Source organism: Stutzerimonas sp. CXK-1, from assembly GCF_057738225.1.
The window spans coordinates 1,612,501-1,667,213 of the sequence record NZ_CM173217.1; the positions used below are offsets into that span (position 1 = coordinate 1,612,501).

55 protein-coding genes and 2 rRNA genes (2 of these 57 only partly in view) are annotated in these 54,713 nt (G+C 62.9%); 31 read left to right on the forward strand and 26 right to left on the reverse strand.

All coding sequences use genetic code 11. The features are described 5' to 3' along the window. The 10 genes from AC0KXH_RS07670 to rpsA all read left to right on the forward strand — a co-directional run. Nucleotides 1–1,288: ribosomal RNA gene (locus tag AC0KXH_RS07670) — 23S ribosomal RNA — on the forward strand (it extends 1,603 nt beyond the left edge of the window). A gap of 135 nt (nucleotides 1,289–1,423) precedes the next feature. After that, a 5S ribosomal RNA gene (rrf, locus tag AC0KXH_RS07675) occupies nucleotides 1,424–1,539 on the forward strand. A 236-nt stretch (nucleotides 1,540–1,775) separates the two neighbouring features. Further along, nucleotides 1,776–2,852: an S-methyl-5-thioribose-1-phosphate isomerase gene (mtnA, locus tag AC0KXH_RS07680; protein WP_061341329.1), complete on the forward strand. Its 1,077-nt coding sequence runs from the start codon at nucleotides 1,776–1,778 to the stop codon at nucleotides 2,850–2,852. Nucleotides 2,853–2,968: 116 nt separating this feature from the next. Then, nucleotides 2,969–5,758, forward strand: coding sequence for a DNA gyrase subunit A (gyrA, locus tag AC0KXH_RS07685; RefSeq protein ID WP_041105196.1), 2,790 nt, complete (start codon nucleotides 2,969–2,971; stop codon nucleotides 5,756–5,758). 89 nt (nucleotides 5,759–5,847) lie between these two features. Then, nucleotides 5,848–6,933 (forward strand): 3-phosphoserine/phosphohydroxythreonine transaminase, encoded by a 1,086-nt coding sequence (gene serC / locus AC0KXH_RS07690; protein ID WP_488224596.1) that lies wholly within the window; start codon nucleotides 5,848–5,850, stop codon nucleotides 6,931–6,933. Continuing rightward, nucleotides 6,933–8,030, forward strand: a complete 1,098-nt coding sequence (gene pheA / locus AC0KXH_RS07695; protein ID WP_043219611.1) for a prephenate dehydratase — start codon at nucleotides 6,933–6,935, stop codon at nucleotides 8,028–8,030. The genes serC and pheA overlap by 1 nt, the downstream gene beginning before the upstream one ends. Nucleotides 8,031–8,114: 84 nt before the next feature. Continuing rightward, a complete protein-coding gene (gene hisC / locus AC0KXH_RS07700; RefSeq protein WP_269263580.1) occupies nucleotides 8,115–9,224 on the forward strand; it encodes a histidinol-phosphate transaminase in 1,110 nt (369 codons plus the stop codon). A gap of 17 nt (nucleotides 9,225–9,241) precedes the next feature. After that, entirely contained in the window at nucleotides 9,242–11,461 is a 2,220-nt protein-coding gene (locus AC0KXH_RS07705; RefSeq protein WP_488224436.1) for a bifunctional prephenate dehydrogenase/3-phosphoshikimate 1-carboxyvinyltransferase, read from the forward strand. Beyond that, nucleotides 11,458–12,144, forward strand: a complete 687-nt coding sequence (gene cmk / locus AC0KXH_RS07710; RefSeq protein ID WP_041105202.1) for a (d)CMP kinase — start codon at nucleotides 11,458–11,460, stop codon at nucleotides 12,142–12,144. Before AC0KXH_RS07705 ends, cmk begins: the two co-directional genes overlap by 4 nt. A 174-nt stretch (nucleotides 12,145–12,318) precedes the next feature. Beyond that, the gene (rpsA, locus tag AC0KXH_RS07715; RefSeq protein WP_041105204.1) at nucleotides 12,319–14,001 is read left to right on the forward strand and encodes a 30S ribosomal protein S1; all 1,683 of its coding nucleotides are present in this window, start codon (nucleotides 12,319–12,321) and stop codon (nucleotides 13,999–14,001) included. Between the two features lie 79 nt (nucleotides 14,002–14,080). On the opposite strand, the gene AC0KXH_RS07720 is transcribed toward rpsA, so the two are convergent. Next, nucleotides 14,081–14,527 (reverse strand): MarR family winged helix-turn-helix transcriptional regulator, encoded by a 447-nt coding sequence (locus AC0KXH_RS07720; protein WP_043219617.1) that lies wholly within the window; start codon nucleotides 14,525–14,527, stop codon nucleotides 14,081–14,083. Between the two features lie 81 nt (nucleotides 14,528–14,608). Between AC0KXH_RS07720 and AC0KXH_RS07725 the strand changes: the two genes are divergently transcribed. Both AC0KXH_RS07725 and AC0KXH_RS07730 read left to right on the forward strand, forming a co-directional pair. Continuing rightward, entirely contained in the window at nucleotides 14,609–15,775 is a 1,167-nt protein-coding gene (locus tag AC0KXH_RS07725; RefSeq protein WP_061341327.1) for an aminotransferase-like domain-containing protein, read from the forward strand. A gap of 32 nt (nucleotides 15,776–15,807) precedes the next feature. Next, entirely contained in the window at nucleotides 15,808–16,410 is a 603-nt protein-coding gene (locus tag AC0KXH_RS07730) for a glutathione S-transferase family protein (RefSeq protein ID WP_488224437.1), read from the forward strand. A gap of 57 nt (nucleotides 16,411–16,467) precedes the next feature. Here the strand turns inward: AC0KXH_RS07730 and folE are convergent, their stop codons facing one another. The 4 genes from folE to AC0KXH_RS07750 form a co-directional block, all read right to left on the reverse strand. After that, nucleotides 16,468–17,013, reverse strand: a complete 546-nt coding sequence (gene folE, locus AC0KXH_RS07735) for a GTP cyclohydrolase I FolE (protein WP_041105210.1) — start codon at nucleotides 17,011–17,013, stop codon at nucleotides 16,468–16,470. Nucleotides 17,014–17,120: 107 nt separating this feature from the next. Next, nucleotides 17,121–17,687, reverse strand: coding sequence for a Smr/MutS family protein (locus AC0KXH_RS07740; RefSeq protein WP_041105212.1), 567 nt, complete (start codon nucleotides 17,685–17,687; stop codon nucleotides 17,121–17,123). Nucleotides 17,688–17,746: 59 nt separating this feature from the next. Then, nucleotides 17,747–18,052, reverse strand: a complete 306-nt coding sequence (locus AC0KXH_RS07745) for a hypothetical protein (RefSeq protein ID WP_488224438.1) — start codon at nucleotides 18,050–18,052, stop codon at nucleotides 17,747–17,749. A 76-nt stretch (nucleotides 18,053–18,128) separates the two neighbouring features. Then, on the reverse strand, nucleotides 18,129–18,725 hold the full coding sequence (locus tag AC0KXH_RS07750; RefSeq protein WP_043219625.1) for a cysteine hydrolase family protein: 597 nt from the start codon (nucleotides 18,723–18,725) through the stop codon (nucleotides 18,129–18,131). Nucleotides 18,726–18,956: 231 nt separating this feature from the next. Here AC0KXH_RS07750 and prmB point away from each other — a divergent pair, with 231 nt between their 5' ends. Beyond that, nucleotides 18,957–19,886, forward strand: coding sequence for a 50S ribosomal protein L3 N(5)-glutamine methyltransferase (gene prmB, locus AC0KXH_RS07755; RefSeq protein WP_488224439.1), 930 nt, complete (start codon nucleotides 18,957–18,959; stop codon nucleotides 19,884–19,886). Here the strand turns inward: prmB and AC0KXH_RS07760 are convergent. Next, the gene (locus AC0KXH_RS07760; protein WP_061339375.1) at nucleotides 19,883–20,656 is read right to left on the reverse strand and encodes a hypothetical protein; all 774 of its coding nucleotides are present in this window, start codon (nucleotides 20,654–20,656) and stop codon (nucleotides 19,883–19,885) included. The genes prmB and AC0KXH_RS07760 overlap by 4 nt on opposite strands. Nucleotides 20,657–20,706: 50 nt before the next feature. Continuing rightward, nucleotides 20,707–21,672, reverse strand: coding sequence for an alpha/beta hydrolase (locus tag AC0KXH_RS07765; protein WP_488224440.1), 966 nt, complete (start codon nucleotides 21,670–21,672; stop codon nucleotides 20,707–20,709). Between the two features lie 140 nt (nucleotides 21,673–21,812). Between AC0KXH_RS07765 and aroC the strand changes: the two genes are divergently transcribed. From aroC to AC0KXH_RS07795, 6 genes are all read left to right on the forward strand, one after another. Continuing rightward, nucleotides 21,813–22,904, forward strand: a complete 1,092-nt coding sequence (gene aroC, locus AC0KXH_RS07770; RefSeq protein ID WP_041105224.1) for a chorismate synthase — start codon at nucleotides 21,813–21,815, stop codon at nucleotides 22,902–22,904. Nucleotides 22,905–22,980: 76 nt separating this feature from the next. Next, on the forward strand, nucleotides 22,981–24,132 hold the full coding sequence (locus tag AC0KXH_RS07775) for an MFS transporter (RefSeq protein ID WP_488224441.1): 1,152 nt from the start codon (nucleotides 22,981–22,983) through the stop codon (nucleotides 24,130–24,132). After that, nucleotides 24,129–24,749, forward strand: a complete 621-nt coding sequence (locus tag AC0KXH_RS07780) for a methylthioribulose 1-phosphate dehydratase (protein WP_488224442.1) — start codon at nucleotides 24,129–24,131, stop codon at nucleotides 24,747–24,749. Before AC0KXH_RS07775 ends, AC0KXH_RS07780 begins: the two co-directional genes overlap by 4 nt. 37 nt (nucleotides 24,750–24,786) lie before the next feature. Continuing rightward, nucleotides 24,787–25,332, forward strand: coding sequence for a 1,2-dihydroxy-3-keto-5-methylthiopentene dioxygenase (locus AC0KXH_RS07785; RefSeq protein WP_312939708.1), 546 nt, complete (start codon nucleotides 24,787–24,789; stop codon nucleotides 25,330–25,332). A gap of 127 nt (nucleotides 25,333–25,459) precedes the next feature. Beyond that, a complete protein-coding gene (locus AC0KXH_RS07790) occupies nucleotides 25,460–25,669 on the forward strand; it encodes a PLDc N-terminal domain-containing protein (RefSeq protein ID WP_043219642.1) in 210 nt (69 codons plus the stop codon). After that, nucleotides 25,669–25,863, forward strand: coding sequence for a PLDc N-terminal domain-containing protein (locus tag AC0KXH_RS07795; RefSeq protein ID WP_488224443.1), 195 nt, complete (start codon nucleotides 25,669–25,671; stop codon nucleotides 25,861–25,863). The genes AC0KXH_RS07790 and AC0KXH_RS07795 overlap by 1 nt, the downstream gene beginning before the upstream one ends. Here the strand turns inward: AC0KXH_RS07795 and AC0KXH_RS07800 are convergent. Further along, nucleotides 25,860–26,747, reverse strand: coding sequence for a DNA-3-methyladenine glycosylase family protein (locus tag AC0KXH_RS07800; protein WP_041105238.1), 888 nt, complete (start codon nucleotides 26,745–26,747; stop codon nucleotides 25,860–25,862). The two genes, AC0KXH_RS07795 and AC0KXH_RS07800, sit on opposite strands and share 4 nt — an antisense overlap. Nucleotides 26,748–26,891: 144 nt before the next feature. Between AC0KXH_RS07800 and speE the strand changes: the two genes are divergently transcribed. Beyond that, nucleotides 26,892–27,752 (forward strand): polyamine aminopropyltransferase, encoded by an 861-nt coding sequence (gene speE / locus AC0KXH_RS07805; protein ID WP_488224444.1) that lies wholly within the window; start codon nucleotides 26,892–26,894, stop codon nucleotides 27,750–27,752. Nucleotides 27,753–27,917: 165 nt separating this feature from the next. Continuing rightward, nucleotides 27,918–28,259: a ribonuclease E inhibitor RraB gene (locus AC0KXH_RS07810; protein ID WP_041105242.1), complete on the forward strand. Its 342-nt coding sequence runs from the start codon at nucleotides 27,918–27,920 to the stop codon at nucleotides 28,257–28,259. A 3-nt stretch (nucleotides 28,260–28,262) separates the two neighbouring features. On the opposite strand, the gene AC0KXH_RS07815 is transcribed toward AC0KXH_RS07810, so the two are convergent. Continuing rightward, the gene (locus AC0KXH_RS07815) at nucleotides 28,263–29,219 is read right to left on the reverse strand and encodes a LysR family transcriptional regulator (protein ID WP_041105244.1); all 957 of its coding nucleotides are present in this window, start codon (nucleotides 29,217–29,219) and stop codon (nucleotides 28,263–28,265) included. A gap of 109 nt (nucleotides 29,220–29,328) precedes the next feature. Between AC0KXH_RS07815 and AC0KXH_RS07820 the strand changes: the two genes are divergently transcribed. After that, nucleotides 29,329–30,078 carry a sulfite exporter TauE/SafE family protein gene (locus tag AC0KXH_RS07820; protein WP_041105246.1) on the forward strand — a complete coding sequence of 250 codons (750 nt, stop codon included), beginning with the start codon at nucleotides 29,329–29,331 and terminating at the stop codon, nucleotides 30,076–30,078. On the opposite strand, the gene AC0KXH_RS07825 is transcribed toward AC0KXH_RS07820, so the two are convergent. After that, nucleotides 30,056–31,465 carry an MATE family efflux transporter gene (locus tag AC0KXH_RS07825; RefSeq protein WP_488224445.1) on the reverse strand — a complete coding sequence of 470 codons (1,410 nt, stop codon included), beginning with the start codon at nucleotides 31,463–31,465 and terminating at the stop codon, nucleotides 30,056–30,058. The genes AC0KXH_RS07820 and AC0KXH_RS07825 overlap by 23 nt on opposite strands. Before the next feature lie 107 nt (nucleotides 31,466–31,572). Here AC0KXH_RS07825 and pdxB point away from each other — a divergent pair, with 107 nt between their 5' ends. The 8 genes from pdxB (at nucleotide 31,573) to AC0KXH_RS07865 (ending at nucleotide 39,292) form a co-directional block, all read left to right on the forward strand. After that, a complete protein-coding gene (gene pdxB / locus AC0KXH_RS07830) occupies nucleotides 31,573–32,748 on the forward strand; it encodes a 4-phosphoerythronate dehydrogenase PdxB (protein ID WP_488224446.1) in 1,176 nt (391 codons plus the stop codon). Between the two features lie 95 nt (nucleotides 32,749–32,843). Continuing rightward, nucleotides 32,844–34,883: a DNA polymerase III subunit gamma/tau gene (gene dnaX / locus AC0KXH_RS07835; protein WP_313278860.1), complete on the forward strand. Its 2,040-nt coding sequence runs from the start codon at nucleotides 32,844–32,846 to the stop codon at nucleotides 34,881–34,883. Between the two features lie 9 nt (nucleotides 34,884–34,892). Next, nucleotides 34,893–35,219 (forward strand): YbaB/EbfC family nucleoid-associated protein, encoded by a 327-nt coding sequence (locus AC0KXH_RS07840; protein ID WP_041105256.1) that lies wholly within the window; start codon nucleotides 34,893–34,895, stop codon nucleotides 35,217–35,219. 78 nt (nucleotides 35,220–35,297) lie between these two features. Beyond that, a complete protein-coding gene (recR, locus tag AC0KXH_RS07845; protein WP_488224447.1) occupies nucleotides 35,298–35,897 on the forward strand; it encodes a recombination mediator RecR in 600 nt (199 codons plus the stop codon). A 165-nt stretch (nucleotides 35,898–36,062) separates the two neighbouring features. Beyond that, nucleotides 36,063–37,052, forward strand: coding sequence for an ABC transporter substrate-binding protein (locus AC0KXH_RS07850; RefSeq protein ID WP_043219661.1), 990 nt, complete (start codon nucleotides 36,063–36,065; stop codon nucleotides 37,050–37,052). A gap of 82 nt (nucleotides 37,053–37,134) precedes the next feature. Continuing rightward, nucleotides 37,135–37,881, forward strand: coding sequence for an ABC transporter ATP-binding protein (locus tag AC0KXH_RS07855; RefSeq protein ID WP_488224448.1), 747 nt, complete (start codon nucleotides 37,135–37,137; stop codon nucleotides 37,879–37,881). Beyond that, nucleotides 37,878–38,651 (forward strand): ABC transporter permease, encoded by a 774-nt coding sequence (locus AC0KXH_RS07860; protein WP_041105261.1) that lies wholly within the window; start codon nucleotides 37,878–37,880, stop codon nucleotides 38,649–38,651. The genes AC0KXH_RS07855 and AC0KXH_RS07860 overlap by 4 nt, the downstream gene beginning before the upstream one ends. Before the next feature lie 2 nt (nucleotides 38,652–38,653). Beyond that, entirely contained in the window at nucleotides 38,654–39,292 is a 639-nt protein-coding gene (locus AC0KXH_RS07865; RefSeq protein WP_061341312.1) for a hypothetical protein, read from the forward strand. Here AC0KXH_RS07865 and AC0KXH_RS07870 read toward each other — a convergent pair. From AC0KXH_RS07870 to hemN, 4 genes are all read right to left on the reverse strand, one after another. Next, entirely contained in the window at nucleotides 39,286–39,903 is a 618-nt protein-coding gene (locus AC0KXH_RS07870; RefSeq protein WP_488224449.1) for an SCO family protein, read from the reverse strand. The genes AC0KXH_RS07865 and AC0KXH_RS07870 overlap by 7 nt on opposite strands. 18 nt (nucleotides 39,904–39,921) lie before the next feature. Next, complete coding sequence (locus AC0KXH_RS07875) at nucleotides 39,922–40,470, reverse strand: adenine phosphoribosyltransferase (protein ID WP_043219666.1); 549 nt, start codon at nucleotides 40,468–40,470, stop codon at nucleotides 39,922–39,924. A gap of 3 nt (nucleotides 40,471–40,473) precedes the next feature. After that, a complete protein-coding gene (gene fnr / locus AC0KXH_RS07880) occupies nucleotides 40,474–41,226 on the reverse strand; it encodes a fumarate/nitrate reduction transcriptional regulator Fnr (protein WP_165563600.1) in 753 nt (250 codons plus the stop codon). A 111-nt stretch (nucleotides 41,227–41,337) separates the two neighbouring features. Then, entirely contained in the window at nucleotides 41,338–42,720 is a 1,383-nt protein-coding gene (gene hemN / locus AC0KXH_RS07885) for an oxygen-independent coproporphyrinogen III oxidase (protein ID WP_312200864.1), read from the reverse strand. 206 nt (nucleotides 42,721–42,926) lie between these two features. On the opposite strand from hemN, the gene nadE reads away from it, so the two are divergent. Then, a complete protein-coding gene (nadE, locus tag AC0KXH_RS07890; RefSeq protein WP_488224450.1) occupies nucleotides 42,927–43,754 on the forward strand; it encodes an NAD(+) synthase in 828 nt (275 codons plus the stop codon). 6 nt (nucleotides 43,755–43,760) lie between these two features. Here the strand turns inward: nadE and AC0KXH_RS07895 are convergent, their stop codons facing one another. From AC0KXH_RS07895 to ccoN (AC0KXH_RS07950), 12 genes are all read right to left on the reverse strand, one after another. Beyond that, the gene (locus AC0KXH_RS07895) at nucleotides 43,761–44,474 is read right to left on the reverse strand and encodes a sulfite exporter TauE/SafE family protein (protein ID WP_437270626.1); all 714 of its coding nucleotides are present in this window, start codon (nucleotides 44,472–44,474) and stop codon (nucleotides 43,761–43,763) included. Further along, nucleotides 44,467–44,673, reverse strand: coding sequence for a cbb3-type cytochrome oxidase assembly protein CcoS (gene ccoS, locus AC0KXH_RS07900; protein ID WP_061339361.1), 207 nt, complete (start codon nucleotides 44,671–44,673; stop codon nucleotides 44,467–44,469). Before ccoS ends, AC0KXH_RS07895 begins: the two co-directional genes overlap by 8 nt. Before the next feature lie 41 nt (nucleotides 44,674–44,714). Next, entirely contained in the window at nucleotides 44,715–47,114 is a 2,400-nt protein-coding gene (locus AC0KXH_RS07905) for a heavy metal translocating P-type ATPase (protein ID WP_488224451.1), read from the reverse strand. Continuing rightward, the gene (locus tag AC0KXH_RS07910; RefSeq protein WP_395764676.1) at nucleotides 47,114–47,620 is read right to left on the reverse strand and encodes a FixH family protein; all 507 of its coding nucleotides are present in this window, start codon (nucleotides 47,618–47,620) and stop codon (nucleotides 47,114–47,116) included. Before AC0KXH_RS07910 ends, AC0KXH_RS07905 begins: the two co-directional genes overlap by 1 nt. 10 nt (nucleotides 47,621–47,630) lie before the next feature. Then, complete coding sequence (gene ccoG, locus AC0KXH_RS07915; RefSeq protein WP_041105278.1) at nucleotides 47,631–49,043, reverse strand: cytochrome c oxidase accessory protein CcoG; 1,413 nt, start codon at nucleotides 49,041–49,043, stop codon at nucleotides 47,631–47,633. A gap of 139 nt (nucleotides 49,044–49,182) precedes the next feature. After that, nucleotides 49,183–50,100, reverse strand: a complete 918-nt coding sequence (ccoP, locus tag AC0KXH_RS07920; protein WP_041105280.1) for a cytochrome-c oxidase, cbb3-type subunit III — start codon at nucleotides 50,098–50,100, stop codon at nucleotides 49,183–49,185. After that, nucleotides 50,101–50,283, reverse strand: a complete 183-nt coding sequence (locus AC0KXH_RS07925) for a CcoQ/FixQ family Cbb3-type cytochrome c oxidase assembly chaperone (RefSeq protein WP_041105282.1) — start codon at nucleotides 50,281–50,283, stop codon at nucleotides 50,101–50,103. Nucleotides 50,284–50,289: 6 nt separating this feature from the next. Next, entirely contained in the window at nucleotides 50,290–50,901 is a 612-nt protein-coding gene (gene ccoO / locus AC0KXH_RS07930; protein ID WP_041105284.1) for a cytochrome-c oxidase, cbb3-type subunit II, read from the reverse strand. 12 nt (nucleotides 50,902–50,913) lie between these two features. After that, entirely contained in the window at nucleotides 50,914–52,341 is a 1,428-nt protein-coding gene (gene ccoN / locus AC0KXH_RS07935) for a cytochrome-c oxidase, cbb3-type subunit I (protein ID WP_488224452.1), read from the reverse strand. Nucleotides 52,342–52,696: 355 nt separating this feature from the next. Beyond that, the gene (gene ccoP / locus AC0KXH_RS07940; protein ID WP_041105287.1) at nucleotides 52,697–53,629 is read right to left on the reverse strand and encodes a cytochrome-c oxidase, cbb3-type subunit III; all 933 of its coding nucleotides are present in this window, start codon (nucleotides 53,627–53,629) and stop codon (nucleotides 52,697–52,699) included. A gap of 83 nt (nucleotides 53,630–53,712) precedes the next feature. Further along, nucleotides 53,713–54,324 (reverse strand): cytochrome-c oxidase, cbb3-type subunit II, encoded by a 612-nt coding sequence (gene ccoO / locus AC0KXH_RS07945; RefSeq protein ID WP_014820505.1) that lies wholly within the window; start codon nucleotides 54,322–54,324, stop codon nucleotides 53,713–53,715. A gap of 13 nt (nucleotides 54,325–54,337) precedes the next feature. After that, nucleotides 54,338–54,713, reverse strand: partial view of a cytochrome-c oxidase, cbb3-type subunit I gene (ccoN, locus tag AC0KXH_RS07950; RefSeq protein WP_014820504.1) — the 3' portion only. It continues 1,049 nt past the right edge of the window; the window shows 376 of its 1,425 coding nt (coding positions 1,050–1,425); its start codon lies off the right edge, out of view; its stop codon occupies nucleotides 54,338–54,340.

Genomic DNA, 54,713 nt, shown 5'->3' on the forward strand with positions numbered 1-54,713 from the left:
ACACAGGTGGTCGGGTAGAGAATACCAAGGCGCTTGAGAGAACTCGGGTGAAGGAACTAGGCAAAATGGCACCGTAACTTCGGGAGAAGGTGCGCCGGTGAGAGTGAATGACTTGCTCAGTAAGCTCATGCCGGTCGAAGATACCAGGCCGCTGCGACTGTTTATTAAAAACACAGCACTCTGCAAACACGAAAGTGGACGTATAGGGTGTGACGCCTGCCCGGTGCCGGAAGGTTAATTGATGGGGTTAGCGCAAGCGAAGCTCTTGATCGAAGCCCCGGTAAACGGCGGCCGTAACTATAACGGTCCTAAGGTAGCGAAATTCCTTGTCGGGTAAGTTCCGACCTGCACGAATGGCGTAACGATGGCGGCGCTGTCTCCACCCGAGACTCAGTGAAATTGAAATCGCTGTGAAGATGCAGTGTATCCGCGGCTAGACGGAAAGACCCCGTGAACCTTTACTGTAGCTTTGCACTGGACTTTGAGCCTGCTTGTGTAGGATAGGTGGGAGGCTTTGAAGCGTGGACGCCAGTTCGCGTGGAGCCATCCTTGAAATACCACCCTGGCATGCTTGAGGTTCTAACTCTGGTCCGTCATCCGGATCGAGGACAGTGTATGGTGGGCAGTTTGACTGGGGCGGTCTCCTCCTAAAGAGTAACGGAGGAGTACGAAGGTGCGCTCAGACCGGTCGGAAATCGGTCGCAGAGTATAAAGGCAAAAGCGCGCTTGACTGCGAGACAGACACGTCGAGCAGGTACGAAAGTAGGTCTTAGTGATCCGGTGGTTCTGTATGGAAGGGCCATCGCTCAACGGATAAAAGGTACTCCGGGGATAACAGGCTGATACCGCCCAAGAGTTCATATCGACGGCGGTGTTTGGCACCTCGATGTCGGCTCATCACATCCTGGGGCTGAAGCCGGTCCCAAGGGTATGGCTGTTCGCCATTTAAAGTGGTACGCGAGCTGGGTTTAGAACGTCGTGAGACAGTTCGGTCCCTATCTGCCGTGGACGTTTGAGATTTGAGAGGGGCTGCTCCTAGTACGAGAGGACCGGAGTGGACGAACCTCTGGTGTTCCGGTTGTCACGCCAGTGGCACTGCCGGGTAGCTATGTTCGGAAGAGATAACCGCTGAAAGCATCTAAGCGGGAAACTTGCCTCAAGATGAGATCTCACTGGAGCCTCGAGCTCCCTGAAGGGCCGTCGAAGACTACGACGTTGATAGGCAGGGTGTGTAAGCGTTGTGAGGCGTTGAGCTAACCTGTACTAATTGCCCGTGAGGCTTGACCATATAACACCCAAACAATCTGACGATTGTGGGTCGGTCGAAGCCGACAACAGCCGAAAATTCGAATTGAACTGCAAAGCCAGACATCACATACCCAATTCGCTGTAGCGACTCAACACCGATACAGCAACCGAATTGCTTGACGACCATAGAGCGTTGGAACCACCTGATCCCATCCCGAACTCAGCAGTGAAACGACGCATCGCCGATGGTAGTGTGGGGCTTCCCCATGTGAGAGTAGGTCATCGTCAAGCACCTATACCAAACCCCCGACCCGCACTCGCTGGTCGGGGGTTTGTCTTTGCGCAACGGGAAATCAAAGCGCTCCAGGTCTTCCCCTGCTCACGGGTTGCTCACTGCTGACTAGCTCTTCGCCCAGGGCAGCACGCCTATTCCACATCGTGCGGCTGTGATTCACCAGTCGCTTTACCGCTGCCCAGATCGCAGCACGGGTATAATCGGTGCGCTATTTATTCCTACGGGGACAGTTATGCGCGAGCGCCTTTTGGCTGCTGAGAAAACCAGGTCGATAGAGTGGTGTGGGGATTGCCTGCGCTTGCTTGATCAGCGTCTGCTCCCGCTTGAAGTGGTCTGGCGCAGCTTCGATTCCGTAGCGGACGTGGCTCAAGCCATTCGAGAAATGGTTGTCCGTGGCGCGCCTGCGATCGGCATAAGTGCTGCCTATGGAGTCGTCCTTGGGTTGCGAGCACACCTAAAGAACGGTGGAGACTGGCGCAATCAACTGGAATGCGACTTTGCAGTGCTGGCCGCTGCACGCCCGACGGCAGTTAACCTGGCTTGGGCGCTGGGACAAATGCGCGAGCGCTTGCAGCGGCTAAGACCAGGTGAAGATGTCCTCGCCGCGCTCGAGGCCCAGGCAGTAGTCATTCACCAGAGCGACCGCGAAGCAAATCTCGTAATGGCTCAATGGGGCGTAGAGCTGATACGTAAGTTCAATACTAGCCCGCAGACCTTTCTTACCCATTGCAACACGGGGGCGCTCGCGACGGGTGGCTTCGGTACTGCTCTCGGGGTCATTCGCGCTGCCCATCTTGATGGCCTGGTCGAGCGCGTTTACGCAGACGAGACAAGGCCTTGGCTTCAAGGGTCAAGATTGACGGCCTGGGAGCTTAGCAACGAAGACGTGCCTGTCACCTTGAACGTCGATTCGGCTGCAGGGCATCTGATGAAAACCCGAGCGATCAGCTGGGTGATTGTTGGCGCTGACCGAATCGCTGCAAACGGCGATGTTGCCAACAAGATAGGTACCTATCAATTGGCGGTGTTGGCCATGCATCATGGGGTTCGCTTCATGGTTGTTGCGCCTAGCTCAACGTTCGATATGTCGATGGAAGATGGAGACGCGATGCCGCTAGAAGAGCGTTCCGCCAAGGAGCTGCTTGAGCTGAACGGACAGCAGGTCGCTAAGGAGGTGGATGTCTATAACCCCGTATTCGACGTCACGCCGGCAGATCTGATCGACGCAATCGTGACGGAGAAAGGCATCGTGGAACGACCTACGGCGGATAAGCTGGCTCGCCTCATGAGTCGCACTCGCCTGCATTGAGACTCTTCCGCTGACTGACGCACGCAAGGCCCTGGCTTCGCGTTTGCGGCAGCCAGCTGTGGTACCATTTCGGGCTTATCGCAGGACCTTGCTGACTAAAAAGGAACCAGGTTTCCATGGGCGAACTGGCCAAAGAAATTCTCCCGGTCAATATCGAAGACGAGCTCAAGCAGTCCTACCTCGACTACGCAATGAGCGTAATCATCGGTCGTGCGCTGCCGGACGCGCGCGACGGTCTCAAGCCGGTCCACCGGCGCGTGCTCTATGCCATGAGTGAGCTGGGCAACGACTGGAACAAGCCGTACAAGAAGTCTGCCCGTGTGGTTGGTGACGTCATTGGTAAGTATCACCCCCATGGCGACTCGGCAGTCTACGACACCATCGTTCGAATGGCGCAGCCCTTCTCGATGCGCTACCTGCTCGTCGATGGTCAGGGCAACTTCGGTTCGGTAGACGGCGACAGCGCAGCAGCGATGCGTTACACCGAAGTGCGCATGGCCAAGTTGGCCCATGAGCTGCTAGCCGATCTGGACAAGGAAACGGTCGATTGGGTGCCGAACTATGACGGCACCGAGCAGATTCCCGCAGTCATGCCCACGAAGGTGCCCAACCTCTTGGTCAATGGCTCCAGCGGCATCGCTGTCGGTATGGCTACAAACATTCCCCCGCACAATCTGGGCGAGGTGATCGACGGCTGTCTGGCACTTATTGATGATCCGGACATCAGCATCGATGAGCTGATGCGTCATATCCCAGGGCCTGATTTTCCTACCGCCGGTATCATCAACGGGCGCGCGGGTATCATCGAGGCGTACCGCACCGGCCGAGGACGTATCTATATTCGGGCCCGCGCAGAAATCGAGGACATCGACAAGGTCGGTGGCCGACAGCAGATCGTCGTCACCGAGCTGCCTTACCAGCTGAACAAGGCGCGGTTGATCGAGAAGATCGCCGAGTTGGTGAAAGAGAAGAAGATCGAAGGCATCACCGAGCTGCGTGACGAGTCAGACAAGGACGGCATGCGCGTGGTCATCGAGCTGCGGCGTGGCGAAGTGCCGGAGGTGGTCCTCAACAACCTCTATGCCCAGACTCAGCTGCAGAGCGTATTCGGCATCAACGTGGTAGCGCTGGTCGATGGGCAGCCGCGCACGCTGAACCTCAAGGAGCTGCTGGAAGCCTTCGTTCGCCACCGCCGCGAAGTTGTCACCCGGCGTACCGTATACGAACTGCGCAAGGCGCGCGAGCGCGGGCATATTCTCGAAGGTCAGGCGGTCGCGCTGTCCAACATCGATCCGGTAATCGCCCTGATCAAGGCTTCGCCGACGCCGGCCGAAGCCAAGGATGCGCTGATTTCCACCGCCTGGGAGTCGAGCGCGGTCGAAGCGATGGTCGAACGCGCCGGTGCCGATGCCTGCCGTCCAGAGAATCTCGACCCGCAGTACGGTCTGCGCGACGGCAAGTATTTCCTTTCACCGGAACAGGCCCAGGCGATCCTCGATCTGCGCCTGCACCGACTGACCGGCCTCGAGCATGAGAAGCTGCTCGCCGAGTACCAGGAAATCCTTACCCAGATCGGCGAGCTGATCCGTATCCTGACCAGTCCGGTGCGGCTGATGGAAGTCATCCGCGAGGAGCTGGAGGGCGTGAAGCGCGACTTCGGCGATGCGCGTCGTACCGAGATCCTCGAGTCTCGTCTGGATCTGACCCTGGCCGACCTGATCACCGAAGAAGAGCGCGTCGTTACCATCTCTCATGGTGGTTACGCCAAATCCCAGCCGCTGGCCGCCTATCAGGCACAGCGTCGCGGCGGGCGTGGCAAGGCCGCGACCGGGGTGAAAGAAGAGGATTACGTCGAGCATCTGCTGGTCGCGAACAGTCATACGACGTTGCTGCTTTTCTCCAGCAAGGGCAAGGTCTACTGGCTCAAGACCTATGAAATTCCAGAGGCGTCGCGTACTTCCCGGGGACGTCCATTGGTGAACCTGCTGCCGCTCGATGAAGGTGAGCGTATTACCGCGATGCTTCAGGTCGATCTGGAGGCGTTGCGTCAGCAGGCGTCCGACGAGGACGACCTGGACGATGCAGTCGAGCAGGACGAAGTCGAGGATCTGGCTGAGGGCGAGGACGCCGCCGAGGAGGTTGTGAGTGGCGCCTTCATCTTTATGGCAACCGCCAACGGTACCGTGAAGAAGACGCCGCTGGTTCAGTTCAGTCGTCCCCGCAGCAGTGGTCTGATCGCCCTGCGCCTCGAGGAAGGCGATACCCTGATCGCCGCTGCGATTACCGACGGCAGCCGCGAGGTTATGCTGTTCTCCGACGCCGGCAAGGTGATTCGCTTCAAGGAAGGGCACGTGCGCACCATGGGGCGTACCGCACGCGGTGTGCGCGGCATGCGCCTGCAGGACGGCCAGCAATTGATCTCCATGATCATCCCGGAGCCTGGCGCGCAGATACTCTCCGCATCGCTCCATGGCTACGGCAAGCGCACGCCGATCGACGAGTATCCGCAGCGCGGCCGCGGCGGCCAAGGCGTGATTGCCATGGTCAGCAACGAGCGCAATGGCAAGCTGGTCGGCGCGATTCAGGTACAGAACGGCGAGGAGATCATGCTGATCTCCGATCAGGGGACCCTGGTGCGCACCCGTGTCGACGAAGTGTCGTCGCAAGGGCGCAACACCCAAGGGGTTACGCTGATCAAGCTAGGCAAGGGTGAACACCTGGTCGGGCTTGAGCGGGTGCAGGAGCCGTCCGAAGATGAAGTGCAGGAAGACATCGAAGCGCTGCTGACCGAGGATGCGCTCGAGAAGGAGATGCCCGTGGTCAGCACTGAGCCAGGCGAAGACGAACTGCTCGGTGGCGTAGGCGACGTCTCCCCTGATGTGTTGCCGACGGACGACGAAGACTAAAGGCGGGCCGGATGGCCCTGCTGCTGGGCCTCTCCGGACATGATGTGCTATCCCAGGGGCTACGAGTGCCCGATTCGAGAGTGAACGACGTGAGCAAACGCGCTTTCAACTTCTGCGCAGGTCCGGCTGCGCTTCCAACCGCGGTCCTCGAGCGTGCTCAGGCAGAGTTGCTGGATTGGCAGGGGCTGGGACTTTCTGTGATGGAAATGAGCCATCGCAGCGATGCGTACGTGGCCATCGCCAGCAAGGCCGAGCAGGATCTGCGCGACCTGCTGACGATCCCCGACAACTACAAGGTGCTGTTTCTGCAGGGTGGCGCCAGCCAGCAATTTGCAGAAATCCCCCTCAACCTGCTCCCCGAGAGCGGAGTTGCCGACTATATCGATACGGGTATCTGGTCGCGCAAGGCGATTGACGAGGCCCGTCGCTTCGGCCAGGTCAACGTCGCCGCCAGCGCCAAGCCATACGATTATTTCTCGATTCCGGGGCAAAATGAGTGGCAGCTGAGCGAGCGCGCGGCCTACCTGCACTACGCCAGCAACGAGACGATCGGCGGCGTGCAATTCGACTGGGTGCCACAAGTCGGTGAGACGCCGTTAGTCGTGGACATGTCCTCCGACATCCTGTCGCGCTCGATCGATGTTTCCCGCTATGGCCTGATCTATGCCGGTGCTCAGAAAAACATCGGACCCAGTGGTCTGGTGGTGGTGATAGTCCGTGAAGACCTTTTGGGGCGTGCGCGCAGCAGTTGTCCGACGATGCTGGATTACAAGGTCGCCGCCGACAACGGTTCGATGTACAACACGCCAGCAACCTTTTCCTGGTATCTGGCCGGCCTGGTCTTCGAATGGCTCAAGGAGCAAGGTGGCGTCGAGGCAATGGAGGCGCGCAACCGGGCGAAGAAGGATTTGCTGTATAGCTTCATCGACTCCAGCGAGTTCTACGCCAATCCGATCGCGCCCAATGCGCGGTCCTGGATGAACGTACCCTTCCGCTTGGCGGACGAGCGGCTGGACAAGGCATTCCTCGCCGGCGCAGACGCCCGCGGCCTGCTCAACCTCAAGGGGCATCGGTCGGTCGGTGGCATGCGTGCCTCGATTTACAATGCCGTGGGGCTCGATGCCGTCGAGGCGCTGGTTGCCTACATGGGCGAGTTCGAGAAGGAGCATGGCTGATGAGTGACGCTGATCAGCTGAAAGCCCTGCGCGTGCGCATCGACAATCTGGACGAGAGAATCCTCGAGCTGATCAGCGAGCGAGCCCGCTGCGCTCAGGAAGTTGCGCGGGTAAAGACCGCTTCCCTGGGTGAGGGCGAAAAGCCGGTGTTCTATCGGCCGGAGCGTGAGGCATGGGTGCTCAAGCACATCATGGAGCTTAACAAGGGGCCGTTGGACAATGAGGAAATGGCCCGTCTGTTTCGCGAAATCATGTCCTCCTGCCTGGCCCTGGAGCAGCCGCTTCGTGTGGCCTATCTCGGTCCCGAAGGAACCTTTTCGCAGGCGGCGGCGCTCAAGCACTTCGGCCATTCGGTCATCAGCCAGCCGATGGCGGCAATCGACGAGGTCTTTCGCGAGGTCGTGGCCGGTGCGGTGAATTTCGGTGTCGTGCCGGTCGAAAACTCGACCGAAGGCGCGGTCAACCATACGCTCGACAGTTTCCTCGAGCATGACATCGTCATCTGCGGTGAAGTGGAGTTGCGTATCCACCATCACCTGCTAGTGGGCGAGAACACCAAAACCGACCGCATCACGCGTATCTACTCGCACGCCCAGTCCTTGGCGCAATGCCGCAAGTGGCTCGATTCGCATTACCCGAACGTCGAGCGTGTGGCTGTTTCCAGCAACGCCGACGCGGCGCGGCGGGTCAAGAGCGAGTGGAATTCCGCAGCGATTGCCGGGGACATGGCCGCCCAGCTGTACGATCTGACCAAGCTGGCGGAAAAGATCGAAGACCGCCCCGACAACTCCACGCGCTTCCTCATCATCGGTAGTCAGGAAGTCCCGCCGACAGGTGATGACAAGACGTCCATCATCGTCTCGATGCGCAACAAGCCTGGTGCCCTGCATGAATTGCTCGTGCCGTTCCATTCCAACGGTATCGATCTGACCCGTATCGAAACACGCCCCTCACGCAGCGGCAAATGGACCTATGTGTTCTTCATCGATTTCCTGGGGCATCACCAGGATCCGCTTATCAAGGACGTGCTCGAAAAGATCGGCCGGGAAGCGGTGGCGCTGAAGGTGCTGGGTTCGTATCCCAAGGCGGTACTTTAATTAGTGGCCGCCGGCTGCGAGCCTCAGGCTGCGGTGAGTGGCGTGCGGCTCGTGCGGGCGGCCGATAGCTCGAGGCTCGAAGTAATGTCCTGTGATTTTCTTGCCCTGGCTCAGCCGGGCGTGCAAAAGCTGTCCCCGTACGTTCCCGGCAAGCCGGTCGATGAGTTGGCCCGTGAGCTTGGCCTTGCTCCCGAAACGATCGTCAAGCTTGCTAGTAACGAGAACCCGCTGGGACCGAGCCCGCGCGTGCTAGAAGCCGTTCGCCAGGCGCTGCCGGAGCTGACGCGCTATCCGGATGGCAACGGCTTCACGCTCAAGCAGAGCCTGGCCCATCGCTACGGTGTCGCACCGGAACAGATCACCCTGGGCAACGGCTCGAACGACATCCTTGAGTTGGTGGCCCGTGCTTTTCTCGCTCCCGGGCTCAACGCGGTGTTCAGTGCACACGCCTTTGCGGTCTATCCGATCGCGACGCAGGCAGCGGGCGCCCAAGGCAAGGTGGTGCCCGCCCGCGACTGGGGGCACGATCTCGACGCCATGTTGGCGGCGATCGATGCTCAAACCCGCGTGATATTTCTTGCCAACCCGAACAACCCTACGGGTACCTGGTTCGGTGCCGAAGCGTTGGAGCGTTTTCTGGCGCAAGTTCCGGAGCAGGTGCTCGTCGTACTCGACGAGGCATATATCGAATACGCCGAGGGTAGTGAGCTTCCCGACGGCCTGGCTTATCTCGCCCAGTATCCCAATCTGCTGGTCTCGCGCACTTTCTCCAAGGCATATGGGTTGGCTGCGTTGCGCGTTGGCTATGCGATTTCGTCGCCGCGAATCGCGGACGTGCTCAACCGTGTCCGTCAGCCCTTCAACGTCAATAGTCTCGCGCTCGCGGCCGCTTGCGCGGCGCTAGAGGACGAGGACTATCTTCGCGCCAGTCGTGAGGCCAATACCGCCGGCATGCGCCAGCTCGAAGCGGGTTTTCGGGCGCTCGGCTTGAGCTGGATTCCATCACGGGGAAATTTCATCGCAGTGGACTTCGCTCGTGATGCGGCGCCGGTCAATCAGGCACTGCTGCACGAAGGCGTGATCGTGCGCCCAGTCGCCGGTTATGGAATGCCGACGTTCCTGCGCGTTTCGATCGGCACCGAAGCCGAGAATGCTCGTCTGCTGGACGCCCTTCAGCAGGTGCTGGCTCGGTGAGTGGCGCTCGCGAAGCAATGACGGCGCCGCTGGTCGGGCGTCTGGTCGTCGTTGGGCTTGGGCTTATCGGTGGCTCGTTCGCCAAGGGGCTGCGAGAAGCCAAGGCGTGCCGCGAAGTGGTGGGTTTCGACCTGAATCCCCGCTCCCGTGAGCTGGCCGTCGAGCTTGGCGTAGTCGATCGCTGCGCAGAGTCGCTCGAAGAGGCCTGCCGCGGAGCCGAAGTGGTCCAGATGGCGGTGCCGATACTGGCCATGGAGCGGCTGCTGGAGCAACTGGCCGGGCTCGACCTGGGCGATGCGATCCTGACCGACGTCGGGAGCGCGAAAGGTAGTGTCGTGCGCCGCGCTGCTGCAGCCTTTGGCAGAATGCCCGATCGCTTCGTGCCGGGGCATCCCATTGCGGGCTCCGAGCAGAGCGGCGTGACTGCTGCCGACGGATCGTTATTTCGTCGGCACAAGGTGATCCTGACGCCGTTGGCAGAGACCGATCCAGATGCCCTCGCGCTGGTGCATCGGCTTTGGGCTACCCTTGACGCGCATGTCGAGCACATGGACGTGGTTCGCCATGACGAAGTGCTCGCAGCCACCAGTCATCTGCCGCACCTGCTCGCGTTCGGACTGGTCGACTCGCTGGCCCGGCGGCACGAGAATCTGGAAATCTTTCGCTATGCGGCAGGAGGGTTTCGCGATTTCACCCGTATAGCGGGCAGTGATCCGGTCATGTGGCACGACATCTTCCTCGCCAATCGTGAAGCGGTGCTGCATACGCTCGACGACTTTCGGGCTGACCTCGATGAGTTGCGTGCTGCTATCGATCAGCAGGATGGGCGCAAGCTTCTGGGCGTTTTTACGCGTGCCCAGGCGGCCCGGGAACATTTCAGCAAAATACTGGCTCGCAGGGCCTATGTGGACGTTATGCATTCCAAAGATCTGATCTTCATTGCTCAGCCAGGTGGCCACCTCAAGGGTCGCCTGCGGGTACCGGGCGACAAGTCCATCTCTCACCGTTCGATCATGCTCGGCTCGCTTGCCGAGGGTACTACCGAGGTCGAGGGCTTTCTGGAGGGGGAGGACGCACTGGCGACTATCCAGGCGTTTCGCGATATGGGGGTCGTGATCGAAGGCCCCCAGCAGGGGAACGTGATCGTTCACGGCGTTGGCCTGCACGGCCTGAAGGCCCCGGCCGGTCCGCTCTACATGGGGAATTCGGGCACCTCGATGCGGTTGCTGTCGGGGCTGCTCGCGGCGCAGTCCTTCGATACCGAGCTCAGTGGTGACGCCTCGCTGTCCAAGCGTCCCATGAACCGCGTCGCCAAGCCGCTGCGGGAAATGGGTGCGGTGATCGAGACCGGCGCCGACGGACGCCCGCCGTTGCGCATCAAGGGTGGTCAGCGGCTGAGTGGCATGCACTACGACATGCCGATGGCCAGTGCCCAGGTCAAATCCTGCCTGCTGCTGGCAGGGCTCTATGCGCAGGGCGAGACGTCTGTGACCGAGCCGGCTCCCACGCGTGACCATACCGAGCGCATGCTGCGCGGTTTCGGTTACCCGGTGAAGGTTGACGGCAGCACCGTGACCGTCGAACCGGGTCACAAGCTGACTGGTACCCGTATCGAAGTCCCGGCTGATATCTCTTCCGCTGCGTTCTTCATGGTTGCTGCAAGTATTGCCGAGGCGTCGGATATCGTGCTCGAGCACGTGGGGATCAACCCGACCCGCACTGGCGTGATCGACATTCTCAAGCTCATGGGCGCCGATATCAGCCTCGAAAACCAGCGTGAGGTTGGCGGCGAGCCCGTGGCCGATATTCGTGTCCGCTCGGCACAGCTCAAGGGTATCGACATCCCCGAAGCGCTCGTCCCGTTGGCGATCGACGAGTTCCCGGTGCTCTTCGTCGCGGCTGCCTGCGCTCTGGGGCGCACCACGCTGCGCGGAGCAGAGGAGCTGAGAGTCAAGGAGTCCGACCGGATCCAGGTCATGGCCGATGGTCTGACGACACTGGGTATCAAGGCCGAGCCGACCCCCGATGGCATTGTCATCGAAGGCGGTCGCCTGGGTGCAGGCGAGGTGTGGGCCCACGGCGATCATCGCATTGCCATGTCGTTCAGCGTGGCGGCGTTGCGTTCGGCTGGTGTGATCCGCATTCATGACTGTGCGAACGTCGCCACTTCGTTCCCCAACTTCCTCGCCCTGGCCCAGCGTGCCGGCATGCAGGTACGGATGGAGGAGCCCTCATGAGCCAGCAGGCTCCGGTTATCACCATCGATGGGCCCAGTGGATCGGGCAAGGGCACGATCGCGGCATTACTTGCCGAGCGGCTAGGGTGGGTGTTTCTCGATTCCGGCGCGCTCTATCGCCTGCTCGCGTTGGCTGCGCAAAAGCATGGTGTATCGCTGAGTGATGGTGCCGCGCTGGCGTCGCTGGCGGTAGGTCTCGATGTGGTTTTCGAGCCTGCGGTGCCAGGTCAGGGCATGACCATCCGGCTCGAAGGCGATAACGTCACCGAGGCAATTCGAAACGAGAATGTCGGTGCTGGCGCCTCTCAGGTGGCGGCACTCGGCGAGGTGCGTCAGGCATTGCTGCAGAGGCAGCAGGCCTTCCGTCAATTGCCGGGGCTGGTCGCCGACGGGCGCGACATGGGTACCGTGGTGTTTCCCGACGCTTCCTTGAAGATTTTTCTCACGGCCAGTGCCGAGGAACGCGCCAGAAGGCGTTTCCTTCAGTTGAAGGCAAGAGGTGATGATGTTAATCTCGCGAGTCTTCTTGAGGAGATTCGGGCGCGCGATGAGCGCGATACCCAACGCGAGGTGGCGCCATTGAAGCCGGCAGCAGACGCTGTCGAACTCGATTCCACTTCGCTCTCCATCGAGCAGGTGCTGCAACGAATTCTGGACGAGGCCGCCGCGCGCAGTCTGTCCTGAGAGGGAGCGCCGAGAGGCGATCTGGCAGGTTCCGCGGTTGTGCGGAGCCTGTTTACAAGGAGGCGTGCAGGAATCCAGATCCAGTCCTGCAGGCCTTTTTTTATATGAATGAACCCACGTTGTCTGGAGCGTGGAGATAGGGCAGCCCGCTGCCCGAAAACAGCAGGAATCAACATGAGCGAAAGCTTCGCAGAACTATTTGAAGAAAGCCTGAAATCCCTCGACATGCAGCCGGGTGCCATCATCACCGGCATCGTGGTCGACATCGACGGTGACTGGGTCACCGTGCATGCCGGCCTGAAGTCCGAGGGCGTCATCCCGGTCGAGCAGTTCTACAACGAGCAGGGCGAGCTGACCATCAAGGTGGGTGACGAGGTCCACGTTGCTCTGGACGCGGTCGAAGATGGCTTTGGCGAAACCAAGCTGTCCCGTGAAAAGGCCAAGCGCGCGGAATCCTGGATTGTTCTGGAAGCGGCTTTCGCTGCTGAAGAAGTGGTCAAGGGCGTCATCAACGGCAAGGTCAAGGGCGGTTTCACCGTCGACATCAACGGTATCCGTGCATTCCTGCCGGGTTCGCTGGTCGATGTCCGTCCGGTTCGCGACACCACGCACCTGGAAGGCAAAGAGCTCGAGTTCAAAGTCATCAAGCTCGACCAGAAGCGCAACAACGTTGTCGTTTCCCGCCGCAGCGTGTTGGAAGCCGAGAACAGTGCCGAGCGTGAGGCTCTGCTGGAGTCCCTGCAGGAAGGCCAGGTCGTCAAGGGTATCGTCAAGAACCTCACCGACTACGGTGCGTTCGTCGACCTGGGCGGCGTGGATGGTCTGCTGCACATCACCGATATGGCCTGGAAGCGTATCAAGCATCCGTCCGAGATCGTCAACGTCGGCGACGAGATCGATGTCAAGGTGCTGAAGTTCGACCGCGAGCGCAACCGCGTATCGCTGGGTCTGAAGCAGCTGGGCGAAGACCCATGGGTCGCCATCAAGGCTCGTTATCCGGAAGGCACCCGCGTCATGGCTCGCGTCACCAACCTCACCGACTACGGCTGCTTCGCCGAGCTGGAAGAGGGTGTCGAGGGTCTGGTGCACGTGTCCGAAATGGACTGGACCAACAAGAACATCCACCCGTCGAAGGTCGTACAGGTCGGCGACGAAGTGGAAGTCATGGTCCTGGATATCGACGAAGAGCGTCGTCGTATCTCCCTGGGCATCAAGCAGTGCAAGTCCAACCCGTGGGAAGACTTTTCTGCCCAGTTCAACAAGGGCGACCGCATCTCCGGCACCATCAAGTCGATCACCGATTTCGGTATCTTCATCGGCCTGGAAGGCGGTATCGACGGTCTGGTTCACCTGTCGGACATCTCCTGGAACGAGGCGGGCGAAGAAGCCGTGCGTCGTTTCAAGAAGGGCGACGAGCTGGAAACCGTCATCCTTTCCGTTGACCCGGAGCGCGAGCGCATTTCCCTGGGTATCAAGCAACTGGAAGATGATCCGTTCTCCAACTATGTCAGCCTGAACGACAAGGGCAGCATCGTTCGCGGCACCGTGAAGGAAGTTGATGCCAAGGGTGCGGTGATCGACCTGGGCAACGATATCGAAGCCACCCTCAAGGCTTCCGAAATCAGCCGTGATCGCGTTGAAGACGCGCGCAACGTGCTGAAGGAAGGTGATGAGGTCGAGGCCAAGATCATCAACATCGATCGCAAGTCCCGCGTCATCAACCTGTCCATCAAGTCCAAGGATGTCGAGGACGAGAAGGACGCGATGAACCAGCTGCGCAGCAAGCAGGAAGTCGAAAGCACTGGTCCGACCACCATTGGTGATCTGATCCGCGCTCAGATGGAAAACCAGAACTAAGTTTCTGTTTTTCTCCTGAATGAAAAAGGGCGAACTTCGGTTCGCCCTTTTTTGTGCCTGAGTTTCAGCGGCGTCCAGGTCAGCGATGCTTGTGTCCGCGCACCGAGAGCGAATGGTTCACCGCCAGCCAGCTTTCCACCGCTTGCTCGCCGATTTCGGCAAAGACTTTCTCCAATAGCCTGACCTGCTCGCGGCGCAGTTGCTGTTCTAGCTTCGCGCCTTCGGCGGTGAAGCGCAGGATGCGCTTACGCTTGTCTTCCTCGGCAGGCAGGCTTTCGACCAGATGCATCTCGACCAATTGGCGCAGCGGGATATTCAGTGCCTGTTTGCTCACCCCCAGATAGCCGAGCAGTTCCTTGACGTTCAGGTTGGGGTAGCTACCGATGAAGAACAGAATCCTGTGATGGACACGCGACAGGCCCCGGCGCGCGAGAATCTCGTCTGGCTTGGCGGTGAACGCCTGGTAGCCGAGAAAGAAGGTCTCCATGATCTGTCGTTGCGTAGTGCTTTTTTTTAGGTCAGGCATATTGACGTATTTATTCGGCGAGGCGTAATTTCGGTCAAGAAGTTTGACGTATTTTTCCTGCCCCTGCATCCCGGTACCGAAATGCCTTTCTCCGAACGTATCGATCGCCTGAAAAGCTCGCTTATCCGCGAGATCCTCGCTGCAGCGCAGCGCCCGGAAGTCATGTCGTTTGCCGGTGGGTTGCCGGCAGAGCCGATGCTGCCTGCGGTCGATTGGTCGCAAATGCCGGCGAGCCTCGGGCAGTACGGCATGAGCGAAGGGGAGCCCGAGCTTCGTGAAGTCATTGCCGCCCAGGCGCGGCTGCTCGGCGTGCCCTGCGATGCCAGCCAGGTACTCATTCTCAGTGGCTCGCAGCAGGCGCTGGACCTCGCTTCGAAGCTGTTTATCGATCCCGGTACCGAGGTCCTCGTCGAGGCGCCCACCTATCTGGCTGCGCTGCAATCGTTCCAGCTGTTCGGAGCCGACTGTCTGGCCGTTGCGCAGGAGGCGGACGGCCCGTGCCTGAGCGACCTCCGTGCACGCCTGGCGCGCCACAAGCCGGCATTCGCTTATCTGATCCCGACCTTTCAGAATCCATCCGGCGTGCGTTATAGCGAAGCGAAGCGCGACGCGGTGGCTGCATTGCTCGATGAGTTCGAAGTCACTCTGCTCGAGGATGAGCCCTACCGCGAACTGGTATTCGATGAAGGCATGGCCAGCCCGATCGTCGGCAGGCTGCGCAAGGCCAGCTGGATCTACACCGGCACGGTGTCCAAGACGCTCCTGCCTGGCCTGCGAGTGGGCTACCTGATTGCGTCGCCCGACCTGTATCCCTATTTGCTGCGACTCAAGCAGTCGGCTGATCTACACACCAATCGCATCGGCCAGTGGCAAGCCCTGCAGTGGCTGGGCAGCTCCGCCTATGCGGACCATCTGGCTGCGCTCAGGTCGTTTTACCGAGAACGCCGCGATGCCATGCAGGCCGCGCTGCAGGAGCATTTCTCCGAACTGGCGAACTGGGAGGTCCCTCAGGGCGGCTTGTTCTTCTGGCTCGCGCTGAAGCAACCGCTCGACACACGCACCTTGCTTCGGCCTGCCTTGGCTGAAGACGTCGCGTTCATGCCGGGCGAGCCTTTCTTCGTCGATCCGGAACGCAACCCGGGCTACCTGCGGCTCAATTTCAGCCACGTTGCGCCAGAGCGTCTTAGCGAAGGCGTGCGGCGACTGGCAGCGGTGATTCGCGACGCGCAAGCGGCGCGGGCGGCTTAGAAGGCGGTTGGTTCAAGGCACTGGAGGGTGTCATGTACAAGGTTTACGGCGATTACCGGTCGGGCAACTGCTACAAGGTCAAGCTGATGCTGCACCTGCTGCAGCAGCCTTATGAGTGGGTGCCGGTGAATATCCTGCGCGGCGAGACTCGTTCGGAGGATTTCCTGAAGAAGAATCCCAACGGCAAGATTCCGGTGCTCGAACTCGACGATGGTTCGTGCCTATGGGAGTCCAACGCGATTCTCAATTTTCTGGCCGAGGGAAGCGAGTTCCTTCCGCGTGAGCCGCGTTTGCGCACTCAGGTGCTGCAGTGGCAGTTCTTCGAGCAGTACAGCCACGAGCCCTATATTGCGGTGGCGCGCTACATCAAGGTCTACCTTGGGCTGCCGGAGGAGCGTAAGGCTGAATACGAGGCCCGCTTGTTCGACGGCTACCACGCACTGAACGTGATGGAGCAGCAGTTGTTGCGCACACCGTTCCTGGTTGGCGATCGTTATTCGATTGCGGATGTGGCGCTGTATGCGTACACGCATGTAGCGCCCGAGGGCGGCTTCGACCTGACCGATTATCCGGCCATCCGTGGATGGCTGGCACGGGTTGCCAGCCATCCACGTCACGTGGGTATGTTCGACTGAAAAAACGGCTCCGGTAGCCGCTCGGACGATCAGGCACCGAGCGGGTGCCGGCTCGGTTTACTTGACCAGGCCGAGGAACTCGCTGCGAGTCGCCGCGTTGTCACGGAACTGGCCGAGCATGACCGAGGTAACCATCGAGGAGTTCTGTTTCTCCACGCCGCGCATCATCATGCACATGTGCTGGGCCTCGATGACCACTGCAACGCCCGCGGCACCGGTGACCTGTTGAACCGCCTCGGCGATCTCGCGGGTAAGGTTTTCCTGGATCTGCAGGCGGCGCGCGTACATGTCGACGATCCGCGCAACTTTCGACAGCCCCAACACCTTGCCGGCAGGCAGGTAGGCGACGTGCGCCTTGCCGATGAACGGCAGCATGTGATGCTCGCAGAGCGAATAAAGCTCGATGTTCTTGACCAGCACCATTTCGCTGTTGTCGGAGCTGAACAGCGCGCCGTTGGTAACTTCTTCCAGCGTCTGCTGATAGCCCTTGCACAGGTACTGCATGGCTTTGGCGGCGCGTTTGGGCGTGTCGAGCAGGCCCTCGCGAGAGACGTCCTCACCGAGCTGAGTGAGGATCTGGGTGTAATTGTGTTCCAGTGACATCGAACGACCTGTGGGTGTCTTGGCAGAGCGAACGCGAAGGGTAGGCGGCAGCCGGTTCGCTGGCAAGCGTCATGACGGCAATGGCGCGACGAGTTGCCGCGCCAGCTTCATTCGTCGCGGCCTTCGAGCATCGTCCGCTTGAGCATGACGTAGAGGGCGCCTGTCCCACCATGGCGTGGCAGGCAGGACGCGAACCCCAGTACCTGCGGATGCTGACGCAGCCAGGTGTTGACGTGGCTTTTGATCAGAGGCCGCTTGCCATCCAGCCGGGCAGCCTTGCCGTGCGTTACCCGCACACAGCGGATTTCATAGCGAGTTGCTTCAGCGATGAAATCCCAAAGCTGCTGGCGCGCCTTTTCCACCGTCAGGCCATGAAGATCCAGGCTGCCTTCAAAAGCTATCTGGCCCGCCTTGAGCTTGCGCATCTGGCCGTCCTGGACACCGTCTCGGGCCCAGTACAGCTCGTCTTCCGCGCCCACATCAATGACGAACTGGTCCGAAAGGCCGTCGACGCGGATCGCCTCGGTACTCATGCTCGCGTTGGCGCGACGCTCGGCGATCTGCTGCCTGTTGTTACGCGGTTTGCCTGTTTCGGCCCGGTCGTGCGTGATCGGCTTCACGCCGCGTACTGCAGCCTGGAACAGGGAAAAGTCGTCATCTTGATCGTTCTGCATGGGCCTCTCCGCATCGGCGCGCCAGTTTAACGCAAGTGCTGGGCAGCATGCCCCGGCGGCTATTGCCGCTTCTTCAGCAGCCCTGGCGAGAGACAGAGCTCCCCGGAACGCTTCCCGCTTCGGCGAATGCGACGCCAGAGCAGCAGGCCGACCAGGAGCAGGGCAAGGCCGATAGCCGTCAGCGGCCCACCTGCATCGGCAGCGAGTTCGGCCGATGCCTGCCCTGCGAGGGCGGCAAGTCCCGTTGCGGTCAACAGTAGGCCGGCACAGCACAGCGTCAAGGCCAGCAGGCCGGCCAGACGCACCCAGACGCTGCGGCGGCGTGGTCGTAGGCGGCGCGCATCGAAGCTGTCAGGCACTCTCATCGAATCTACCTCTCCGGGTCGGCGGCCGGCCTCAACCGCGGTTGCGCCCGGGTGGTAACGAAAGGGGCTGGCCGTGTCAGCGGGTCAGCGCCTCGGTATTGGGTACGCAGACGGCGAAGTTGTCCGCCAGAATGGTCATTTCCATCCGATGGACCTGATCGGCATCGACAGTGCCTTCACCCATGGGCAGGTCTCGGGTTGCACAAGCGCTGTCGACCAGCGTGCAGCGGTAGCCATAGTCCTTTGCCGCACGCACGGTGGTGCTGATGCTCGAGTGGGTCATGAAACCGCAGACGATCAGGTCCAGACGACCGTGTTGCTGCAGCAGTTCATGCAGGTCGGTGCCGGCGAAGGCGTTGGGCAGCCGCTTGGCGACTATGGTCTCGCCGGCTAGCGGGGCTGCCTCGGGCATGATCTGGCCGCGAAAACCCTGCGGATCGAACAGGCCGCCGGAAATGCCGAGATGATGGACGTGCACCACGGGCGCTCCGGCTTCCCGGGCCGCGGCGAGCAGGCGGGTGATCTCGGGCAGCGCCGTGCCCAGCGCGGGCAACGCCAGCACGCCGCTGCGGTATTCCTCTTGTACGTCGATGACCAGCAAGGTGGCGTTGGCCAGCGTCGCAGGTGCATAGCTGCGGCCACTCAGTTGAAGCATGGTCTGTGGCTTGGTCATTCTCGACTCCTTGTTCCATGAGGGGGCTGATTGTGGCGTGCCGGGGCGAGGTTGTGAACCGCCGGTACGCCGAAGTCCGCCGCGCGCAGCGTACAGCCCGGCGACCCCGGGCGCTCCCGTCGATCGGTGCATTTACAGACCCGCTATCTGTTGTTCTAGCAGGCTTGCCCGGCGCTCGCTGGCCTTCGCCGCCGCTGCTAAACTGCCCGGCTTTTTCCAGGAGGCGCTGTCATGATCGTTTCGCCCTCGCGTCTGCAAACGCTGCGTGACTACATCCGTTGGGCGGTCAGCCGCTTTCACGAGCATGGGGTCTATTTCGGGCATGGCACGGACAACGCCTGGGATGAGGCGCGCCTGCTGGTCCTCGGCGGGTTGCACCTGCCATGGGCGATGGCCGATGCCTACCTCGACTGCCGGCTCGAAGAAGCCGAGTGTCTTCACCTGAACGAGCTGTTGCGCCGACGTATCGAAGAACGTGTGCCGGCGGCCTATCTGCTGGGGGAGGCCTGGTTCTGTGGCTTGCCGTTTATCGTCGATGAGCGCGTGCTGGTGCCGCGCTCACCGATCGCCGAATACATCGAGCGCCAGTTCGCCCCATGGTTGCCCAAGACGCCGGCGCGCATCCTCGATCTGTGCACCGGCTCGGGCTGCATTGGCATCGCCTGTGCCTATGAGTTTCCAGATGCCGAGGTGGTGCTCGCCGATCTGTCGTACGACGCACTCGAAGTGGCCAACCTGAACATCGAGCAGCACGAGCTGGAAGGGCGGGTGTACACGGTGCAGAGCGATGGCTTCGATGGGCTGCCGGGCCAGCGTTTCGATCTGATCGTGTCCAACCCGCCGTATGTCGACCTCGAGGACTTCGCCTCCATGCCCGATGAGTACCAGCACGAGCCCGAGCTTGGCCTGGCCTGCGGTGACGATGGCCTCGACCTGGTCCGGCGTATGCTCGCCGAGGCCGCCGACCATCTCACCGATGATGGCCTGCTGGTGGTCGAGGTCGGCAATAGCCAGGTCCACGTCGAGGCGCTGTACCCGGAGGTCGATTTCACCTGGCTGGAATTCCAGCGTGGCGGTCATGGCGTGTTCCTGCTGGCGGCGCAGCAGTGCCGTGAACACCAGGCGCTGTTTCGCCAGCGGCTCGTTCCGACCGGGCGTTAACGCGTCGCCATCCAGATCAGCAGGCCGGCCTGGAACAGCGCAAAGGCAATCAGGCAGACGATGGTGAAGCGCAGCGTGCCGTCCTCACGGCGGAGCCGGCTGATGCGTTCCTGGAGCTGGCCGAGCTGATTCTGCTGGTCCAGCAGGTTGCGGTCGGCCTGCTCCAGCATCGCGGCGGCATCGCTGAGTCCGATGACCTGCACCTTGTCCTCGTTCCAGTCTGGCCGCAGCGCGCTGACGCGTGGCGCGCTGTAGCTCGGCCGTGCGCCGCCGGTGGTCGGGTAGTCGACGTCGAAGCCCTGGGTTCGCAGGCAATGGTCGCGGCGCATGCGCTGTTCGTCGCTAAGCGCCTCCGCCGGCAGTGTGCCGCCCTCGACCAGGTAGTGTCCCCAGCGCTTCTGCGCCCAGTGAATCGCGCGAGCCAGCAGGAAGCGCCCCAGCCCGCGGTTCGCCGGCTCGATTTGCAGGCCGCTGTCGGGGCCGAAGCGGATCTCCTTGCTGCGATGATCGGCCCAGACTTCGAGCATGTTCAGCTTGCGAGCACGCAACTGTCCCGGCACCTGAATGAACAGGCGTAGCAGGCTCTGTTGCTGGCTGTGGCGTTCGACCTGGCCGAGCTCGACGAAGCGCAATGGACGCGGCCCCAGATCACGCTCGGTCGGCAGCGGAGCCAGGCGCAGCAACTCGAAGCGCTCGGCGGGCAGCTCGCTCCACGGGTGCTTGGGCGGATTGGCGTTTTCGGCGTCGGTGGTCGGTGATGGCTCGGTCATGCTGGCTCGGTCCGCAAGGCTGCTGCGCCGTCTTATCGGCAGCAGGGCCGCTATCTGGAGGATGGCAGCAGGCCAGTATCGAGCAGAAAGGTCTCGATGCGAATGAGCAGTTCATGGGCCAGCGGTAGTTGTGGCTCGTTGTACGACGCCAGCGGGGCAGGGCTGTCTGGCGCGACGATCCGCAGTACATGGTTCATGCCGGCAATCACGGCGAGCTCTGCCTCGGGCCTGGCGGCGTGCAAGGCGCTGGCGTCGGCCAGGCTGACCTGGGCATCGCGGCTGCCCTGGATGATCAGCGTCGGGCAGCGGGTTGCGGCCATAGCCGTGGCGGGGTCATGACGAAAAAGCGATATCAGGTACGGCTGGACGCTCGAGCGAAACAGCACCTTTAGCGGCTCGGGAACCTGCTCGTTGGTTCGTCCGGCCTTGAGTTCGTCGATCAGGTAGCTGCTGTTGGCGAGCAGGTCCGGGCCCAGCTTGCCTTGCAGCTGCTGCCGCAGCAATTCGTCGATCGGTCGGCCGCTGCCGGCAATGCTGATCAGCGCTGCCGGGTCGACCTGTGCGGCTGCCAGGCTGGCCACCAGTGCCCCTTCGCTGTGGCCGATGAAAAACTGCGGACCGAGGCGTTGGTCGGCTTGTAGCCGGTGGCTCCAGGCAATGAGGTCATCAACGTAGCCCTCGACGCTCAGCGTTCCCTCGTCGCGCCCTGCATCGAGGCTGGCGGCGACGCCGCGCTTGTCATAGCGCAGGCTGGCGACACCCATCTTCGCCAGCGCGGCGGCCAGCTTGCGCAGACTGTCATTGCGCGCAAGAGGATTGTTGCCGTTGCGGTCGGTAGGCCCCGAACCGGCGACCAGCAGGGCGACCGGCATGGGCGAACGGCCGTCGCCGGGTAGCACGAGCGTGCCGAACAGCCGGCCGCTCGGTGTGTCGAGCGTGACGGGCTCGGTCAGGACGCTGCGCGCCTGGCTGGCAAGCGGCAGGACCAACATACAGATCAGTACCAGTAGGCGCATGGCGGCTTTCGGGAAATGGGGCTAGTCGGACGCCGATTGAGGGTTTTCGTTCCGCCATGGTGCGGTTGCCGGGCGATTAAAGACAGCCGTGCTCAGGTATACTTCCGGCCCTTTGTCTTGGTCGATCGCGGAGCCCCTGCATGTCCGGCAACACATACGGCAAGCTGTTCACCGTCACCACTGCTGGTGAAAGTCACGGCCCGGCGCTGGTCGCCATCGTCGACGGCTGCCCGCCGGGTTTGGAGCTGTCCCTGCAGGACCTGCAGCGAGACCTGGACCGGCGCAAGCCCGGCACCAGCCGCCACACCACCCAGCGCCAGGAGGCCGACGAGGTCGAGATCCTCTCTGGCGTATTCGAAGGCAGGACGACTGGCTGCCCGATCGGCCTGTTGATCCGCAACACCGACCAGAAGTCCAAGGACTACTCGGCGATCAAGGACCTGTTCCGCCCGGCGCATGCCGACTACACCTACCATCACAAATATGGTGTCCGCGATTACCGTGGTGGCGGCCGCAGCTCGGCGCGTGAAACCGCCATGCGCGTGGCGGCTGGAGCGATTGCCAAGAAGTACCTGGCAAGCCTCGGCATTCAGGTGCGTGGCTACATGAGCCAGCTCGGCCCGATCGAGATCCCCTTCAAGACCTGGGACAGCGTCGAGCAAAACGCCTTTTTCTGCCCCGATCCGGACAAGGTGCCGGAGCTTGAGGCTTACATGGACCAGCTGCGCCGTGACCAGGATTCGGTGGGCGCGAAGATCACCGTGGTCGCCGACGGCGTGATGCCGGGCCTCGGCGAGCCCATCTTCGATCGGCTGGATGCCGAGCTGGCCCATGCGCTGATGAGCATCAACGCAGTCAAGGGCGTCGAGATCGGTGCCGGCTTCGCGTGCGTAGCCCAGCGCGGCACTGAGCACCGCGATGAGCTGACTCCCGAGGGGTTCCTGTCCAACCATGCGGGCGGCATTCTCGGCGGTATCTCCAGTGGCCAGCCGATCATTGCCCATCTGGCGCTCAAGCCGACCTCCAGCATCACCACGCCCGGCCGCTCGATCGATGTGCACGGCAACCCTGTCGAAGTCATCACCAAGGGGCGGCATGACCCCTGTGTCGGTATTCGTGCGACGCCGATCGCCGAAGCGATGATGGCCATCGTGCTGATGGACCACCTGCTGCGCCAGCGCGCGCAGAATGCCGAAGTGGCGGTGTCCACGCCGGTGCTCGGGCAGCGATGAGGCGAGCGGCGTGGCGAGGGGGTGCATGCGCCACCTCGGCCGGCGCCGGCCACGCGCGCTCCGGTGCCGCTCGGCCATGACGGTTCCGCTCCCATACTGGCGTTTGTCGGGCTTCTATTTCTTCTACTTCGCACTGCTCGGAGCGACGGCGCCGTTTCTCGCGCTCTATTTCGATCACCTGGGCTTCGACGCCGAACGTATCGGCGAGCTGATCGCGATACCGATGCTGATGCGCTGCGTGGCGCCCAACCTCTGGGGTTGGCTCGGCGACCGAAGCGGGCGCCGACTGGAGATCGTCCGCCTCGGGGCGCTCTGTACGCTGGCGTCCTTCGGCCTGATCTTTCTCGACAAGAGTTTTGCCTGGCTGGCACTGGTCATGGCCCTGCATGCCTTCTTCTGGCATGCCGTGCTGCCGCAGTTCGAGGTGATCACCCTGGCCCACCTGCACGGCCAGACAGCGCGCTACAGCCAGGTGCGCCTGTGGGGCAGCATCGGCTTCATCGTCGCCGTGGTTGGGCTGGGCCAGGCCTTCGAGCGCTTCAGCCTGGACTACTACCCGCACTTGGTCATGCTGGTGATGATCGGCATCGTCGCCGGCAGCGCCTGGGTGCCTAACGCCCGCCCGCATGGGCATGACGCCAGAACCGACACGGGTGGCTTCCTGCGCCAGCTGCTACGGCCGCAGGTGCTGGCGTTCTACCTCGCGGTAGGGCTGATGCAGTTGTCGCACGGCCCGTATTACACCTTCCTCAGCATCCATCTGGAAACCCTGGGCTACGCGCGTGGCACCATCGGCCTGCTCTGGGCGCTTGGCGTGGTAGCGGAAATCCTGCTGTTCCTGGCAATGGCGCGTCTGCTCGAACGCTTCAGCCTGCGCCGGATTCTGCTCGCCAGCTTCCTGCTCGCGGCGTTGCGCTGGCTGCTGCTGGGGACCCTGGCCGAGCATATCGGCGTGCTGCTCATCGCCCAGCTGATGCACGCGGCGACTTTCGGCAGCTTCCATGCGGCCGCGATCCACTTCGTCCAGCGCAGCTTTGGCCAGAACCAGCAGGGCCAGGGACAGGCGCTGTACGCTTCGCTGGCCGGTGTCGGCGGTGCGCTGGGTGCGCTCTACGCCGGCTATAGCTGGAACAGCCTGGGGGCGACCTGGACATTTCTGCTGGCCAGCCTGGCTGCACTGATAGCGGCCGCTATCATTGCCCTTCGTTTGCAGGAGGAGCAGGCATGACCGCGACACGCGACCAGCTGACCCGGGCAATCATCGAGGCCGGCCGCTCTATTCATGCGCGCGGCTGGTCGCCGGCCACCAGCGGCAACTATTCGGCGCGCCTGACCAGCGCCGAGGTATTGCTGACCGTTTCGGGCTCGCACAAGGGCCAGCTCGGCGCGGATGATCTGGTGGCTGTGGACATGCAGGGTGCCAGCCTGGAACCGGGCAAGCAGCCATCGACCGACACCTCGCTACACACCCAGCTATACCGCTGGAAACCCGAGATTGGCGCGGTGCTGCACACCCACTCGGTCAGCGCCACCGTGCTGTCGCGGATCGCCACTGGCGACTCGCTGCTCTTCGCCGACGACGAACTGCTGAAGGCCTTCGCCGGGGTGACCACGCACGCATGCCAGGTACGGGTGCCGGTCCTTGAAAATGACCCGTCGATCACCGGTCTGGCCGCAGCCGTACAGCCATGGCTGCAGGCGCATCCCGACTGCGCCGGCTACCTCGTTCGCGGCCACGGCCTGTACACCTGGGGCGCCACGCTGAGTGATGCCCTGCGGCAGGTTGAGGCCTTTGAATTCCTGTTCGAGTGCGAGCTGAGGATGCGCGCACTGCAGCAGCACTGATTCCTGCGCAAGGCGCAATCAATTCGGGAGAACAAACATGAGTGTGCTCAGCGTTTATCACCAGGACCGTCCGGAGCAGCCGCTGAAGGTTCTGACCTATCTCGAGGACATCGCCAGCACGCTGGCTGATGTCGGCGTGCAGCTGGAGCGCTGGGAAGCCGGCGCTCCGATCGTCGCTGGCGCCAGTCAGGATGAGGTGCTCGCCGCCTATCGTCCGCAGATCGACAAGCTGATGAGCGAGCGCGGCTATGTCACCGTCGACGTCATCAGCATGACCCGCGACCATCCGCAGAAGGCCGAGCTGCGCGCAAAGTTTCTCGAGGAGCATCGCCACGCCGAGGATGAGGTGCGCTTTTTCGTGGCCGGGCGCGGCTTGTTCACGCTGCACATCGAGGACATGGTCTATGCAGTGCTCTGCGAGAAGAACGATCTGATTTCGGTGCCGGCCGGCACTCGCCACTGGTTCGACATGGGCGAGGAGCCGCATTTCGTTGCGATCCGCCTGTTCAATAATCCCGACGGTTGGGTCGCCGAGTTCACCGGCGATGACATCGCCAGCCGCTTCCCGCGTCTGGAGGACTGAGGTGGCTGCCCGTGCACGTCACGGTCCGCAGTTTCTCGATGATCGATTCCGGCGCCTTGGCTGGTAACTGAACCCTGCAGGTGCGCTGGCATCCTAATTACGAACCTTCTTGAAGGGGAGTAACCCTATGGATGCCTTTGGTGGAATTCTCGGTCTGATCATCCTGCTGCTGGATATCTGGGCCATCGTCAGTATCGTTCGCAGTGACGCCACGGGCGGCAAGAAAGTGCTCTGGGTGCTGCTGATTCTCATCCTGCCGGTGCTTGGCCTGATTCTCTGGGGCATCATGGGGCCGCGTGGCAATCGGCCCGACGCCCGCAGCGAAATTCGCCGTTGATGCTCGACTCGCTCAGTTTGCCGCTGGCGATTCTGGTCGCCGTGCTGGATCTGGTCGCTCTCGTCCAGATCTGGCGCAGCCGGATCGAGTTCGGCCGCAGGGTCATCTGGAGCCTGGTGATACTTCTGCTTCCGGTCGTCGGGCTGGTCATGTGGGCCATCGCCGCCGGTCCCTGGGGCAAAGCGAGGCTCTAGCGCTTCGGCGCGAACGCCTGTGCCGCATAGGCCTGCCAGATATGTATGGCCGCGTAGGCGCGCCAGGGGCGCCAGGCTTCGGCGCGCGCCGCCAGTTCGCTTGCGGTGATAGGGCCGCCCCACAGTGGCGCTTTCAACAGGCCAAGGTCCGCGCTGGGAAAGGCATCCGGCGCGCCAAAGCCGCGTAGCGCAATGTATTCGGCGGTCCACGGGCCGATACCTGGCAGTTCGCAAAGTTGCCGCACCAATTCTTCGCTACCCGCTGCGATATCCAGTTGCAGCCGCCCGTCGGCGACCGCGCACGCCAGGTGCTGCAGCGCGGCCAGTCGTTTGGCCGGCATGCCGATGTTGTCCAGCGTCGCTTCGGCGATGGCCTGCGCACTGGGAAACAGACGCTCCACGCCGTGCGGGGCGTCGACCAGCGGCTCGCCCAGGCGGTCGACCAGACGCCGGGTGATGGTGACTGCCGCCTTGACCGAAACCTGTTGGCCGACGATCGCCCGCACGGCCTGTTCGAACGGATCGTAGGCCGCTGGAACGCGCAGGCCCGGGTTGGCCAGCACTCCGGGCGCCAGTTTCGCGTCCTGGCAGAGGTGCGCGGCGATCGCCACGGGGTCGGCATCGAGATCGAACATACGTCGGACGCGCGCCGCAATCGCGCTTTGCACCGGTTGCAGCGCGTCGCTGAGCGTTAGCGCCAGCGCCGGTCGGTCGGCCAGCGGTGCCACGCTCAGCCAGCCGCGTAGCTGGCCAACGTGAACGCTTCGGCTGTAGCTGTTTGCACTCAGTGCTTCCACGCCCGGCAGCAGGCGCATGGCAAAGTGCTGATAAAACTGGGACCAGTTCCAGGGTTCCAGGTAGGGCAGGTACAGCGTTTGGCTCATGGTTAAGTTCCGCGTTCAGGGCCGTTGCCGGTTGTGCGTCGCAAGCCGGCTTTCTGGCATTCTACGACCAAGGTATAACAACGGCCGTTCTGCCAGGTGGCACCAGCGAGGCGCCGCGGCCGGCCAGCCATAAGGGGACCACCCATGACCGATTTTCAGGAAACGCTATACGACGGCTACGGCCAGCGCTTTCGCATCGACCGGGTGCTCCACGAAGTACGCACCGAACATCAGCACCTGATCATCTTCGAGAACGCCCGCATGGGGCGGGTGATGGCCCTCGATGGGGTCGTCCAGACCGCCGAGGCCGACGAATTCATCTATCACGAGATGCTCACTCACGTGCCGATCCTCGCGCATGGCCTGGCCCGGCGCGTGTTGATCGTTGGCGGCGGCGATGGCGGCATCTTGCGCGAGGTCTGCAAGCATCGCAGCGTCGAGCAGATCACCATGGTCGAGATCGATGAAACCGTAGTGCAACTTTGCAAGGCGCTGCTGCCCAACCATTCCAGCGGTACCTTCGAGGATCCTCGGCTGAGCCTGGTCATCGAAGACGGCATGCGCTTTGTCGCCGACTGCGAAGAAAAATTCGATGTGATCATTTCCGACTCCACTGATCCCGTGGGGCCAGGCGAAGTGCTGTTTTCCGAGAACTTCTATCAGGCTTGCCGCCGCTGTCTGAACGAAGGCGGCATTCTGGTGGCGCAGAACGGCATGCCGTTCCTGCAGCTTGGCGAGGTGCAGGCCAGCGCCAGGCGGATGCACGGTCTGTTTGCCGACTGGCATTTCTACCAGGCTGCCGTGCCGACCTATATCGGTGGCGCGATGACCTTTGCCTGGGGTGCATGCGATCCGGCCAGCCGCAAGGTGCCCCTCGACACCCTGACCCAGCGTCTGGCTGGCAGCGGAATCGTCACGCGCTATTACAACGCGCATGTCCATTGCGGTGCCTTTGGCCTGCCGCAATACGTGCTGCAGGCCATCGGCAAACCGAGCAACGACTGACCCTGCTTGCGCGCCCGTCGTACCCGGCGGGTCATTGCTTCGCTATTCTCTGGTTACCAGCCGGTAACCGCGCCGATGGCTCTGTTCATCGGGTCGGGGAAACCTCGCGCGCTGGCGTGGTCCGTTGTAGCAAGCGTCTCATCCATCGCTAGAGGAGGTAGAACCATGAGCGCCACCTTCCACGAGGATGTCAGCAGCGCCGTCCTGCGTCAGATGAAAGAGGGCGGTTTCGACTTTTCACGGGTCCATCCGATCGAGTTCTATGCGGTATTCGCCGACCGCGACAAGGCCAGCAAGGTGGCCGGCAAGTTCCGTGGCGAAAGTGTCAACGCGCAGGTACTGCCGCGGGACGACGGTGCCTGGAATCTGCAGGTCAGCAAGGTGATGTACGCCACGTTCGAAGGCATCGACGATTTCGAACAGAGCCTGGAGAGCCTCGTCGAACCTCTGGGGGGCGAGCTGGATGGCTGGGGCGTCACTCAGGAACTCAGCCGTCCGGGTTGTTGACCGTCATTGTCGTTGCAGCCCGTTGCGTAGCGCCATGTCCCAGGGGGGCTGAGGGCCGAAACGGGCCTTGAGAAACTCCAGCAGCAATCGGCAGCGCGAGTCGGCCTCGCGCGTCAGGCGCAGCGCGTAGATGCCGCTGGGCTCTGGCGTGGGCAGGCCGTCGTCGCAGAACAGCGGTGTCAGTTCGCCACGCAAGAGATGATCACTGATCAGCCAGGTAGGCAGGTGGGCAATGCCCAGCCCGGCGAGCACACCGCTGAGCAAGGCCTCGGCATTGTTGGCGCGCATGCGAAGGCGAGCGGGGCGGCAAAGCACTGGCTTGCCGCTTTCGCTGAAACGCCAGGCGTAGGGCGGCGCGAGTACATCCCAATCCAGACCGTCATGCCCGGCCAGTTCGCTGGGGCGCAGGGGCGTGCCGTGGCGCTCCAGGTACGCCGGGCTGGCGCAGGCGATGCGAACCATCGGCGCCAGAGGGGTCGCCACCAGGCGCGTATCGGCGAGTGGGCCGATGCGTAGCACCAGGTCGACTTCTCCCAGATGCTCGCCATGCAGGTCGACGAAGCTGTCGATCAGGCGCAGCTGCACATCGACGTTCGGGTAGGCGACAAGAAAGTCGGCGAGCACGGGCGCCAGGTGCCGACGTCCGAAAGGGGTGGGGGCATCGATGCGGATCAGCCCTTGAGGAGCGCCGTCACGCGCGGCGACTTCGGCTCGCGCCAGCTGCAGCTCCTGGACGATCCGCCGGGCGCGCTCGGCGAACGCCAGCGCCGCGGAGGTCGGTCGCACTGCATGCGTGCTGCGGTTGAACAGCTGGCAGCCGAGGCTGCGCTCCAAGGCATCGATGCGCCGGGCGATGGCGGACGGTGTCAGTGCTTGCTGGCGTGCAACGGTGGAAAAGGAGCCGCTCTCCAGTACATCGAGAAACAGGCGAAGCGGTGCGGAAAGATCATCAGCGGCCATGACGTGTCGCTTTTGCGGAATAGGCCAAGCCATTGTGCGTGGCTGTGCGTTTTCCCGCCAGCGCGGCGCTTCTACCATGGGCGCCTTTGCCGAGGGAGCGTCGCGGAAAATGCTAGACCTGTTGCTGAATCTCGCGCTGGGCCTTGCGCTGGGGACGCTGGGTGGCCTGTTTGGCATCGGCGGTGGGCTCATCGCCATTCCGGTGCTGGGTGTGTTGTTCGGGCTGGACCAGCAGCTTGCCCAGGGCACCGCGCTGGTAATGGTCGTGCCCAACGTACTCCTGGCAATCTGGCGCTATCACCAGCGCAACCGAATCGACTGGCGCCATGCCGTTGCCTTGGGCGTACCGAGTTTCTGTTTCGCGATTCTCGGTTCGGCGATTGCCGTTTCGCTCGATGCCCAGCGTATGCGTCTGGCGTTCGTCGGCTTTCTGCTGGCGTTGGCAGCACACACGCTGTGGCGTGCCTATAGCCAGCGTGCCCCAGGTGGCACGACGCTGCGTCATCCGTGGCCGTGGCTGGGTGTGCTCGGTGCGGGGGCCGGCGCGCTGGGTGGATTGTTCGGCGTTGGCGGCGCAGTGCTGGCCACGCCCGTGCTGACCGGCGTGTTCGGCACGACGCAGGTCATTGCCCAGGGGCTTTCGCTGTCGCTGGCAGCGCCCAGTACCGGCGTGACGCTGGCGACCTACGCACTGCACGGCCAGGTGGACTGGGCACTTGGCCTGCCGCTGGCCGCCGGCGGGCTGCTGAGCATCAGCCTCGGGGTTCGCCTGGCCCATGCACTGCCCGAGCGGCTGCTGCGCGTGGCCTTCAGCGCATTTCTGGTGCTCAGTGCGGTCATGCTGGCACTTGAGGTGTAGCGTTCCGTTCGCCAAGGCGCAGGCGGCGTATCTCGCGGCGTGCACTGCGCGCCAGGCGGATGCTGAGCAACATCGCCGCGCAGCTCAGCCCGGCGATCAGCCCCTGCCAGAGCCCGCTGGGGCCTGAGGCCGGGCCCAGGATATCGGTCAGGCCCAGCAGGTAGCCCAGCGGCAAGCCGATGCCCCAGTAGGCGAAAAGCGTGAACACCATCGTCATGCGCGTGTCCTGGTACCCGCGCAGGGCGCCGGCGGCGGTGACCTGCACCACGTCGGAGAACTGGAACAGCGCGGCATAGAAGAACAGCCCCGCGGCGACTGCGATCACGGCGGGGTCGGCGGTATAGATGCGCGCGATGGGTTCGGCGAACAGCAACATGGAAGCCGCCGAGAAGCATGCATAGACCAGCGCCGAGGCGATGCCGGTGCCGGCGGCGAAGCGCGCTTCCCGCGGTTCCCTTCGGCCCAGTGCCTGACCGACGCGCACCGTCACAGCCATGCCCAGCGACAGTGGAATCATGAAGATCAGCGAGGTGAAATTCAGGGCGATCTGGTGCCCGGCGACTACGGTTGCGCCAAGAGCGCCGATCAGTAGTGCGATCACCGAGAAAATGCTGGCCTCGGCGAACACGGCGACGCCGATCGGAACGCCGACCGACAGCAGCTGCCGGAGCTCCGGCCAGTGCGGGCGATCGAAACGGGCAAACAGCTGGCTGGGCCGGTAGCAGGCGGCACGACGTACCCAGAACAGCATCGCGGCGAACATGAACAGCATGACCAGCGCCGTGGCCACGCCGCAGCCGACGCCGCCCAGCGCGGGCACGCCGAACTTGCCATAGATGAAGATGTAGTTCAGCGGGATGTTCAGCAACAGCCCGAGAAGGCCGATCACCATGCTCGGCCGCGTGTGGCCGAGCCCGTCGCTGTAGCAGCGCAGCACCTGATACAGGCCGACGGCAGGAAAGCCGCAGGCGACCGCCTTCAGATAGGTCATGCTGGGCGCGATAAGCGTGCTCTGGACATTCATCAGCCGCAGCACCGGTTCGGCATTCCACATCAGGACTGCGCACAGCGTGCCCAGCCCGGCGCCCATCCAGAGTGCCTGGCGCACCAGCGGGCCGATGTCCTGATGATTGCCGGCGCCGAAACGCTGCGCCACCTTCGGTGTGGTCGCCAGGACGATGCCGGTCAGTAGCAGATAGATCGGTACCCAGATGGAATTGCCCAGTGCGACGGCCGCCAGATCGGCGGGACCGACCCGGCCGGCCATCACCGTGTCGACGAAACCCATGGCAGTGTGCGCCAGTTGCGCGATCATCATCGGCAGCGCCAGGGCAAACAGGCTGCGCAACTCCTGGCGGATACGCCGGAGCTTTTGCTCGACAGGCATTTCTTGCGTTCCGGTTGTATACAAAGCGCAGTAGTCTATGCCGCCACGTGATTTGCCGAAAGGCACGCCTGCCGGCGATTCATAACGCGACGACAAAGGAGCAGCCCATGCGCATCCTCGCTGACGAAAACATTCCGCTGGTCGACGAGTTTTTTGCCGAGCATGGCGAGATCCGCCGCATGGCTGGTCGTTCGATCAATCGTGCAGCCCTCGAGGGCGTCGAGGTGTTGCTGGTGCGCTCGGTCACGCGCGTCGATCGCGGGCTGCTGGAGGGCAGTGCGGTGCGATTTGTCGGCACCTGTACCATCGGTACCGATCACCTGGATCTCGATTATCTGGACGCGGCCGGAATCGCCTGGGCCAGTGCGCCCGGTTGCAATGCGCGCGGGGTGGTCGATTACGTGCTCGGCAGTCTGCTGGCGCTGGCGGAAACGACCGGCGCCGAGCTGAACGCGCGTCGTTATGGAGTCGTCGGGGCGGGCGAGGTCGGCGGCCGTCTGGTCAAAGTACTGCGCGCGCTGGGATGGGACGTGCTGGTATGCGACCCGCCGCGCCAGGCGCGCGAGGCAGGTGGCTTCGTCGACCTGGAGGAAATCCTCGCCAACTGCGACGTGATCAGCGTGCATACCCCGCTCACCCAACAGGGCGAGCACGCGACCTTCCATCTGCTGGACCAGGCGCGTCTGGCCCGGCTGCGGCCTGGTACCTGGCTGATCAATGCCAGCCGCGGTGCGGTGGTGGACAATCGCGCCTTGTACCAGACCTTGCAGCGTCGAGGCGACCTGCAGGCCGTACTTGATGTCTGGGAGCACGAACCCCAGGTGGACGTGGCGCTGGCGCAGCTCTGTCGCATCGCCACCCCGCACATCGCCGGTTACAGCCTCGATGGCAAACTGCGGGGCACGGCGCAGGTTTATCAGGCGTTCTGCCAGGCGCGCGGCCTGGCGCCGGTTCGTCGATTGCAGTCGCTCATGCCCGAGATGCCGTTGCGCGAAATCGTCTATGCCGCTTCGGCCGATCCGCAGGAGGCGCTGGCCGGCCTTTGCCGGCTGGTCTACGACCCGCGGCGCGATGACGCCGACTTCCGCCGCAGCCTTTGCGGCGACGAGGCCGCTCGAAGCGCGGCCTTTGACCGGTTGCGCAAGGGCTACCCGGTGCGGCGCGAGATCGATGGCCTGCGAGTTCGTGTTCGCGGGCACAACGCTCGGCTCGAGCAGATCGTGACAGCGCTTGGCGCGCAACTGCTCGACGGCGATGCGGCGTGCGACGACGTCAGGGCCTAGCGTCGCTGCGCATGGTTGATGGGACCCGGCTGGATGCAATTTGCGGCCTGCTCCGCTAGCATTACCCGTCCTCCGCTTCAGCCCGCGATGGTGTTATGAGTTATCAGGTTCTTGCCCGTAAATGGCGTCCGCGCTCGTTCCGCGAAATGGTCGGCCAGACGCACGTGCTGCGGGCCCTGATCAATGCGCTGGATAACGGCCGCCTGCATCACGCCTACCTGTTCACCGGGACCCGCGGTGTCGGCAAGACCACCATCGCGCGCATCATCGCCAAGTGTCTGAACTGCGAAACCGGCGTCAGCTCGACGCCCTGCGGCCAGTGCTCGGTCTGCCGCGAGATCGACGAGGGACGTTTCGTCGACCTGATCGAAGTCGATGCGGCGAGCCGGACCAAGGTGGAAGATACGCGCGAACTACTGGACAACGTCCAGTACGCACCCAGCCGCGGGCGCTACAAGGTTTACCTGATCGACGAAGTGCACATGCTTTCGTCGCACTCCTTCAATGCACTGCTGAAGACGCTTGAGGAGCCGCCGCCGCACGTTAAGTTTCTCTTGGCCACGACTGACCCGCAGAAACTGCCAGTCACCATCCTCTCGCGCTGCCTGCAGTTCTCGCTGAAGAACATGCCACCCGAGCGCGTGGTCGAGCACCTGACCCATGTACTGACCGCCGAGCAGGTGCCGTTCGAGCCAGAAGCGCTCTGGCTGCTGGGGCGTGCGGCCGATGGCTCGATGCGCGATGCGATGAGTCTCACCGATCAGGCCATCGCCTTTGGAGAAGGCAAGGTGCTGGCGGCAGACGTGCGCGCGATGCTCGGCACGCTGGATCACGGCCAGGTCTACGGGGTGCTCGAGGCGTTGCTGCAGGGCGACGCGCGCGCCTTGCTCGACGCCGTTCGCAACCTGGCCGAACAGGGGCCGGACTGGAACGGCGTGCTGGCCGAGCTGCTTAACGTCTTGCACCGCGTGGCCATCGCACAGGCGCTGCCGGATGCGGTGGACAACGGGCAGGGCGATCGCGAGCAGGTACTGACGCTGGCGCAAGCGCTGCCGGCCGAGGATGTGCAGTACTACTACCAGATGGGCCTGGTGGGGCGGCGCGACCTGCCCCTGGCGCCCGATCCGCGCAGCGGTTTCGAGATGGTGCTGTTGCGCATGCTGGCGTTTCGTCCGGCCGACGACGAGGACGCACCTCGGGTATCGCTAAAGCCGCTGAGGGTCAGCCAGGCCACGGCTGAACCCGTCGAGACACCGGTGGCCGCGCCGGAGCGCTCGGCAGACATCGTGCCGAGCGCTCCGGCCGAGGTGCCTGCCAGCTCCGAGCCGCGGATGCCGCCCCCAGTCGTCGCCGCTCCCGCCCAGGCCCGGACGGAGCCGACGGCGCCCGCTCCCGCCGAGATGCCTGCGTCTGAATCGGCCGGGCCTTCGCTGCACGCCCACGAGAGTGGCACCGCCAAGCCGGATCTGCCCTGGGACGAGCCCAGCGAGACGCCGGTAGCCGTCAGCGCACCGGCGCTGCAGGCCGGTCTGGCCGAGCCCGAGGCGCTCCCGGCAAGCGTCGTCGTGGCCGAGGATGCCGAAGATGACGAGCCACCGTTTTCGGACGAAGATTATTTCGAGGTCGAGAACCAGGCCGAGGTCTATCTCGATGAGTTTTTGCACGCCGAGCAGGCTGGTGAGCCAGCGGAACCGACCGAGGCCGCGTTGCCTGATGTCGCGCCTGCAACCGGCCTGGCGGCCGAATGGCAGGCGCTTTACCTGAAGCTCGGCCTGTCCGGGCTGACCGGCAGCATCGCCGCCAACTGCACACTGGTTGCGGTCGAGGGCGATCGCTGGGTGATGCATCTCGATCCGGCTCAAAGTGCGCTCTTCAACGCCACCCAGCTGCGCCGGTTCAACGATGCGCTCAACCAGTATCACGGTCGCGAGCTGAAGCTGGTCATCGAAGTCAGGACGCCGGAACAGGAAACGCCTGCGCAGGCCGGTATGCGGCGGCGTCATGAGCGGCAGCGGGCGGCCGAGCGCTCGATCCAGACCGACCCGGTTGTCCAGCAGTTGGTGCAGCACTTCTCAGCGGTTATCCGCGAAGGCACTATCGAACCCGTCGAACAACCTGAAACCCGATCCGCTTGAGGTGAACACATGATGAAAGGTGGCATGGCTGGCCTGATGAAGCAGGCGCAGCAGATGCAGGAACGAATGCAGAAGATGCAGGAGGAGCTGGCCAATGCCGAGGTTACCGGGCAATCCGGGGCAGGCCTGGTCAGCGTCGTCATGAACGGGCGGCACGACGTCAAGCGCGTCAGCCTCGATGACAGCCTGATGCAGGAGGAGAAGGAAATCCTCGAAGACCTGATCGCTGCCGCGGTGAACGATGCCGTGCGCAAGATCGAGCAGAACAGCCAGGAAAAGATGGCCGGCATGACCGCCGGCATGCAGTTGCCGCCTGGCTTCAAAATGCCGTTCTGATCGCTGTACGCGGCGGCAGCCCTGTGCTGCCGCCCGGACTGACTGGCCTCCGAACAAGACCCCGCAGACGATTCCACCATGAGTTTCAGCCCGCTTATCCGACAGCTCATCGACGCCTTGCGCATTTTGCCCGGCGTCGGGCAGAAAACCGCCCAGCGCATGGCGTTGCAGCTGCTCGAGCGCGATCGTAGTGGGGGCAGACGCCTGGCGGAGGTGCTCGCCAGCGCGATGGACAATGTCGGCCATTGCCGCCTGTGCCGCACGCTGAGCGAGGACGACCTGTGCCCCCAGTGCGCCGATCCGCGGCGCGACGATGCACTGCTGTGCGTGGTGCAGAGCCCGGTGGATGTCTTTTCCGTCGAGCAGACCGGCTACCGTGGCCGTTACTTCGTGCTCAAGGGTCACCTTTCACCGCTCGATGGTCTCGGCCCCGAGGCGATCGGCATTCCTGAATTGCTCGCCCGGGTTGCCGACGGGGCGTTCAGCGAGGTGATTCTGGCGACCAATCCCACCGTCGAGGGCGAGGCAACAGCCCACTACATCGCGCAGCTCCTGACCCCGCGAGGGCTGGTCGTCAGCCGGATCGCTCATGGCGTGCCCTTGGGGGGCGAACTCGATCTCGTCGACGGCGGCACCCTGGCTCACGCGCTGGCAGGACGCAAGCCGGTTGCGCTGTAAATCGCCTGCACGCCATACACGTAGATCACCAGGCTTTAACCTTATAGCGCTTTGCTAGTGCCTTCGTTTGCGTGATTCAGGTAAAGTTCTAAGCCAACTCAAGTAAATAGCCATATCGAATAAGGTGCTTCGATCTGGTTATAACCTGCGTCAGTCGAGGAAAGCATGAGAGCAAAGTTCTGGTTGATCCCTGCGCTGGTACTGGCCAGTGCCTTCGCCCACGCCGAGGAAAAGCTCAAGGTCGGCTATATCCGTGTGATGGACGACGCTCAGGCGATGGTGGCGCATGAAGCCGGTCTCTATGCCAAGCATGGGCTCGATGTCGAGCTCGTGGAATTCAGTTCCGGCACCGACCTGATCAAGGCGATTGTTGGCGGGCAGCTCGATACCGGCGTGCTCGGTTTTACCAACGCAGTAGCCTGGGCATCCAAAGGCGCCGATCTGAAGGTGGTCGGTGGTGCTCAGCGCGGCTACCACTCGATTCTCGTGCGCGATGAAACCGGCATCACCGACGTTGCCGGCCTAAAAGGGCGCACGCTGGCTTCCCAGCGCGAGGGGAGCACCGCAGACGCCGTGTTGCGCGGCGTAACCCTCAAGGCGGCCGGGCTGCAAGCGAGCGAAGTCAACATCATGGGCGTCAGCCCGGCTGTGGCGGTGCAGTCGCTGGTGTCGGGTCGTGTTGATGCAGCCTTCCTGTTCGAACCGTACGATCGCATTGCGCAGCTGGTAGCGCCGGTTCGCCAGATCTACGAGATCGGCGAGGTCTGGCCATTTCCCTGCATGGTGGTGATTACCTCGGGCGAGACCTTGGCCAAGCGCAAGGAGGCCATCTGGCAATCGCTCGACGCCCAGCGCGAAGCGATCCAGATGCTCGAGAAGCAGCCGGCGGAGGCCGCCAAGTTGATCGCCAGCTACTTCATCGCCGAGCCGACGCTCAAGACCCGCGAGCGTGGAGAGCTGGCGCGCGAAGTCGTGATCAAGGAGGCGATCGCCACGCAGGACTTCAGTGCCAAGCTCGAAGCGTCTGACCTGGCGCGTATTCAGGAGCTTGCTGACATCCTTCAGGAACAGGGCTCGCTGAAGACGCGCGACGGCAAAGCGTTCGATACGCGCGCCATTCTCGATCTGTCCTGGCAGGAGTCGCGCCAGCTCTGATCGACAGTTCCCGCCGGGTAACTCCGGCGGCATACCGAGCCCGGCAAGCCGGGCTGTTTTTTTTGATATTCGAAGAGTGTTTATGCAGCTCAGGTTTGAAGAGGTAGGCAAGCGCTTCGGCGAGCTGGAGGTCATCAAGGGCTTCAGCGGGGAATTCGCTCAGGGCGAGTTGGTTGCGCTGGTAGGGCCGTCCGGCTGTGGTAAATCCACACTGCTGCACCTGGTGGCCGGCCTGGAGCAGCCGACCGTCGGCAAGGTGCTCGCCGATGGGAAGCCCGTCAGCGGGCCTCATCCCAGCCGCACTCTGGTCTTCCAGGAGCATGCGCTCTATCCGTGGCTCAGCCTGCAGGCGAATGTCGCGATGGCACTCGAGCTGCAGGGTGTATCCCGACGCGAGGCCTTCGCGCAGGCGCTCGCCTGGCTGGAGCGAGTCAACCTGAAGGGCTTCGAAGACTATTACCCGCACCAGGTTTCCGGAGGCATGCGCCAGCGCACGGCACTGGCACGCGCGTTCATTGCCAAGCCGGAGGTGCTGCTGCTGGACGAGCCCTTCGGTGCGCTGGATGCCCTGACCCGAATGGCGCTGCAAGATGTGCTGCGCGAGCTGATCGAAGAGCACCAGCCGACGGTGCTGCTGGTCACGCACGATGTCGATGAGGCGCTCTATCTGGCGGATCATGTGCTGGTCTTTAGCGCACGACCGACACGTGTGCTGCAGACGTTCAACTTTACCCATTGCTATAAGAGTCACGACCTGTCGGAGTTCGCCGCCGAGCGTCGCGAGATCCTGCGTTTGCTCGGTATCAAGACGGAGGTCTCGCACGCATGAGTCAGCAACGTCGTCTTACCGGGCCGAAGAAATACGCTGCCGTGCTGCTCGCGGTAGTGTTCATCCTGCTGATCTGGCAGGCGGCCGCCTGGAGCTTGCCGGACTTTCTCATGCCCGGCATACCCGCGGTGCTCGAGCGGATGCAAAGCGCCCTGCAGGAGCCGGCGTTCCGCGAAGGCCTGCTCGGCAGCATGAGCCGGCTGGGCAGCGGCTACAGTTTCGCACTGCTGTTCGGAATAGGCTTCGGCCTCGTCGGTGGCGTGCTGTTCTTCTTCCGGGAAATCCTGCGTTCGGCCATTGTCATCCTGCAGTCGATTCCCTCCATCGCGTGGGTCCCGCTGTTCCTGATCGTCATGGGCTTTGGCAATCTGCCGATCATCGTCGTCGTGGCGCTTGCTGCGTTTTTCCCCATGGCGCTGTCGGTGATGAACGCCACGGAAAGCGTGCAGCCGGTTCACGTGTCCGCGGCGCGAGTCATGGGGGCCTCGCGCTGGCAGCTGCTGCGTCGGGTCTACCTGCCAGCGGTGATGCCCGAGCTGATCACCGGGGCGCAGCTGGCCTTCGGTAATGCCTGGCGTGCGCTGATTTCGGCGGAGATGCTGATCGGCTTTGGACAGGGATTGGGTCGGGCATTGGCTTACTCGGGTGAGATCGCCGATATGACCGGTGTGATGATGAACATCCTGGTCATTGCGATTCTGGCGACCTTGATCGATCAGGTCGTACTCGAGAAGTTCAAGCAGCGGATGCTGCGCTATCAGTACGTCTAGCTATGACGCACGGCCTGCCGCGCCTGGTATTGTCCGCGCTGCTGCTGAGTGGAGCGGTTGTAGCCGCGGCTGCGCCATCGGCTTTGTCCAGTAGTGCGCACGATAGCCTGGAGACGCGTCTGGTATCGAGCCTGACAGCCGAGCGTGGCCCGCAGGCGTCCGCTCCGGTGTTTGCTAGCGGCGGTGCCGGGCTGGTTTATTACCGGTCGGCGGTGGCTGCGCTGGCTTCCTCGGAGTCCGACTTCGGCTGGCAGGCACTGACCGGGCAGACCTTCTGTATTGCCGAAGGGCATGGCGCGGCACGGCTCATCGAGCAGCGCTTCGCGGCTCATGCCCGCTATTACCCAAGTTCGGCACATGCGCTCATTGGCTTGAAGCTTGGCGAGTGCCAGGTGGTGGTGGAAGACCTCGTACTACTCGAACCGCTGGCGAAACTGCCGGAATGGCGTCGTTACGCGCGTCTGCTGCCCAGGCTGGCCGATGCCGAGCGTGAGCTGATGGTCGAGTCGGCCGAAGCAGGGGAGCGTGACCTGCTCGCCGAATGGGCGCGCAACGGGCGGCTTGACCAGTTCATTCGCGAATCCGTCGACGAGGTGGCGTTTCAGGCTTACGTGCTGGCCGATACCCTGGACTGTCACTGAGTCGCGCTTTCGCTCGCCATGATCTGCGCTAGCGCTCGGCGTAATGCGTCGAGCTTGAAGGGCGCGCGCAAATGGCCATGGAGCCGGCCGTCCGGGCCCACCAGGGCGATGTTTCCGCTGTGACTGACGCTATAGTCTCCGCTGGTCTGGGCGGCTGGCACGAATGGCAGGCCCAGCGCGCGGGACAGGGATTGCAGCTGAGTCAGGTCGCCGGTGAGGCCCTGAAAGCCTGCCCGGTAGTAACTCAGATAGTCTTTCAACTGCGCTGGCGAATCGCGTACTGGATCGGCGGTGACGAGCACAAGCTGAACATTCGCGCGTTGTTCCGGTGGCAGCTCTGCCAGAAGACGACGCATGTCGGCCAGCGTGGTCGGACAGATGTCCGGGCAGGATGTGAAACCGAAAAACAGCAGATGCCAGCGCCCGCGCAGGGCATCGGTGCGCCAGGGTTCGGCGTCCTGGGTCAGCAGCTCGACCGTCGGCAGTGGGCGCGGCTGCGGAAAGAGCAATATGTTCGCTTCATCCAGCAGAGCGGCGCGATCGAGCGCAAGCGCAGATGTGGCAAGGGTGACCAGACCAATCAGCAGGAGGCGTCCAGGGCGAGTGGGCATCGGTCCCCCTGCAGGCCGTCAGCGATCGTCCAGGGCGAACGCGGTCAGCGTAAAGGTGGGGATGCCGATATCCTGGAGCTTTCTCGAACCGCCCAGCTCGGGCAGATCGATGATCGCGGCTGCCTCATGGATGTCGGCGCGCATGCGCCGAACCAGTTGCGCGGCTGCCAGCAGCGTGCCGCCAGTGGCGATCAGATCGTCGAACAGCACCACTGAATCGCCTTCGCACAGGCTGTCGGAATGGATCTCCAGGTGCGCCTGGCCGTACTCGGTCTGATAGGCCTGCGAGAGCACATCGGCCGGCAGCTTGCCCTGCTTGCGGAACAGCACCAGCGGCTTGTTCAGTTCGTAGGCCACGATCGAGCCGACGATGAAACCGCGCGCATCGAGGGCGCCGATGTGGCTGAACTCGGCTTCGACGTAGCGCTGGATAAAACTGTCGGCAACCATGCGCAGTGCCTTGGGCGACTGCAGCAGTGGAGTAATGTCACGAAAAACCACGCCCGGGCTGGGGAAGTCGGCTACCGGACGGATGAGCGTCTTGATGCTGAATTCGTCGAAGATCATCGACTACTCCGGGCGCGCGGAATCGGCTTCGAGATTGCCACCCGCCAATGCGCACAAGCCGATCGGATCGACGATGCGGACTTCCTTGCCTTCGGCCTCGAGCAGGCCGTTCTGCTGGAATCGGGTAAATACGCGCGAAACCGTTTCCACAGCCAGTCCCAGATAGTTACCGATTTCATTACGCGACATCGGCAGGCGGAACTGGTTGGCAGAGAAGCCGCGGGCACTGAAGCGTGCGGACAGGTTGATCAGGAAAGTGGCGATACGTTCGTCGGCGGTTTTCTTGGAGAGCAGCAGCATCATCTGCTGATCGTCGCGGATTTCCCGGCTCATGATCCGCATCAGCTGGCGACGGAGCTGCGGCAGCAACACGCTGAGCTCGTCCAGGCGATCGAACGGGATCTCGCAGACGGAGGTGGTCTCCAGGGCCTGGGCGGTGACCGGATAGGCTTCGGTATCCATGCCCGACAGTCCGACAAGCTCGCTCGGCAGGTGGAAGCCGGTGATCTGCTCCTCGCCGTTGTCGGTCACGCTGAAGGTGCGCAGAGCTCCTGAACGGACAGCGAACACCGAGGCGAAGCTGTCACCCTGGCGAAACAGGGTCTCACCCTTCTTCAACGGGCGCCCGCGCTTGACGATGTCGTCGAGCGCATCCATGTCCTGCATGTTCAGAGAGAGCGGCAGACACAAGCCGGAAAGGCTGCAATCCTTGCAGTGGGCCTGGCGCTGAGCGCGGACCTTGATCGACTCGGGCATTGGAAGTTCCTGGAAGGCCTTCGATTTGCGCGCAAGGTTAACTCAGGATTCGGCAATATCCAAACGGCCCAGTGGTCGCAGGCGCAGCTTTGGCTGCTGGTTTCCGACGAATCAGATCACCCGTGAAAAACGCTGATTGCACTGTTCGGGCAGGTAATGATCGAACAACATGCAGATGGCGCGAATGAGCAGGCGCCCGGCCGGCTGCACCAGCAGGTGTTCGTCTGTCAGTTCGATCAGCCCATCGGCTGCCATCTGCTCGAGCATCGGCCGCGTACTGGCGAAATATGATGCGAAATTCACGCCGTGAAGGCGCTCGAGGTCGGCGAAGCCGAGTTCGAAGTCGCAAATCAGCTTCTGGATGACAAAGCGCCGGATGCGATCGTCCTCGTTGCAGCGCAGGCCTCGAGCGGTGGGCAGCTGACCGCGATCGATCGCCTGCTGATACGCGCCGATGTCGCTCACGTTCTGGCTGTAGAGGTCGCCCAGCTGGCTGATGGACGAGACGCCAAGGCCGATCAGATCGCAGTGGCCGTGCGTGGTATAGCCCTGGAAGTTTCGCTGCAGCTTGCCGTCTTCCTGCGCCATGGCCAGATCGTCGTCCGGCAGTGCGAAGTGGTCCATGCCGATGTAGCGATAGCCGGCATCGGTGAGTTGCTCGATGCTGCGTTGCAGCATGACCAGTTTGTCGGCCGGCGAGGGAAGTTGCTCGGCATCGATGCGCCGTTGCGGCATGAAGCGTTCCGGCAGGTGGGCATAGTTGAACAGGGACAGGCGGTCGGGCTGCAGCGCGATGATCGCCTCGACGGTGCGCGCAAAGCCGTCGGGGCGCTGCAACGGAAGACCGTAGATGAGGTCGACGTTGACCGACCGATATTGCAGGGTTCGGGCAGCATCGATGATCGTCGTGGTCTGCTCCAGGCTCTGCATGCGATTGACCGCGCGTTGGACTTCGGGATCGAGATCCTGCACGCCGATGCTGATTCGATTGAAGCCGAGCTCACGCAGCAGCCCCATGGTCGACCAGTCGGCCTCACGGGGGTCGATCTCGATGCTGAAGTCGCCGTGGTCGTCGTCCTGCAGATGGAAATGGCGGCGTAGGCAAGCCATCAGACGGCGCAGCTCGTCATGACTGAAGAACGTCGGCGTGCCGCCGCCCAGGTGCAGCTGCTCGACGACCTGGTCAGCGCCGAGGTGACAGGCGACCAGCTCTATTTCCTTTTCCAGCCTCTCCAGGTATGGCAGGGCTCGGCCGTGGTCCTTGGTGATGACCTTGTTGCAGGCACAGTAGTAGCAGACGTTCGCGCAGAACGGGATGTGTATGTAAAGCGACAGTGGTCGTTTGGCGTTGCGGCTGCTGCGCAGGGCGTGGAGAAGGTCGAACGAGCCGACCTTGCTGTTGAACTGGACGGCCGTCGGGTAGGACGTGTAACGCGGGCCGGCCTGATCGTAGCGACGGACCAGATCGGTGTCCCAGCGGATGGAGTCAAGCATTGGCTTCCCCGGTATGACGGCGGTGGGCGGATTCTAGGCAGCGGGCCTCAGGGCGGACTTGACCTGTATCAACCAAGGCCTGACCGTGCCGGATGCGTGACGATGAGTGGTCGAGGTAGCGAATTCGGCGGGCCGTCGTGGTCAGATGCGTGTCTGTCGTATTCTGTTGGCAATGCACTGTGCCCAAGGGCTAGAGGAGGAAATCGATGCACAATCGCCAGGCGGAAATTGCCGCTGCACTCAAGGTACGGCCAGCGTTCGACGGTCCGGAAGCGATCGATGCGGAGATCGAGCGACGTGTGCGCTTCATCCAAGATTGTCTGCGTCAGTCCGGTATGAAAACCCTGGTACTGGGGATCAGTGGTGGTGTCGACTCCACGACCGCAGGCCTGCTGGCCCAGCGTGCGGTGGAGGGCATGCGGGCGGCCGGGGAGGGCGACGACTATCGCTTCATCGCTGTCCGCCTGCCGTACCAGGTTCAGCACGACGAGGACGAGGCGCAGCTTGCCGTCGACACCATTGCACCGGACGAATGCCATACGGTGAACATGGGGCCCGCCGTCCAGGCGCTGGCCGAGGCCACCGAGGCACTCGGCGCGCTGTCTCCGGCGAGCCGGGACTTCGTGCTAGGCAATACCAAGGCCCGCATGCGCATGGTGGCGCAGTACACCATCGCCAATGCGCGAAAGGGGCTGGTCATCGGTACGGATCACGCAGCCGAGGCCGTAATGGGCTTCTTTACCAAGTTCGGCGATGGCGCCTGTGACCTCACGCCGCTGGCCGGCCTGGTGAAGGGACAGGTTCGCCAGCTTGCCGCCGCCCTCGGCGCACCTGATCAACTGGTGAAAAAGGTGCCGACCGCAGACCTGGAGGAGCTCACGCCCGGCAAACCGGACGAAGACGCTCACGGCGTTGCCTACCGGGATATCGATGCGTTCCTGCAGGGCGGGCATGTGTCGGAGGAAGCGGCGCGCACGATCATTGATACCTACGACAAGACCGCACACAAGCGGGCTTTGCCGAAGGAGCCTTGAGGCAGCTCAGTGCCCCTGGTGGGACGCGGCAGCACTGCCGTGCCCCATCAGCCACTGTTGATGCGGCCCCGGCAGTGTCCAGAGACCGAACAGGATCACCAGGATGCCGCCAGCGAGGCGCACCTGTCTTTTGCGCAACAGGGCCGTCAGCCGCTCGGCGGCCAGTCCGGTGGCCAGCAATACCGGCCAAGTACCGAGGCCGAAGGCCAGCATCAGCAAACCGCTCTGCCAGGCATCACCCTGGCTGGCCGACCAGAGCAAGGTGCTATAGACGAGGCCGCAGGGTAACCAGCCCCAGAGTGCGCCAAGCAGCAAGGCGCGAGGCACGCTGCTGACCGGCATCAGTCGGCTCGCGGCCGGCTGAATGTGCCGCCAGAGCCCTCGTCCGAGCGCCTCGATGCGGGTCAGCCCGCTCCACCAGCCGGCCAGATAAAGGCCCATCGCGATCAGCAGCAAGGCGGCGATCACGCGCATCGCCGTGGCTGCCGGTCCGCTGGCGATGGCCCAGCCGGCCAGTCCGATCAGGATTCCCGCGCAGGCGTAGCTGAGAATGCGGCCCAGGTTGTAGGCGATGAGCAGGCGCAGGCGCCTACCCCTTTGCGCTGGCGGAATCGCCATGGTCAGCGCGCCCATGAGCCCGCCGCACATGCCAAGGCAATGCCCACCGCCCAGCAGGCCGAGGACGAACGCGGAGACGAGTAGTGGCAAGAGTTCAATCATCGCTACGGCGATCCGCGTCCTTGACGTCCTTCTGGGCGGGCTGTTGATCCGGTTTCGTTTCGTCGTCGTCGAAGAGGATGCTGTGGGCGGGGCTGTCGAGGTCGTCGAATTGCCCACTGTCCACCGCCCAGAAGAACACCCAGATGGCTAGCGCAACCAGTACAACGGCGACCGGAATGAGTACGTACAGAGCGGCCATGTCATCTCCGTGGTAGGTGCCGCCGACATTTGCCGGCAGGATTAGTGGCGCGTCAGCCGCAACGCGTTGAGCACCACGAGCAGCGAGCTGGCCGACATGCCCAGCGCAGCCCAGAGCGGGGTTACCCAGCCCACTGCGGCGAACGGCAGGATCAGGCCATTGTACAGGGAGGCCCAGGCAAGGTTTTCAATGATGATGCGGCGGCTGCGCCTGGCGACCTGAAATGCACTGACCAGGCTCTGCAACCGATTGGACAGCAGCACCGCGTCCGCGCTGGTCTTGGCCAGGTCCGTTGCGCTGCCCATGGCGATGCTGATGTCGGCGGCGGCCAGTACCGGCACGTCGTTGACTCCGTCGCCAAGCATCAACACGCGGGCACCGGCAGCCTGCATGGCTTGCAGCCGTACCAGCTTATCTGCCGGGGTCAGACCGCCTCGCGCCTCGTCGATACCCAGCTCCTCGGCTATCCGGCCCACCATTGGCGAACTGTCTCCGGAAAGCAGCAGGGTCTTCCAGCCGCGTTTGCGACAGGCGGAGAGCAGAGCGAGCGCATCGTCGCGCAGGCGATCGTCCAGTACGAACCAGGCGAGCGGCCCCGTGGTGTCCGCCAGCAGCAGCCATTGCCCCTGGTCGCCCGGAATCGGCGGGGCTTCCCCGGCGTACAGCGCCGCGACGAAGGATGCCTGGCCAATACGCAGCTGGCGACCGCCGACACGGCCTTCCAGGCCGAGCCCTGGCACGCTGTCGACGCTATCGGCAGGTTGCGGCGCGCGACCGAAGGCGCGGGCAATGGGATGCTCCGAGCGATTTTCCAGCGCCGCTGCCAACGCCAGGCAGCGGTCGGCATCCTCGCTGTCGAGGGGATGCACGGCGGTCAGGGTAAGGCGTCCCTGGGTCAGCGTGCCGGTCTTGTCGAAAACCACGGTATCGATGTGGTTCAGGCCTTCGAGCACGTGCCCGCGGGTCAAGAGCAATCCGAGCTTGTGCAAGGTTCCGGTGGCGGTGGTCAGGGCAGTCGGCGTCGCCAGTGACAGGGCACAGGGGCAGGTAGCGACCAGCAGTGCCAGCACGATCCAGAAAGCCCTTTGCGGGTCGATGTACCACCAGACCAGCCCGACCACCGCCGCTGCGAGCAGCACGATAACCAGGAACCACTGCGATACGCGGTCGGCGATCTCGGCAAGCTTCGGTTTGTCCGACTGGGCGCGCTCGAGCAGCCGGACGATGGCCGAGAGCCGGGTGTCGTCGCCAAGCGCGTCGACTGCCACGGTCAGCGGGCCCTCGACATTGAGCGTTCCGGCGGTGACCGCGTCGCCGGGCGCTCTTGGCAGCGGCAGGTACTCGCCGGTCAGTACCGATTCGTCGACGCTCGATTGCCCGCTAAGGATGCGCCCGTCGGCGGGAATCAGGCCGCCGGGTTGCACGAGCACCCGATCACCGAGCTTCAGTTCGCTCAGCAGGACCCGTTCCGACTGACCCGCGGCGTCCAGGCGCAGGCATGACGCCGGTAGCAGATTTACCAGCTGTGCGGTGGCTGCTGCAGTCCGCTCGCGCGCACGGCGCTCCAGATAGCGCCCGGCAAGCAGAAACAGCGCGAACATGCCGACCGCATCGAAATACAGCTCGCCATGGCCGGTGATGGTCGACCAGATACCGGCCAGGTACGCGCCGGCGATGGCCAGCGAAACCGAGACATCCATGGTCAGATGACGGGTGCGCAGATCGCGCAGTGCACCCTTGAAGAAGTCGGTGCAGCAATAGAAGACGATGGGCGTGGTCAACAGCAGCGCTGTCCAACGCAAGATGCTGTCCATGCCCGCAGACAGGTCGATATTGAACTCTGGCCAGGTGGCCATGGTGGCCATCATCACCTGCATCCATAACAGGCCGGCCACGCCCAACTGTCTCAGCGAGCGCCGGTTTTCGCTGGCCAATCGCTCCGCTGCCTGGTCGGCCTGGTAGGGGTGGGCGGCGTAGCCAATCCGGCGCAGCTCCGCGAGCAGCTCGCTCAGGGGAAGCGCTGTATCGCTCCAGCGAACCTGGAGGCGGTGGTTCGACAGGTTGAGGCTCGCTTCGGCGACACCGGCCAGGTTGCGTACATGCCGTTCGATCAGCCAGCCGCAGGCTGCACAGCTTATGCCCTCGATCATCAGCGATGTGCTGGCCAGATCGCCCTCGTGGCGGACGAATGGCTGCTGCACGTCAGCCCGATCGTAGAGTGCGAGTTCTTCGCCGAGTACCTTGGGCAAGGCTTCGGGATTGATCGCCGCGTCGCTGCGGTGCTGGTAGTAGCTTTCCAGGCCACCCTTGACGATGGCCTCAGCCACCGCCTGGCAGCCCGGACAGCACAGCTGGCGCACTTCGCCGAGCACTCTGGCATGGAAGTGCGAGCCTGCCGGTACCGGCAGGCCGCAGTGGTAGCAGGGAGCAGGGGTTGCCATCAGTGGCTTGGCTTCAGTTCCAGCATCCTGCCGGCTTCAACCTGCTTCTCGTCGAACAGACGCCAGTCCTGCTCGCCCTCGCGCCCGATCAGCTCGACGAAGCGCCGGCCGGCGATCGCCTCGGGAAGCTGACCCTGGTAGAAGCCGTCGCCTTGCGGCTGAAGAATGATTCGACGGTCACGCTCCGGCTGCGTCGGCGAGATGATGTTGAGCACCAGTTGCTGCGGACGACTGTCACCGCTCAGTTGCAGCTCGGCCAGGCCGCGCTCCTCGTTGAGCGTCAGTTGCGCGCGCAGGTTCAGCTGCTCGGCGAGCTTCTCGCGTTCCAGCGATTGGTTGATGCCCTTGCCGACGTCGTAGTAATTGTCCGCGACCAGGGTATCGGCATTGCGGATGGCGATGGTGAGCATCGAGACACCGAGCACCACCGCAATCAGCAGGATGGTGATGACGAACCAGGCCCAGAACTGGGTGTACCAACGTGTCTGTTCGTTATTGCTTTGCATGTATTACCTGTTAGCGGATGCTCGGCCCGATGAAGCGGCTGTCGGCGTCATCGTTGACCGAGGGGTCGTCGGCCGACTTGACATGGAAGGAGATCTCATTGGTGCTGGACGGCAGTTTCTCCGGAGCGATCGACAGCTCGACCGGAACGGTTACCAGCTCGCCGGCGGCGGCCTGAACTTCGCTGCGGCCCGAGTACGTCAGGCCGTCCAGGCCACGAGCCTCGATCACGAAGGTCTGCGGCTTCTGCGCCTTGTTCATGACCTTGAGCGTATACACGTTCTCGATCTGGCCCATCTCGTTTTCGCGGTACAGCACGCGGTCCTTGAGGACATCCAGCTTGACCAGCGGGCGGCTGTAGAGGGCGAAGCTGAACAGCGACATCATCGCCAGCAGCGCGATAGCGTAGCCGATCAGGCGCGGCCGCAGCAGATGGGTCTTCTGCCCGGACAGGTTGTGCTCGGTGGTATAGCTGATCAGTCCGCGCGGGTAGTTCATCTTGTCCATGATCGCGTCGCAGGCGTCGATGCACGCCGCGCACCCGATACATTCGATCTGCAGGCCATCACGAATGTCGATGCCGGTCGGGCAGACCTGTACGCACATGGTGCAGTCGATGCAGTCGCCCAGGCCCATGGCCTTGTAGTCGGCGTCCTTCTTGCGCGGGCCGCGCTTTTCGCCACGCCGCGGATCGTAGGACACGATGAGGGTGTCCTTGTCGAACATCACGCTCTGGAAGCGTGCATAGGGGCACATGTAGATGCACACCTGCTCACGCAGATAGCCGGCGTTGCCATAGGTGGCCAGCGTGAAGAAGCCGATCCAGAACAGCGCCCAACCGCCGACCTGCAGCGTGAGCAGATCAGGTACGAGTTCGCGGATCGGCGTGAAGTAACCGACAAAGGTAATGGCGGTCAGCAGCGAGACGACCAGCCAGATGGCATGTTTGGCTGCCTTGCGCGCGAACTTGTTGCCTGTCATCGGGGCTTTGTCCAGCTTCATGCGCTGGTTGCGGTCGCCCTCGGTCACCTTCTCGGCCCACATGAAGACCCAGGTAAACACACTCTGCGGGCAGGTGTAGCCACACCAGACTCGGCCGGCGAAGACCGTGATGAAGAACAGGCCGAAGGCGCAGATGATCAGTAGCCATGACAGGAGCATGAAGTCCTGCGGCCAGAAGGTCGCACCGAAGACATGGAATTTGCGTTCTGGCAGGTCCCACCAGACGGCCTGTCGGCCATCCCAGTTCAGCCAGACGGTACCGAAGTAGAGGACAAACAACAGTGCGCCGCCGAAGCGTCGCAGGTTGCGGAACACGCCGCTGAAGGCGCGGGTATAGATCTTTTCGCGGGCCGCGTAGAGGTCGTTGGAGGCCTCGGACTTGGCCGGAGGGGTTACGTCGCGAACGGGAATCTGCTCAGTCATCAAGTGCGTACCACGGCGGAGTGTGGGGTGCCCCGTCCGATGCATGCCGGTCGGGATCCATTAGCTGTTCCAGCTGCGCATGGTACGCCCGGAGGTATAAGGTCAGGTGCGACAGGTCGTCGCCCCTGACCTCGCCGAATCACTTCTCCGGCTGCTGGGACAGGCTGTAAACATAAGCGGCCAGCAGGTGCACCTTGTCGTTGCCAAGGTTGGCTTCCTGGGCGGGCATCTTACCGTTACGGCCGTAACGCAGGGTCTGCTGGATCTGCGCGAAGCTGGAACCATACAGCCATACGTTGTCGGTCAGGTTGGGTGCGCCCATGGCGTGGTTACCCTTGCCATCCGCTCCATGACAGGCTACGCAATTGGTGGCGAAGAGTTTTTGACCCTGCTCAACGTCTACCTCGACACCCTCGGGGGTATCGCGGCCGGAAAGGCTGCGCACATAGCCGGCAACGTTGCGAATGCCCGCTTCGCCGAGCACGTCCTTCCACGCCGGCATGGCGGCCTGGCGACCGTGCATGATGGTGGTCTTGATCGTCTCGGGCTCACCGCCGTACAGCCAGTCGTTGTCGGTCAGGTTGGGGAAGCCGTAAGCCCCCTTGGCATCGGAACCGTGGCAGACCGAGCAGTTGGAGGCGAACAGGCGACCACCCATCTTCAGCGCCTGTGCGTCCTGGGCGACGTCCTCGACCGGCATCGCGGCGAACTTGGCGTACAGAGGGCCGTATTGCTCGTTGGCCTTGTCCACTTCCTTCTGCCACTGCTTGACCTGGGTCCAGCCGCCTTCATAGCCCGGCAGCACGCCTTTCCAGTTGCCCAGGCCCGGGTAAAGAGCCAGATAACCGAGGGCGAACACGACGGTGGCGACGAACAGCATGAACCACCAGCGCGGCAGCGGGTTGTCGTACTCCTCGATTCCGTCGTACGAGTGTCCGACGGTCTCTTCGGTGCTTTCCTGGCGCTGTCCCTTGCGGGTCGCCAGCAACAGCCAAACCAGGGCGGCGATCGTGCCCAGGCTCAGCAGTGTGATGTACCAACTCCAAAACGACGTCATTTATTTCTTACTCCTGGAAGCTTCTTCGTCACGCTTCTTGGCGTCGGTCTCGTCTGCGAAAGGCAGGTTGGCGGCTTCGTCAAAGCTCTTCTTGCGTTTGCTGCTGTAGGCCCAGAGCACGACGCCTATGAAGGCGACGAATACCAGTGCAGTGCCAAGGCCGCGGAGAGTCCCGATATCCATAACGCGTTACCGTTTGTTCGTGAGTGCAGTGCCCAGCACCTGGAGATAGGCGACAAGGGCGTCCATTTCGGTCTTGCCCTTGACGGCGTCGCGTGCACCAGCGATGTCTTCGTCGCTGTAGGGCACGCCCAGCGTGCGCAGCGCTTGCATCTTGGTCGCAGTGGACTTGCCGTCCAGGGTGTGTTCCACCAGCCAGGGGTAGGAAGGCATCTTCGATTCGGGAACCACGTTGCGCGGGTTATACAGGTGCGCACGGTGCCAGTCGTCGGAGTAGCGGCCGCCAACGCGGGCCAGGTCCGGACCGGTGCGCTTGGAGCCCCACAGGAACGGATGGTCGTAGACGCTTTCGCCGGCAACCGAGTAGTGGCCGTAGCGCTCGGTCTCCGCACGGAACGGACGGACCATCTGCGAATGGCAGCCGACGCAGCCCTCGCGGATATAGATGTCGCGGCCTTCCAGTTGCAGCGCGGTGTAGGGCTTCATGCCCTCGACCGGCTCGTTGACCACGTCCTGGAAGAACAGCGGAACGATCTGGGTCAGACCGCCAATGCTTACCGCCAGGATCATGAACAGCGTCAGCAGGCCGATGTTCTTCTCGAGTTTCTCGTGCTGTTTCATCTAGCTAATTCCTCAAGCGATTTGCGCAGCGACGTCGTATTGCGCCGGCTTGGCCACACGCACGGTGCGCCAGGTGTTGTAAGCCATCAGCAGCATGCCGGTGAGGAAGAAGGCGCCGCCGAGCGCACGCACGATGAAGCCCGGGTGGCTGGCTTCCAGCGCTTCGACGAAGGAGTAGGTCAGGGTGCCGTCTTCGTTGATCGCACGCCACATCAGGCCCTGCGTGATGCCGTTGACCCACATCGAGGCGATGTAGAGCACGGTGCCGATGGTGGCCAGCCAGAAGTGGGCGTTGATCAGCCCGATGCTGTGCATCTGCTCGCGGCCGAAGACGCGCGGGATCAGGTGGTACATCGAACCGATGGTGATCATCGCAACCCAGCCGAGGGCGCCGGCGTGTACGTGGCCGATGGTCCAGTCGGTGTAGTGGGAAAGCGCGTTGACGGTCTTGATCGCCATCATCGGACCTTCGAAGGTGGACATGCCGTAGAACGCCAGCGAGACCACCAGGAAGCGCAGGATCGGGTCGGTGCGCAGCTTATGCCAGGCGCCGGACAGGGTCATCATGCCGTTGATCATGCCGCCCCAGCTCGGAGCCAGCAGGATGATCGACATCACCATACCCAGGCTCTGCGCCCACTCGGGCAGGGCGGTGTAGTGCAGGTGGTGCGGGCCGGCCCAGATATAGAGGGTGATCAGTGCCCAGAAGTGCACGATCGACAGGCGGTAGGAATACACCGGGCGCTCGGCCTGCTTCGGCACGAAGTAGTACATCATGCCGAGGAAGCCGGTGGTCAGGAAGAAGCCTACGGCGTTGTGGCCGTACCACCACTGGACCATGGCATCGGTCGCACCGGAATAGATCGAGTACGACTTGAACCAGCCGGCCGGCATTTCCAGGTTGTTGACGATGTGCAGCATCGCCGTGACCAGGATGAAGCCGCCAAAGAACCAGTTGCCCACATAGATGTGCTTGGCCTTGCGCTTCATGATGGTGCCGAAGAACACCAGCGCGTAGGAAACCCAGACGATCGCCAGCAGGATATCGATCGGCCACTCCAGTTCGGCGTACTCCTTGGAACTGGTGTAACCCATCGGCAGCGTGATGACCGCCAGGACGATCACCGCCTGCCATCCCCAGAAGGTAAAGGCAGCCAGAGAGTCGGAGAACAGGCGAGCCTGGCTGGTGCGCTGCACGACGTAATAGGACGTCGCGAAGAGTGCGCTACCGCCGAAGGCGAAGATCACCGCGTTGGTGTGCAGAGGTCGCAGGCGGCCGAAGCTCGTCCACGGTAGATCGAGGTTGAGTGCCGGCCACACCAGTTGTGCGGCGATGAAAACACCCAGACCCATACCCACGATTCCCCATACCACCGTCATGATGGCGAATTGGCGAACCACCTTATAGTTATAAGCAGTCTCACTTATTGCTGTGCTCATGCAAGGCTTCCACGCTAATGGCATTTCGAAGGGCAAAAACGGCGGCGAGTATGGAGAAAGCAGGGGGGCAATGCAAACGACGCCAGGACTGTCTCGACCCGCCAGAACCCCGATTGCAAGCGTTTTCCATACGCATCGAGGGGGCGTTCGGGCACCCTGCCGGTGCCTGTCTTTGGCGAGCTTCGCCTTGAACTGTGCGCTACCAGGCGAGCCGCTGCGAAAGCTTAGGACTGTAAGTGGGGGAGGGGGAAGGGCGGTTGGTCGCCACTGGTGCGACAGAGCGTCGCATGCGACCGAAGTATGTTCGTGGACAAGGCCAGAGAGGCGGTACGAGTGTACCGCCCTCTAGGACTTTTTAGTTGGATGCAGGTTCCGCTTTGTGCGACAGGCTGTAAACGTAAGCCGCCAGCACGTGGACCTTGTCCTTGCCCAGATACTGCTCCTGGGCAGGCATCTGGCCATTGCGGCCATGACGGATGGTCTGCTGCAGCTGTGCCAGCCCGGAGCCATAGATCCAGCCGGACGGTGCGGTCAGGTTCGGTGCGCCCATCATCGCCATGCCTTCGCCCTTCTGGCCGTGGCAGGCCACGCAGTTCTGGGCGAAGATCGCCTTGCCGGCTTCAACGTCGGCCACGGTGCCTTCCGGCAGCTTCAGGCCGGCCAGATCCTGGCGAACGTAGGCGGCGACGTTCTTCACGCCTTCTTCGCCGATCACCTGACCCCAGCCCGGCATGGCAGCGATCCGGCCATTGAGAATGGTGGTCTTGATCGCGGCGGGCTCGCCGCCCCAGCGCCAGTGGCTGTCGGTCAGGTTCGGGAAGCCCATGGCGCCCTTGGCATCGGAGCCATGGCAGATGGTGCAGTAGTTGGCGAACAGACGGGCGCCCATCTTCATCGCTTCGTCGTTCTGAGCCACCTGCTCGATCGACATCGCCGAGTACTTGGCGAAGATCGGACCGTACTTCTGCTCGGCCGCATCCATCTCGCGCTGCCACTGCTTGTCCTGCGTCCAGCCACCCTCATAGCCCGGCAGTACGCCCTTCCAGTTGCCCAGGCCCGGGTACAGGATCAGGTAGATGATGCCGAAGAACAGCGTGCCGATGAACAGCAGGAACCACCAGCGCGGCAGCGGGTTGTCGTACTCCTCGATGCCATCGAAAGAATGCCCCATCGTCTTGTCCGTCATGCCGGCCGGTTCGCCCTTGCGGGTGGCGAAGATCAGCCAGAACAGAGCGACGATGCTGCCCAGCGTCAGCAGGGCGATGTATCCACTCCAGAAATTGCTCATGTTCTACTCCTGGGCAGCCCGAACGCCCGGCTGCCCTTGATTGGTCCCAGGGGCTGCGGGCAGCCCCTTGCTCATTAGCCGTGTCAGCGCTTGTTGGTCAGCGCCGTACCCAGTACCTGCAGGTAGGCGACCATGGCATCCATCTCGGTCTTGCCCTTGACGGCGTCGCGCGCACCAGCGATGTCTTCGTCGCTGTAGGGCACGCCCAGCGTGCGCAGCGCCTGCATCTTCTTGGCGGTGTCCTGACCGTCGAGGGTGTGCTCCACCAGCCAGGGGTAGGAAGGCATCTTCGACTCGGGGACGACGTTGCGCGGGTTGTACAGGTGCGCACGGTGCCAGTCATCGGAGTAGCGGCCGCCCACGCGGGCCAGGTCCGGGCCGGTGCGCTTGGAGCCCCACAGGAACGGGTGGTCGTAGACGCTTTCACCGGCAACCGAGTAGTGGCCGTAGCGCTCTGTTTCGGCGCGGAACGGACGGACCATCTGCGAATGGCAGCCGACGCAGCCCTCGCGGATATAGATGTCGCGGCCTTCCAGTTGCAGCGCGGTGTAGGGCTTCATCCCGGCGACCGGTTCGTTGACCACGTCCTGGAAGAACAGCGGAACGATCTGGGTCAGGCCGCCGATGCTCACCGCGAGGATCATGAACAGGGCCAGCAGGCCGACGTTCTTTTCAAGTTTTTCGTGCTGTTTCATTTACCTCGGCTCCTCAAGCGATCTGCGCGGCAGCGTCATATTCCGCCGGCTTGGCCGCACGCACGGTGCGCCAGGTGTTGTAGGCCATCACCAGCATGCCGGTGAAGAAGACCGCACCGCCGATCATGCGCACCACGAAGCCGGGGTGGCTGGCTTCCAGCGCTTCGACGAAGGAGTAGGTCAGGGTGCCGTCCTCGTTGATCGCACGCCACATCAGGCCCTGAGCGATACCGTTGACCCACATCGAGGCGATGTAGAGCACGGTGCCGATGGTGGCCAGCCAGAAGTGGGTGTTGATCAGGCCGATGCTGTGCATCTGCTGACGCCCGAAGACCTTCGGAATCAGGTGGTACAGCGCGCCGATGGAGACCATCGCCACCCAACCGAGG

Excerpts from the sequence above, each read along its gene's own strand:
- AC0KXH_RS07740 (WP_041105212.1), bottom strand. The coding sequence starts at position 17,687 with ATGCAGAACGATCAAGATGACGACTTTTCCCTGTTCCAGGCTGCAGTA.
- AC0KXH_RS07820 (WP_041105246.1), top strand. The coding sequence starts at position 29,329 with ATGCTAGACCTGTTGCTGAATCTCGCGCTGGGCCTTGCGCTGGGGACG.
- nadE (WP_488224450.1), top strand. The coding sequence starts at position 42,927 with ATGCACAATCGCCAGGCGGAAATTGCCGCTGCACTCAAGGTACGGCCA.
- AC0KXH_RS07855 (WP_488224448.1), top strand. The coding sequence starts at position 37,135 with ATGCAGCTCAGGTTTGAAGAGGTAGGCAAGCGCTTCGGCGAGCTGGAG.
- folE (WP_041105210.1), bottom strand. The coding sequence starts at position 17,013 with ATGTCACTGGAACACAATTACACCCAGATCCTCACTCAGCTCGGTGAG.
- mtnA (WP_061341329.1), top strand. The coding sequence starts at position 1,776 with ATGCGCGAGCGCCTTTTGGCTGCTGAGAAAACCAGGTCGATAGAGTGG.
- AC0KXH_RS07705 (WP_488224436.1), top strand. The coding sequence starts at position 9,242 with ATGACGGCGCCGCTGGTCGGGCGTCTGGTCGTCGTTGGGCTTGGGCTT.
- AC0KXH_RS07905 (WP_488224451.1), bottom strand. The coding sequence starts at position 47,114 with ATGGCAACCCCTGCTCCCTGCTACCACTGCGGCCTGCCGGTACCGGCA.
- rpsA (WP_041105204.1), top strand. The coding sequence starts at position 12,319 with ATGAGCGAAAGCTTCGCAGAACTATTTGAAGAAAGCCTGAAATCCCTC.
- AC0KXH_RS07790 (WP_043219642.1), top strand. The coding sequence starts at position 25,460 with ATGGATGCCTTTGGTGGAATTCTCGGTCTGATCATCCTGCTGCTGGAT.
- AC0KXH_RS07925 (WP_041105282.1), bottom strand. The coding sequence starts at position 50,283 with ATGGATATCGGGACTCTCCGCGGCCTTGGCACTGCACTGGTATTCGTC.
- AC0KXH_RS07825 (WP_488224445.1), bottom strand. The coding sequence starts at position 31,465 with ATGCCTGTCGAGCAAAAGCTCCGGCGTATCCGCCAGGAGTTGCGCAGC.
- AC0KXH_RS07745 (WP_488224438.1), bottom strand. The coding sequence starts at position 18,052 with ATGAGAGTGCCTGACAGCTTCGATGCGCGCCGCCTACGACCACGCCGC.
- AC0KXH_RS07775 (WP_488224441.1), top strand. The coding sequence starts at position 22,981 with ATGACGGTTCCGCTCCCATACTGGCGTTTGTCGGGCTTCTATTTCTTC.
- AC0KXH_RS07850 (WP_043219661.1), top strand. The coding sequence starts at position 36,063 with ATGAGAGCAAAGTTCTGGTTGATCCCTGCGCTGGTACTGGCCAGTGCC.
- hisC (WP_269263580.1), top strand. The coding sequence starts at position 8,115 with ATGTCCTGTGATTTTCTTGCCCTGGCTCAGCCGGGCGTGCAAAAGCTG.
- AC0KXH_RS07895 (WP_437270626.1), bottom strand. The coding sequence starts at position 44,474 with ATGATTGAACTCTTGCCACTACTCGTCTCCGCGTTCGTCCTCGGCCTG.
- AC0KXH_RS07795 (WP_488224443.1), top strand. The coding sequence starts at position 25,669 with ATGCTCGACTCGCTCAGTTTGCCGCTGGCGATTCTGGTCGCCGTGCTG.
- AC0KXH_RS07860 (WP_041105261.1), top strand. The coding sequence starts at position 37,878 with ATGAGTCAGCAACGTCGTCTTACCGGGCCGAAGAAATACGCTGCCGTG.
- AC0KXH_RS07765 (WP_488224440.1), bottom strand. The coding sequence starts at position 21,672 with ATGCGCCTACTGGTACTGATCTGTATGTTGGTCCTGCCGCTTGCCAGC.
- AC0KXH_RS07730 (WP_488224437.1), top strand. The coding sequence starts at position 15,808 with ATGTACAAGGTTTACGGCGATTACCGGTCGGGCAACTGCTACAAGGTC.
- recR (WP_488224447.1), top strand. The coding sequence starts at position 35,298 with ATGAGTTTCAGCCCGCTTATCCGACAGCTCATCGACGCCTTGCGCATT.
- ccoP (WP_041105280.1), bottom strand. The coding sequence starts at position 50,100 with ATGACGTCGTTTTGGAGTTGGTACATCACACTGCTGAGCCTGGGCACG.
- AC0KXH_RS07875 (WP_043219666.1), bottom strand. The coding sequence starts at position 40,470 with ATGATCTTCGACGAATTCAGCATCAAGACGCTCATCCGTCCGGTAGCC.
- fnr (WP_165563600.1), bottom strand. The coding sequence starts at position 41,226 with ATGCCCGAGTCGATCAAGGTCCGCGCTCAGCGCCAGGCCCACTGCAAG.
- AC0KXH_RS07810 (WP_041105242.1), top strand. The coding sequence starts at position 27,918 with ATGAGCGCCACCTTCCACGAGGATGTCAGCAGCGCCGTCCTGCGTCAG.
- prmB (WP_488224439.1), top strand. The coding sequence starts at position 18,957 with ATGATCGTTTCGCCCTCGCGTCTGCAAACGCTGCGTGACTACATCCGT.
- pheA (WP_043219611.1), top strand. The coding sequence starts at position 6,933 with ATGAGTGACGCTGATCAGCTGAAAGCCCTGCGCGTGCGCATCGACAAT.
- pdxB (WP_488224446.1), top strand. The coding sequence starts at position 31,573 with ATGCGCATCCTCGCTGACGAAAACATTCCGCTGGTCGACGAGTTTTTT.
- AC0KXH_RS07725 (WP_061341327.1), top strand. The coding sequence starts at position 14,609 with ATGCCTTTCTCCGAACGTATCGATCGCCTGAAAAGCTCGCTTATCCGC.
- AC0KXH_RS07780 (WP_488224442.1), top strand. The coding sequence starts at position 24,129 with ATGACCGCGACACGCGACCAGCTGACCCGGGCAATCATCGAGGCCGGC.
- ccoP (WP_041105287.1), bottom strand. The coding sequence starts at position 53,629 with ATGAGCAATTTCTGGAGTGGATACATCGCCCTGCTGACGCTGGGCAGC.
- aroC (WP_041105224.1), top strand. The coding sequence starts at position 21,813 with ATGTCCGGCAACACATACGGCAAGCTGTTCACCGTCACCACTGCTGGT.
- ccoG (WP_041105278.1), bottom strand. The coding sequence starts at position 49,043 with ATGACTGAGCAGATTCCCGTTCGCGACGTAACCCCTCCGGCCAAGTCC.
- AC0KXH_RS07750 (WP_043219625.1), bottom strand. The coding sequence starts at position 18,725 with ATGACCAAGCCACAGACCATGCTTCAACTGAGTGGCCGCAGCTATGCA.
- cmk (WP_041105202.1), top strand. The coding sequence starts at position 11,458 with ATGAGCCAGCAGGCTCCGGTTATCACCATCGATGGGCCCAGTGGATCG.
- dnaX (WP_313278860.1), top strand. The coding sequence starts at position 32,844 with ATGAGTTATCAGGTTCTTGCCCGTAAATGGCGTCCGCGCTCGTTCCGC.
- AC0KXH_RS07815 (WP_041105244.1), bottom strand. The coding sequence starts at position 29,219 with ATGGCCGCTGATGATCTTTCCGCACCGCTTCGCCTGTTTCTCGATGTA.
- ccoN (WP_488224452.1), bottom strand. The coding sequence starts at position 52,341 with ATGAGCACAGCAATAAGTGAGACTGCTTATAACTATAAGGTGGTTCGC.
- ccoO (WP_041105284.1), bottom strand. The coding sequence starts at position 50,901 with ATGAAACAGCACGAGAAACTCGAGAAGAACATCGGCCTGCTGACGCTG.
- AC0KXH_RS07720 (WP_043219617.1), bottom strand. The coding sequence starts at position 14,527 with ATGCCTGACCTAAAAAAAAGCACTACGCAACGACAGATCATGGAGACC.
- AC0KXH_RS07785 (WP_312939708.1), top strand. The coding sequence starts at position 24,787 with ATGAGTGTGCTCAGCGTTTATCACCAGGACCGTCCGGAGCAGCCGCTG.
- ccoS (WP_061339361.1), bottom strand. The coding sequence starts at position 44,673 with ATGGCCGCTCTGTACGTACTCATTCCGGTCGCCGTTGTACTGGTTGCG.
- speE (WP_488224444.1), top strand. The coding sequence starts at position 26,892 with ATGACCGATTTTCAGGAAACGCTATACGACGGCTACGGCCAGCGCTTT.
- hemN (WP_312200864.1), bottom strand. The coding sequence starts at position 42,720 with ATGCTTGACTCCATCCGCTGGGACACCGATCTGGTCCGTCGCTACGAT.
- ccoO (WP_014820505.1), bottom strand. The coding sequence starts at position 54,324 with ATGAAACAGCACGAAAAACTTGAAAAGAACGTCGGCCTGCTGGCCCTG.
- AC0KXH_RS07870 (WP_488224449.1), bottom strand. The coding sequence starts at position 39,903 with ATGCCCACTCGCCCTGGACGCCTCCTGCTGATTGGTCTGGTCACCCTT.
- AC0KXH_RS07760 (WP_061339375.1), bottom strand. The coding sequence starts at position 20,656 with ATGACCGAGCCATCACCGACCACCGACGCCGAAAACGCCAATCCGCCC.
- AC0KXH_RS07840 (WP_041105256.1), top strand. The coding sequence starts at position 34,893 with ATGATGAAAGGTGGCATGGCTGGCCTGATGAAGCAGGCGCAGCAGATG.
- AC0KXH_RS07800 (WP_041105238.1), bottom strand. The coding sequence starts at position 26,747 with ATGAGCCAAACGCTGTACCTGCCCTACCTGGAACCCTGGAACTGGTCC.
- AC0KXH_RS07910 (WP_395764676.1), bottom strand. The coding sequence starts at position 47,620 with ATGCAAAGCAATAACGAACAGACACGTTGGTACACCCAGTTCTGGGCC.
- gyrA (WP_041105196.1), top strand. The coding sequence starts at position 2,969 with ATGGGCGAACTGGCCAAAGAAATTCTCCCGGTCAATATCGAAGACGAG.
- AC0KXH_RS07865 (WP_061341312.1), top strand. The coding sequence starts at position 38,654 with ATGACGCACGGCCTGCCGCGCCTGGTATTGTCCGCGCTGCTGCTGAGT.